General features: G+C 66.4%; 60 protein-coding genes (2 of these 60 running past the window's edge). 29 read left to right on the forward strand and 31 right to left on the reverse strand.

Features of this window, described 5'->3' with window-relative positions:
• Positions 1-635 carry the 5' portion of an MFS transporter gene (locus QTI04_RS27545; protein ID WP_286618350.1) on the reverse strand. It extends 601 nt beyond the left edge of the window, so 635 of the gene's 1236 nt are visible here — the first part of the coding sequence; its start codon is at positions 633-635; the stop codon falls past the left edge of the window.
• Positions 636-916: 281 nt separating this feature from the next.
• Here QTI04_RS27545 and QTI04_RS27550 point away from each other — a divergent pair, with 281 nt between their 5' ends.
• From QTI04_RS27550 to QTI04_RS27560, 3 genes are all read left to right on the forward strand, one after another.
• Entirely contained in the window at positions 917-1411 is a 495-nt protein-coding gene (locus QTI04_RS27550) for a hypothetical protein (protein ID WP_286600468.1), read from the forward strand.
• An 85-nt stretch (positions 1412-1496) separates the two neighbouring features.
• Entirely contained in the window at positions 1497-1958 is a 462-nt protein-coding gene (locus QTI04_RS27555; protein WP_286618351.1) for a hypothetical protein, read from the forward strand.
• A 100-nt stretch (positions 1959-2058) separates the two neighbouring features.
• Positions 2059-3240 carry a metallophosphoesterase gene (locus QTI04_RS27560; protein WP_286618352.1) on the forward strand — a complete coding sequence of 394 codons (1182 nt, stop codon included), beginning with the start codon at positions 2059-2061 and terminating at the stop codon, positions 3238-3240.
• 192 nt (positions 3241-3432) lie between these two features.
• Here the strand turns inward: QTI04_RS27560 and QTI04_RS27565 are convergent, their stop codons facing one another.
• Entirely contained in the window at positions 3433-3972 is a 540-nt protein-coding gene (locus tag QTI04_RS27565) for a polyhydroxyalkanoate granule-associated phasin (RefSeq protein ID WP_286618353.1), read from the reverse strand.
• A 167-nt stretch (positions 3973-4139) separates the two neighbouring features.
• Here QTI04_RS27565 and QTI04_RS27570 point away from each other — a divergent pair, with 167 nt between their 5' ends.
• The gene (locus QTI04_RS27570; RefSeq protein WP_286618355.1) at positions 4140-4664 is read left to right on the forward strand and encodes an acyloxyacyl hydrolase; all 525 of its coding nucleotides are present in this window, start codon (positions 4140-4142) and stop codon (positions 4662-4664) included.
• A 15-nt stretch (positions 4665-4679) separates the two neighbouring features.
• Here QTI04_RS27570 and QTI04_RS27575 read toward each other — a convergent pair whose 3' ends face one another.
• The 4 genes from QTI04_RS27575 to QTI04_RS27590 form a co-directional block, all read right to left on the reverse strand.
• On the reverse strand, positions 4680-5408 hold the full coding sequence (locus QTI04_RS27575; protein WP_286618356.1) for a TIGR03915 family putative DNA repair protein: 729 nt from the start codon (positions 5406-5408) through the stop codon (positions 4680-4682).
• A 100-nt stretch (positions 5409-5508) separates the two neighbouring features.
• Positions 5509-6510, reverse strand: a complete 1002-nt coding sequence (locus tag QTI04_RS27580; protein WP_286618358.1) for a lysylphosphatidylglycerol synthase domain-containing protein — start codon at positions 6508-6510, stop codon at positions 5509-5511.
• Complete coding sequence (gene clsB / locus QTI04_RS27585) at positions 6510-7757, reverse strand: cardiolipin synthase ClsB (RefSeq protein ID WP_286618359.1); 1248 nt, start codon at positions 7755-7757, stop codon at positions 6510-6512. Before clsB ends, QTI04_RS27580 begins: the two co-directional genes overlap by 1 nt.
• Positions 7754-8482, reverse strand: a complete 729-nt coding sequence (locus QTI04_RS27590; RefSeq protein ID WP_286600476.1) for an endonuclease/exonuclease/phosphatase family protein — start codon at positions 8480-8482, stop codon at positions 7754-7756. The genes clsB and QTI04_RS27590 overlap by 4 nt, the downstream gene beginning before the upstream one ends.
• A gap of 259 nt (positions 8483-8741) precedes the next feature.
• Here QTI04_RS27590 and QTI04_RS27595 point away from each other — a divergent pair, with 259 nt between their 5' ends.
• The gene (locus tag QTI04_RS27595) at positions 8742-9170 is read left to right on the forward strand and encodes a serine/threonine protein kinase (RefSeq protein ID WP_286618360.1); all 429 of its coding nucleotides are present in this window, start codon (positions 8742-8744) and stop codon (positions 9168-9170) included.
• A gap of 75 nt (positions 9171-9245) precedes the next feature.
• Here QTI04_RS27595 and QTI04_RS27600 read toward each other — a convergent pair whose 3' ends face one another.
• From QTI04_RS27600 to QTI04_RS27650, 11 genes are all read right to left on the reverse strand, one after another.
• Positions 9246-9806: a Spy/CpxP family protein refolding chaperone gene (locus tag QTI04_RS27600; RefSeq protein WP_286618361.1), complete on the reverse strand. Its 561-nt coding sequence runs from the start codon at positions 9804-9806 to the stop codon at positions 9246-9248.
• A 166-nt stretch (positions 9807-9972) separates the two neighbouring features.
• Positions 9973-10878: a pirin family protein gene (locus QTI04_RS27605; RefSeq protein WP_286600479.1), complete on the reverse strand. Its 906-nt coding sequence runs from the start codon at positions 10876-10878 to the stop codon at positions 9973-9975.
• A 79-nt stretch (positions 10879-10957) separates the two neighbouring features.
• Positions 10958-11689: an aspartate/glutamate racemase family protein gene (locus tag QTI04_RS27610; RefSeq protein ID WP_286618363.1), complete on the reverse strand. Its 732-nt coding sequence runs from the start codon at positions 11687-11689 to the stop codon at positions 10958-10960.
• Positions 11689-12579, reverse strand: coding sequence for an ABC transporter permease (locus tag QTI04_RS27615; RefSeq protein WP_286618365.1), 891 nt, complete (start codon positions 12577-12579; stop codon positions 11689-11691). Before QTI04_RS27615 ends, QTI04_RS27610 begins: the two co-directional genes overlap by 1 nt.
• Positions 12576-13496 (reverse strand): ABC transporter permease, encoded by a 921-nt coding sequence (locus tag QTI04_RS27620; protein WP_286618368.1) that lies wholly within the window; start codon positions 13494-13496, stop codon positions 12576-12578. Before QTI04_RS27620 ends, QTI04_RS27615 begins: the two co-directional genes overlap by 4 nt.
• Before the next feature lie 124 nt (positions 13497-13620).
• Positions 13621-14892 (reverse strand): PotD/PotF family extracellular solute-binding protein, encoded by a 1272-nt coding sequence (locus tag QTI04_RS27625; protein WP_286600483.1) that lies wholly within the window; start codon positions 14890-14892, stop codon positions 13621-13623.
• A gap of 76 nt (positions 14893-14968) precedes the next feature.
• The gene (locus tag QTI04_RS27630; RefSeq protein WP_286600484.1) at positions 14969-16081 is read right to left on the reverse strand and encodes an ABC transporter ATP-binding protein; all 1113 of its coding nucleotides are present in this window, start codon (positions 16079-16081) and stop codon (positions 14969-14971) included.
• An 84-nt stretch (positions 16082-16165) separates the two neighbouring features.
• The gene (locus QTI04_RS27635; protein WP_286618370.1) at positions 16166-17446 is read right to left on the reverse strand and encodes a biosynthetic peptidoglycan transglycosylase; all 1281 of its coding nucleotides are present in this window, start codon (positions 17444-17446) and stop codon (positions 16166-16168) included.
• A 7-nt stretch (positions 17447-17453) separates the two neighbouring features.
• Positions 17454-18029, reverse strand: a complete 576-nt coding sequence (locus tag QTI04_RS27640; RefSeq protein ID WP_286618372.1) for a hypothetical protein — start codon at positions 18027-18029, stop codon at positions 17454-17456.
• Positions 18010-18942: an exosortase Q gene (gene xrtQ, locus QTI04_RS27645; protein ID WP_286618375.1), complete on the reverse strand. Its 933-nt coding sequence runs from the start codon at positions 18940-18942 to the stop codon at positions 18010-18012. The genes QTI04_RS27640 and xrtQ overlap by 20 nt, the downstream gene beginning before the upstream one ends.
• Before the next feature lie 12 nt (positions 18943-18954).
• Positions 18955-21021, reverse strand: a complete 2067-nt coding sequence (locus tag QTI04_RS27650) for a VIT and VWA domain-containing protein (protein ID WP_286618377.1) — start codon at positions 21019-21021, stop codon at positions 18955-18957.
• A 324-nt stretch (positions 21022-21345) separates the two neighbouring features.
• Here QTI04_RS27650 and QTI04_RS27655 point away from each other — a divergent pair, with 324 nt between their 5' ends.
• Both QTI04_RS27655 and QTI04_RS27660 read left to right on the forward strand, forming a co-directional pair.
• The gene (locus QTI04_RS27655; RefSeq protein WP_286600489.1) at positions 21346-23727 is read left to right on the forward strand and encodes a penicillin-binding protein 1A; all 2382 of its coding nucleotides are present in this window, start codon (positions 21346-21348) and stop codon (positions 23725-23727) included.
• Between the two features lie 66 nt (positions 23728-23793).
• Positions 23794-24399 carry a hypothetical protein gene (locus tag QTI04_RS27660; RefSeq protein WP_286618380.1) on the forward strand — a complete coding sequence of 202 codons (606 nt, stop codon included), beginning with the start codon at positions 23794-23796 and terminating at the stop codon, positions 24397-24399.
• On the opposite strand, the gene creC is transcribed toward QTI04_RS27660, so the two are convergent.
• Positions 24393-25832, reverse strand: coding sequence for a two-component system sensor histidine kinase CreC (creC, locus tag QTI04_RS27665; protein WP_286618382.1), 1440 nt, complete (start codon positions 25830-25832; stop codon positions 24393-24395). The genes QTI04_RS27660 and creC overlap by 7 nt on opposite strands.
• A complete protein-coding gene (creB, locus tag QTI04_RS27670) occupies positions 25829-26572 on the reverse strand; it encodes a two-component system response regulator CreB (RefSeq protein WP_286600494.1) in 744 nt (247 codons plus the stop codon). The genes creC and creB overlap by 4 nt, the downstream gene beginning before the upstream one ends.
• Positions 26573-26646: 74 nt before the next feature.
• Between creB and QTI04_RS27675 the strand changes: the two genes are divergently transcribed.
• Complete coding sequence (locus QTI04_RS27675; protein ID WP_286600495.1) at positions 26647-27603, forward strand: YcjF family protein; 957 nt, start codon at positions 26647-26649, stop codon at positions 27601-27603.
• A gap of 18 nt (positions 27604-27621) precedes the next feature.
• On the opposite strand, the gene QTI04_RS27680 is transcribed toward QTI04_RS27675, so the two are convergent.
• Complete coding sequence (locus QTI04_RS27680; protein WP_286600497.1) at positions 27622-28392, reverse strand: TIGR04325 family methyltransferase; 771 nt, start codon at positions 28390-28392, stop codon at positions 27622-27624.
• A gap of 128 nt (positions 28393-28520) precedes the next feature.
• Positions 28521-28715, reverse strand: a complete 195-nt coding sequence (locus QTI04_RS27685) for a heavy-metal-associated domain-containing protein (protein WP_286600498.1) — start codon at positions 28713-28715, stop codon at positions 28521-28523.
• A gap of 121 nt (positions 28716-28836) precedes the next feature.
• Here QTI04_RS27685 and QTI04_RS27690 point away from each other — a divergent pair, with 121 nt between their 5' ends.
• Positions 28837-29526 (forward strand): response regulator transcription factor, encoded by a 690-nt coding sequence (locus QTI04_RS27690; RefSeq protein ID WP_286600499.1) that lies wholly within the window; start codon positions 28837-28839, stop codon positions 29524-29526.
• On the forward strand, positions 29523-30902 hold the full coding sequence (locus QTI04_RS27695) for a sensor histidine kinase (RefSeq protein ID WP_286618384.1): 1380 nt from the start codon (positions 29523-29525) through the stop codon (positions 30900-30902). The genes QTI04_RS27690 and QTI04_RS27695 overlap by 4 nt, the downstream gene beginning before the upstream one ends.
• A gap of 15 nt (positions 30903-30917) precedes the next feature.
• On the opposite strand, the gene QTI04_RS27700 is transcribed toward QTI04_RS27695, so the two are convergent.
• Positions 30918-32021 (reverse strand): alkene reductase, encoded by a 1104-nt coding sequence (locus QTI04_RS27700; RefSeq protein ID WP_286600502.1) that lies wholly within the window; start codon positions 32019-32021, stop codon positions 30918-30920.
• 115 nt (positions 32022-32136) lie between these two features.
• On the opposite strand from QTI04_RS27700, the gene QTI04_RS27705 reads away from it, so the two are divergent.
• The gene (locus QTI04_RS27705; protein ID WP_286618385.1) at positions 32137-33354 is read left to right on the forward strand and encodes a YbfB/YjiJ family MFS transporter; all 1218 of its coding nucleotides are present in this window, start codon (positions 32137-32139) and stop codon (positions 33352-33354) included.
• On the opposite strand, the gene gstA is transcribed toward QTI04_RS27705, so the two are convergent.
• On the reverse strand, positions 33347-33955 hold the full coding sequence (gene gstA / locus QTI04_RS27710; RefSeq protein WP_286618386.1) for a glutathione transferase GstA: 609 nt from the start codon (positions 33953-33955) through the stop codon (positions 33347-33349). The two genes, QTI04_RS27705 and gstA, sit on opposite strands and share 8 nt — an antisense overlap.
• A gap of 177 nt (positions 33956-34132) precedes the next feature.
• On the opposite strand from gstA, the gene QTI04_RS27715 reads away from it, so the two are divergent.
• The 10 genes from QTI04_RS27715 (at position 34133) to QTI04_RS27760 (ending at position 42469) form a co-directional block, all read left to right on the forward strand.
• Positions 34133-34321 carry a DUF1328 family protein gene (locus tag QTI04_RS27715; RefSeq protein WP_286600508.1) on the forward strand — a complete coding sequence of 63 codons (189 nt, stop codon included), beginning with the start codon at positions 34133-34135 and terminating at the stop codon, positions 34319-34321.
• Positions 34318-34494, forward strand: coding sequence for a hypothetical protein (locus QTI04_RS27720; protein WP_286618388.1), 177 nt, complete (start codon positions 34318-34320; stop codon positions 34492-34494). Before QTI04_RS27715 ends, QTI04_RS27720 begins: the two co-directional genes overlap by 4 nt.
• Before the next feature lie 51 nt (positions 34495-34545).
• Positions 34546-35469 (forward strand): transglutaminase family protein, encoded by a 924-nt coding sequence (locus QTI04_RS27725; protein ID WP_286618389.1) that lies wholly within the window; start codon positions 34546-34548, stop codon positions 35467-35469.
• 298 nt (positions 35470-35767) lie between these two features.
• Positions 35768-37714 carry a tRNA uridine-5-carboxymethylaminomethyl(34) synthesis enzyme MnmG gene (mnmG, locus tag QTI04_RS27730; RefSeq protein ID WP_286618391.1) on the forward strand — a complete coding sequence of 649 codons (1947 nt, stop codon included), beginning with the start codon at positions 35768-35770 and terminating at the stop codon, positions 37712-37714.
• Complete coding sequence (rsmG, locus tag QTI04_RS27735) at positions 37711-38349, forward strand: 16S rRNA (guanine(527)-N(7))-methyltransferase RsmG (protein WP_286618393.1); 639 nt, start codon at positions 37711-37713, stop codon at positions 38347-38349. The genes mnmG and rsmG overlap by 4 nt, the downstream gene beginning before the upstream one ends.
• Before the next feature lie 59 nt (positions 38350-38408).
• The gene (locus QTI04_RS27740) at positions 38409-39023 is read left to right on the forward strand and encodes a LysE family transporter (protein WP_286618395.1); all 615 of its coding nucleotides are present in this window, start codon (positions 38409-38411) and stop codon (positions 39021-39023) included.
• 59 nt (positions 39024-39082) lie between these two features.
• The gene (locus QTI04_RS27745) at positions 39083-39949 is read left to right on the forward strand and encodes a ParA family protein (protein ID WP_286618396.1); all 867 of its coding nucleotides are present in this window, start codon (positions 39083-39085) and stop codon (positions 39947-39949) included.
• Between the two features lie 38 nt (positions 39950-39987).
• Positions 39988-40530: an alpha/beta hydrolase gene (locus QTI04_RS27750; protein WP_286618397.1), complete on the forward strand. Its 543-nt coding sequence runs from the start codon at positions 39988-39990 to the stop codon at positions 40528-40530.
• Positions 40531-40535: 5 nt separating this feature from the next.
• The gene (locus QTI04_RS27755) at positions 40536-41477 is read left to right on the forward strand and encodes a ParB/RepB/Spo0J family partition protein (RefSeq protein WP_286618398.1); all 942 of its coding nucleotides are present in this window, start codon (positions 40536-40538) and stop codon (positions 41475-41477) included.
• Between the two features lie 107 nt (positions 41478-41584).
• Positions 41585-42469, forward strand: coding sequence for a CsgG/HfaB family protein (locus QTI04_RS27760; RefSeq protein WP_286600519.1), 885 nt, complete (start codon positions 41585-41587; stop codon positions 42467-42469).
• Between the two features lie 72 nt (positions 42470-42541).
• Here the strand turns inward: QTI04_RS27760 and QTI04_RS27765 are convergent, their stop codons facing one another.
• On the reverse strand, positions 42542-43966 hold the full coding sequence (locus tag QTI04_RS27765) for an FAD-binding oxidoreductase (RefSeq protein WP_286600521.1): 1425 nt from the start codon (positions 43964-43966) through the stop codon (positions 42542-42544).
• A 57-nt stretch (positions 43967-44023) separates the two neighbouring features.
• On the opposite strand from QTI04_RS27765, the gene QTI04_RS27770 reads away from it, so the two are divergent.
• From QTI04_RS27770 to QTI04_RS27780, 3 genes are all read left to right on the forward strand, one after another.
• The gene (locus tag QTI04_RS27770; RefSeq protein ID WP_286618400.1) at positions 44024-44608 is read left to right on the forward strand and encodes a cob(I)yrinic acid a,c-diamide adenosyltransferase; all 585 of its coding nucleotides are present in this window, start codon (positions 44024-44026) and stop codon (positions 44606-44608) included.
• Positions 44609-44628: 20 nt separating this feature from the next.
• A complete protein-coding gene (locus tag QTI04_RS27775; RefSeq protein WP_286600523.1) occupies positions 44629-44952 on the forward strand; it encodes a hypothetical protein in 324 nt (107 codons plus the stop codon).
• A 124-nt stretch (positions 44953-45076) separates the two neighbouring features.
• Entirely contained in the window at positions 45077-45514 is a 438-nt protein-coding gene (locus QTI04_RS27780; protein ID WP_286618402.1) for an RcnB family protein, read from the forward strand.
• A 14-nt stretch (positions 45515-45528) separates the two neighbouring features.
• Here QTI04_RS27780 and QTI04_RS27785 read toward each other — a convergent pair whose 3' ends face one another.
• Entirely contained in the window at positions 45529-45777 is a 249-nt protein-coding gene (locus QTI04_RS27785) for a hypothetical protein (RefSeq protein ID WP_286600526.1), read from the reverse strand.
• Positions 45778-45896: 119 nt separating this feature from the next.
• Complete coding sequence (phaP, locus tag QTI04_RS27790) at positions 45897-46379, reverse strand: TIGR01841 family phasin (protein ID WP_286600528.1); 483 nt, start codon at positions 46377-46379, stop codon at positions 45897-45899.
• Positions 46380-46494: 115 nt separating this feature from the next.
• Here phaP and QTI04_RS27795 point away from each other — a divergent pair, with 115 nt between their 5' ends.
• Together QTI04_RS27795 and QTI04_RS27800 are read left to right on the forward strand one after the other, a co-directional pair.
• Positions 46495-47097, forward strand: coding sequence for a TetR/AcrR family transcriptional regulator (locus QTI04_RS27795; protein ID WP_286600800.1), 603 nt, complete (start codon positions 46495-46497; stop codon positions 47095-47097).
• An 86-nt stretch (positions 47098-47183) separates the two neighbouring features.
• Positions 47184-48089, forward strand: coding sequence for an alpha/beta fold hydrolase (locus tag QTI04_RS27800; RefSeq protein WP_286618403.1), 906 nt, complete (start codon positions 47184-47186; stop codon positions 48087-48089).
• Between the two features lie 18 nt (positions 48090-48107).
• Here the strand turns inward: QTI04_RS27800 and minE are convergent, their stop codons facing one another.
• The 5 genes from minE to QTI04_RS27825 form a co-directional block, all read right to left on the reverse strand.
• The gene (gene minE, locus QTI04_RS27805) at positions 48108-48383 is read right to left on the reverse strand and encodes a cell division topological specificity factor MinE (RefSeq protein WP_286600530.1); all 276 of its coding nucleotides are present in this window, start codon (positions 48381-48383) and stop codon (positions 48108-48110) included.
• Positions 48384-48387: 4 nt separating this feature from the next.
• Positions 48388-49203, reverse strand: a complete 816-nt coding sequence (gene minD / locus QTI04_RS27810) for a septum site-determining protein MinD (protein ID WP_286600531.1) — start codon at positions 49201-49203, stop codon at positions 48388-48390.
• 52 nt (positions 49204-49255) lie between these two features.
• Positions 49256-50026, reverse strand: a complete 771-nt coding sequence (gene minC, locus QTI04_RS27815; protein WP_286600532.1) for a septum site-determining protein MinC — start codon at positions 50024-50026, stop codon at positions 49256-49258.
• A 128-nt stretch (positions 50027-50154) separates the two neighbouring features.
• Positions 50155-51519, reverse strand: a complete 1365-nt coding sequence (locus tag QTI04_RS27820; protein ID WP_286600533.1) for a solute carrier family 23 protein — start codon at positions 51517-51519, stop codon at positions 50155-50157.
• Between the two features lie 55 nt (positions 51520-51574).
• Entirely contained in the window at positions 51575-52003 is a 429-nt protein-coding gene (locus QTI04_RS27825; protein ID WP_286600534.1) for a PaaI family thioesterase, read from the reverse strand.
• Positions 52004-52107: 104 nt separating this feature from the next.
• Between QTI04_RS27825 and QTI04_RS27830 the strand changes: the two genes are divergently transcribed.
• The 3 genes from QTI04_RS27830 to QTI04_RS27840 all read left to right on the forward strand — a co-directional run.
• Positions 52108-53394, forward strand: a complete 1287-nt coding sequence (locus tag QTI04_RS27830; protein ID WP_286618405.1) for an AsmA-like C-terminal region-containing protein — start codon at positions 52108-52110, stop codon at positions 53392-53394.
• Positions 53395-53469: 75 nt separating this feature from the next.
• Positions 53470-53856, forward strand: coding sequence for a hypothetical protein (locus QTI04_RS27835; RefSeq protein WP_286600536.1), 387 nt, complete (start codon positions 53470-53472; stop codon positions 53854-53856).
• A 44-nt stretch (positions 53857-53900) separates the two neighbouring features.
• A protein-coding gene (locus QTI04_RS27840; RefSeq protein ID WP_286618406.1) for a cation-translocating P-type ATPase crosses the window boundary here: on the forward strand, positions 53901-53925 show its beginning. It continues 2276 nt past the right edge of the window; only the first 25 of its 2301 coding nucleotides appear in the window; its start codon is at positions 53901-53903; the stop codon falls past the right edge of the window.

Consider the following 53925-nt stretch of genomic DNA (forward strand, 5'->3'; position numbering starts at 1 on the left):
TGGATGGCACGGGCCGGCGGCATCGCGGGCAGCAACCACATCTGCACCAGCAGCACGCCGGCCGCCAGCAGGCCGGTCACGCCGAAGGCCGCGCGCCAGCCGGCAATGTTGCCGACCAGCGCGCCAGCTGGCACGCCGAACACGGTGGCGACCGAAATGCCTGCGAGCACGAGCGACATGGCCCGCGCCTGTGAGGCCGCCGGCACCAATTGAGTGGCGGCGCTCGGCGCGAAGGTCCAGAAGCCGCCGACGCACAGGCCCAGGAGAAGGCGGGCGACAAGCATGGTGGCGAAGTTGGGTGCAAAGGCGGCGAGCAGGTTCGACGCCACCAGCAGCGCGGTGAGCCACACCATCACGGTGCGCCGGTCGAGCCGGCCAGAGGCGACGATCAATGCCGGCCCCGCGAAGGCGGCGAGCACGCCCGGCATCGTGACCATGAGGCCGGCCGTCCCGTCGGACACCTGGAGGCCGCTCCCGATGTCGGTCAGCAGTCCGATCGGCAGGAATTCGGTCGTGACCATGGCGAAGGTGCCGACAGCGATGGAGCCGACCGCGAGCCAGGCGGATCGCGGCGTGTGGGTGATTTCGATTCGGGGTGGCAGCGCATCGGCGCAGGTCGTGCAGGGTGCGTTCATCGAAGGTCGTCCTGGAAAAGGCCGCTGGCGGCACATGCGCCGGCGGCTTCGTTGGGGAGGCACGGAGTTTGGAGGCGGATCGACGGTTGCGAAGGACGCTCCGGGAACATCTCAATTTCCGCTTTGCCAACAATTGGAAAACGCCGTTGCTTATGCGTTTTTCGATACCGCCGGCTGCGCGGCGCGTCGAGAATCCGCGTAAACGCTATTCCTAGCCCGACTCTTGCTAAGCAAAATCAGCGGCGGCCAGACGCCACTTTCGAGCAAGAGGACAGCACAGCATGAACCCGATCCGGTTTTGGGGGCCCGTGGCGGCCCTGGCGATCTTTGGCGCACTCGCCCCAGCCCATGCGCTGACCAACCCGCCCATCCAGACAGCCCAGGGCATCGAGTACATGTGCGGCGGAAAAAGCAGCGAAGAGGCCGCCTTCATGCAGACCGTCTCGCCACGCTGGGCCGCCACGCTCGAGTTCGGTGTCAGCCGGGCGAAGCCCGGCAACTTCCCCTCCGACGTGAAGGTTTCGGTGCGCGAGCGGTACACGGGCAGGCCGATCATGGAAGCCTCGACTGGCGCGCCCTTCATGCTCGCGCGGCTCGAACCCGGCGCCTACGAGGTCGAGGCCTCGATGGGCGGCGTCACGCTCAGGCAGCCGCTGGTGGTGTTCAACGGCATGGCCTCCAAAGCGGTCTTCGTGTGGCCGTCGAATGTCGATTTCGCCGCGACGATGGGCCTGCCTCGGCCCGAGCAACAGGCTTCGGTCCAAACCGGGGACTGAGCCTTCCAGATCAGGTTCTCCTAAGACTTGCTGCGGATAGTGGTCGCGTGAACTCTTCACGCCCCTTCGAGCAAAGGACACAGCGATGAGAACTCAGCGGATCTGGCAGCCCGCAGCTGCCTTCGCCATCGGCAGCGCGTCACTTTTCGGTGCATGGTCGGCGCATGCCGTCTACAACCCGCCCATTCACATGGCGAATGGCGTCGAATACATGAGCGGCGGCGCCAGCAGCGACGAGGCTGAGTTGATGGAGACGGTCGCCCCTCGATGGCCGGCCACTTTCGAGTTCTCGATCCGGGACAGCAAGCGCTCGGATTTCGCAGGCGTTGTGCTGGTGACGGTGCGAAATTCCGCTGGCGAGCCGGTGCTGAGCCGCGTTGTCGCCGATGGTCCGTTCATGGTGGCGCGTCTCGACCCGGGCCGCTATGAAGTCGAAGCCACGCTCGCGGGGCAGACCCTGAGGCAGCAGGTGGAGATCCTCGCGGGCAGCGGCACGCGCGCACTTTTTGTGTGGCCGGCGGGGACGAGCGTCAGCGCGCAGTCCTGAGGACCAAAATTAGGCGCCGTCAGGGTGGCATGCACCTTGAATGTCGAGCGTATCGCTCGCACATGGTGTGTCCGGGCGCGTGCCCGTCCTCAAGGCCCCGATGCCGCTTCGTCCCCTGATCGTTCTCACCGCCTTGCTGCACGTCTATATCGGACTGCGGCTGCTGCCTTCGCTGACGGCCTCGGCGGGCGGCTGGTGGCTGCTGCTGGCAGCGCTGGTTGTGTCGGCCGTGACCATGCCCCTGCCATTCGTCGGCGCGCGCTCCGGGCGCCGCCAGTTCGCTGACGGATGGAAATGGATCGGCTTGCTGAGCATGGGCTGGTTCTCGTCGATGTTCGGCCTCACGCTGGTGCGCGATGCGGGCCTGTTGCTGGCGTCGCTGGCATCGCTTGCGCTCGGCATGACGATCGACTGGCCGCGTTGGCGGGTCGCCAGCGCCGCCGCGGCGCCGCTGCTGGCCACGGCGATCACGCTGGTCGGCTTCCTCAACGCACGGCGCACGGCTGGCGTGGTGCGCGTCGACGTGCCGATCCGTAACCTGCCTTCGGCGCTGGATGGCTTCACGATCGCACAGCTCAGCGACATCCACGTCGGGCAGACGATCAAGCGCGGCTACATCCAGCGCATCGTCGATGCGGTCAATGAGCTCGGTGCCGACATGGTCGCGATCACGGGCGACCTGGTCGACGGCACGGTGCAGGAACTCCGCGAGCACATCGCACCCCTCGCGGGGCTTCGCGCGCGGCACGGTACCTTCGTGGTGACGGGCAACCACGAGTACTACGCTGGCGCGCATGCGTGGATCGCCGAATTGCGCCGGCTCGGCCTGCGCGTGCTGCTCAACGAGCACGTGGTGCTCCAGACGCGCAATGTGAAGGGCGCGCAGACCGACGAGGAGGTGTTGGAAAGCGCCCTCGTGGTGGCCGGCGTCACCGACTACACCGCAGTGCATTTCGATGCGGCGCACGCGAGCGATCCGCACGGTGCGCTGCACGACGCGCCCCCGCTGGTGCACACGCGAGTACTGCTGGCGCACCAGCCGCGCAGCGCGCCCGCCGCAGCCGATGCCGGCTACCACCTGCAGTTGTCGGGCCATACGCACGGCGGCCAGTTCTTTCCGTGGAATCTGTTCGTGCCGCTGCAGCAGCCCTTCACCGCGGGGCTGCACAAGCTGCGCGACATGTGGGTCTATACGAGCCGGGGCACCGGCTACTGGGGGCCACCGAAGCGCTTCGGCGCACCGTCGGAGATCACCTTGCTGCGCTTGGTGGCGGCGAGCTGAGCTCAGGCCGGCTTGATGTTGCGCGCTGCGCGCTCGTTGAGCGCATCGTAGTGGCGCAGCGCATGCACGGTCTCGCCGGCTCGATGGGCGCGTTCGGAAATCCGCATGCGCCAAGGCTGGCAAGCCTCGCGATACGCGAAGCTTGTGAGTCGACGATTTCTTCTGGCGCGGGCCCGGGCCCGCGCCGCGGCATCAGGTTTCTTGCGTCAGGGCCAACCGGCGCGCGTTCGAAGTCGCCTTGGCGTGGATGGGCTTGAGGCCCCGTTGCACGATGCGCGCACTGGCGCTGCTCAACTGGCTCACCGCGGCGGCGGAGCGCGTGGCGGCCGTGCCGAAGGCTTCGGCATGCGTCATGGCTTGCGCTGGCGTTGTGCTCGTGGCAAGCGAGAAGAGGGCCACGCCACCGCCGAGCCAGTGTTTGACCACGCGCTGGATGAGCGTGAACTGGGTGGTGTGAAGCTGATTCGCCATGGCGGCACCGGATTCGCCCACGGCCGCGAGTTTTTCGTGACCCATGAGCTGAAATTCGGCAATATCGCCATCACTGGGAGACAGGCCCGCTTTCGCGATGCGCTCGGTGCGCATCTGGATGACGGAGCCGGATGACAGGAGCATCTCGTTGGTCTTGACTACGACGTCCGCCCACAACATGAGCGGGTTGAAGAAGCGCGGGGAAGAGAAGCTGGGAGTCATGGAAGGGACTATAGGCGCCTGGCGTGCTCTTTGCTGCACTGCAACATCGATTGGTGATGCAGTCCTAGTTTTCGATGCGGCGACTGCCAACTTTGAGCGGGGACCAAAGCTAGAGAGCTTGTTACAAATAACTAACCTTGCGCAGGCAAAGTCGAATGTCCAACTCATCGTCCTGCTCGAAGGCGCTCCTTTGCACGGGCTGCCTGTTGTTCTCGGTCGCCGCCGTTGCTCACCCCGCGGATCAGGCGCTCGGCGTCTATCTCGAAGGAGGCGAGGCTCCGCATACCGAGGGCAACACGTCTTCGGTCACCGCCGGCATCGTCGTACCCTGGAGCCATCGAGAGCCTGGGGTCCCGCCGGGTGCGCTGACTTTCTACTGGGATTTCTTCCTGAGCACGTGGCGCGCGCCCGTGCCCAGCAGGCTCGAGAAGGACAGTTACACGCAAGCCGGCGTCATTGCCAATTGGCGCTGGCGCTTCGACCAGGGGGCATCCCCCTGGTTCGTCGAGGCCGGCGTCGGCGGCACGGTGATGGACAGCATCTATCGCACCGCCAGCCGCGAGTTCAGCACCACTTTCCAGTTCACTGAACAAGTGGGCGTGGGGCGCAACTTCGGACCGCAGGGAGAACACGAACTGTCCTTTCGTGTCCAGCACTTTTCGAACGCCGGTATCAAGGAGCCGAACCCCGGCGAGAACTTCTATCGAGTGCGCTACCTTTATCGCTTCTGAGTTCGCTGGATTCGATCACTGGCTGCGTGCATCGGAAGGCCGCTGGGCTTGCGGCCGCGCCATGCACTGAGGTCGCGCGGGGTTGAAGGCCTGGCGATAGCGCGCGAGCAGGGCATCCCCGTCGATCGCATCCCGCGCCATCTCCTGGTGCCGAATGCCCAGGCCGAACTCGAGGGCTTCGCCATTCCAGCGCACGCTGCGTTCCGGCGTGAGGATGGCCCATCGCAGATGCGCGAGGCGGCGCGCAAAGAAGGGCGCGACCGCCTCGGCAATGTGGTGATCCGGCTTGAACCAGGCGATGTGCAATGGCTCGGCGCCAGCGCCTTCATCCATGGCCTTGAAGCGGATCAGTGATTTCATCTTCTGGATGTCGCGGCGCACGGCCTGGGCCATGTGCAGGGCGCGCATGCGGTCGGAGTCGAGCGGGTTGCGACGCAGGTCCGGTTCATGCACGAGGCGCCACAACAGCCGGTAGAGCAGCACGAAGCGTGTCGGATCGTTATGAAGGATGACCGTGTCGCACAGCGACAGGAAGGAGCGGGGCAGGAAAAGATTCGTGGCGGCATGCGTGTCGCGCGCATCGGTCAAGGCCGTGATGGCGCTTTTCGTCATCCAGTCGGCACCGGCGGCCGCGTGCCACTGCGTGTCCTCGGGCGGCACCAGGCCTGCGAGCAATGCGCGGGCTTCACGGCGAAAGCCTGGCAAGTCGATCTCGCCCGAGAGGGTGACGGTGTGCTGCGACATGAGCACTAACTTAGGTCGCCGCCCTTGTGCGGCCTGTAGGCCTTCAGGCGATAAAGGAGGAGGCCGGCGCTGGCGCGACCTTATCCGACAGCACGCAGCGTCAGGCCTGGGGAGCTGGAGCCGTCTTGCGCAGCCGCTTGGCACGCAGCTCTGTCACCACGTAGAAGAGGCTCGCGACGATGAGCGGTAGCAGGTAGTAGATGGCGCGGTAGGCAAGCAGCGCACCGAGCAGCTTCTCCTGGGGCACGCGGTGCGACAGCAGCGCGATGAACACCGCTTCGAGCACGCCGAGCCCGCCCGGCACGTGCGTGATGACGCCGGCCACGGCGGCGACCAGGAAGACTGCGAGCACCGTGGGGTAGGCCAGTTGTTGCTGCAGGAGGAACCAGATCACCCCACCGATCAGGCACCAGTTGCCGCAGGACATCGCGAGCTGAAGCAACGCGATGCGCAGCGGCGGCGTGTCCAGTTCCTGGTTGCGGATGCGCCAGGTGTGCTCGCGCGCGATCGCGCAAAGGGCGAGGTACGCGACCCCCACCAGCAACAGGGCCGCGCCGAGGAGGCGCAGGCCGCCGCCATCGATCTTCCAGTCGGGCGGCAGGCCCATGGGCCAGAAGCAGAAAGCCGCGCCCGCGACGACGAAGTAGCCGAACCAGTTGGTCAGCATGCTGAAGCCGAGCACGCGCGTGATGGTGTTGTTGTCGAGTCCCAGCCGCGAATAGAGCCGGTAGCGGAAAGCGACGCCGCCGACCAGCGAGCCCAGGTTGAGATTGAAGGCGTAGCTGATGAAGGTGACGCCCATCACAGTTCCTGTCGCGAGCTTGTGCCCCGTCATGCGGCGGCCGAGCAGGTCGTAGGTGCTGTACAGCGCATGGCTGCCGATGGCAAGGAGGAGGGCGGCCAGCAGCATCGGCAGGGGAATCGCCCGCACCGAATCGAGCACGTCGCTCCAATCGATGGTTCGAGCCTGCCGCACGATCAGGAAGATGACGATCGCGAAGAAAAGCCATGCCGCGATGCGCTTCAGCCATGGCCACCAGGCGTTCGCCGGACGGGATGGCGGCTCGACGGCGCCCATGGCGGAACCCCTGCTGCCGGCCATCAGGCCGCGTCCGTCTGGGTCGCGCCGCCGCGCGCCTCGGGCGCATCCAGTGGCTTCAGGCGCGGCGCGTGGCGCGGCAGCCAGCCCGCCCACGCCGGATACCAGCGCATCAGGTGGAAGATGAAAAAGCTGCGCACCAGCCGCCAGCCGCTCCATTCGGTCAGATCGGAGGTCTCCACCTGCTTGCAGCTGTGTTGCATCAGGTGATCGAGCCGCTCCCACAGCACCTGCGTGAAGGCCTTGTCGCGCACGATCACGTTCGCCTCGAGGTTCAAGGACAGGCTCAGCGGGTCCAGGTTGCTCGATCCGACGGTGCTCCACTGTTCGTCAACCAGCGCGACCTTGCCGTGCAGCGGCCGTTCGCAGTACTCGTAGATGCGCACGCCGGCATGCAGCAGGTGGTGGTACAGCATGCTGGCCGCCACCTTCACGATCGGCATGTCGGGCTCGCCTTGCAGGATCAGCCGCACGTCGACCCCGCGTCGCGCCGCGCGCCGCATCTCCTTGATCAGCCGGTAGCCGGGGAAGAAGTACGCATTGGCGATGACGATGCGCCGCCGCGCGCTGCGGATGGCGGCGCGGTAGTGGCGCTCGATGTCGTTGGTGTGCCGGCGGTTGTCGCGCGTCACGAACTGAGCCTCGGCCTCACCCGCGGGTCCGTTGTGTTCGTGCGTGGCCTTCAGGCGGCGCCGGAACCAGCCAGGCCCCTTGCCGCCGACCGCGATGGCATGCAGCACGAAGCGATGGATTTCCGAGACGATGGGTCCGGCAAGCTCCACGGCGTAGTCCTGCTTGGCCTTGGGGCCGAAGTCCATCAGATGGTCGGCCGAGTAGTTGATGCCGCCGACGAAGGCGAGCGAGCCGTCGATCACCACGATCTTGCGGTGCATGCGGCGGAAGGCATTGAGCCTCTGGCCGAAGAGGCGCTCGCCCGGATCGAAGACGCGTACCTTGACCCCGGCCGAGGTCAGCCCGCTGATGAACGCCGGCGACAGGTCGGGCGACCCGAAGCCGTCGATCATCAGGTCGACTTTCACGCCCCGCTGTGCTGCTGCGCGCATGGCCTCGTGGAGCTGGGTGCCGACCTTGTCCTCGAAGAGGATGAAGGTCTCGATGACCACCTCGCGCCGTGCCTCGCGAATGGCCTCGAACACGCGCGGGAAGAACTCCTCGCCGTTCTCCAGCAGATCGATTCGGTTGCCGCCGATCCATCGCTGGTGGCCGTTGGGTATTTCAGAGATGCTCATAGCTCGATCTCCGCCACCAGCGGCGCGTGGTCCGACAGGTGCGACCAGGGGCGGCGTGGCAACACCACCGGCGCATGGACGCTCGCGTTGCGCACATAGATGCGGTCCAACGGCAAGAGTGGGAAGCGCGCCGGAAAGGTCCGGGCCGCGCGGCCGTTGGCATGCACGAAGACTTCTCGCAGCGCGGCGCCTTGTTCCAGGATGTCATGCGCGCGGCCGCGCCAGTCGTTGAAGTCACCCGCCACGACCAGCGGGGCGTCGCCAGGCACTTCGTCGCGCACGATGTGACAGAGCAGTTCGAGTTGCTGCAGCCGGTGCACTTCCGACAGGCCCAGGTGCGCGCAGATCACGTGGACGTCGACTGGCCTCGCAGGCAGGCGCAGCACGCAATGCAGCATCCCCCGCTTTTCCGGACCGGTGATGGACACGTCATGGTTCTTGTAATGAACGATCGGAAACTTCGACAGCACCGCATTCCCGTGATGCCCCTTCGGATACACCGCATTGCGGCCGTAGGCGAACTGGGGCCACATCGTGTCGGCCAGGAATTCGTAGTGCGGAGCCTCGGGCCAGTTGTCGACCTTGCGCGAATGGCGCGAATGGGTTCCCAGCACTTCCTGCAGGAAAACGACATCCGCACCCACCGTGCGCACCGCTTCCCGCAACTCGGGGAGGATGAACTTGCGGTTCAGCGCCGTGAAGCCCTTGTGGGTGTTCACGGTCATCACCTTGAGCGACGTCGGCGGGGCTATCACGGCGGCTGAATGGGTGGAAGGCTTCACAGATGAGGTTGTAAGCCGAGGGATGCGCCGCAGGTGTAGGACGCACCACCTTCTTCGCTCGCCTGCGCGGCACGGCGGCCGGTTCCTACAGGGATGGCTCCCCCATCCCCACATGGCGCGACAGCAGAGGCTCCTACGGTGAACTCAGAGCTTGAAGGAAATGGGCTCGCATTCCGTTTGAAACCAACAAGGAGCCATCATCATGAAGCAAAGACTTCTAGCAACCACCGTGCTCGCCGGCCTGATGGGCGTGGCGGGCATGGCCTCGGCCCAGACCACCTCGATGCCCGCGCAGCCGGATCCGGCCGTGGCCGGACAGGCGAGCACCAAGACGCCGGCCGGCGTGGGCAACCCGACCCAGCGGCCTGACGGCACCAATCCCGCCTCGCGCGACGCGGTGAAGTCCGAGGCCCGCGTGCACAACCGCAACAATGCCAACAACCCTGTGCCCAAGGGCGAGGCGACCACGACGGTGAATCACCAGCCGAACGCCATGCCGCAGCCCACCGGCGAAATGTCGCGCAGCGAAGTGAGCCAGACGGGCCGCAAGGTCAAGCCCCGTTTCGGCGAGAAGGGTGAGCGGCCGGAAGTGCCGACCAACCCGAAGGACAAGACCGGGACGCCGCAATAAGCCCCCATTTCCGATCGTCATGAAAAAAGGCCCGCAGCGCCTGGGCGCTGCGGGCCTTTTTCGATGGCCGGCGAATCAGCTCTTGGCTGGCGGGGCCGGGTGGCGGTGCTGGCCGCCGTGCTCCCCGCGACCAAAGCGTGCCATCGACTCGGCGTCGAAGGTCTTCTGCTGCTCCGGCGTGAGCGCGGCATAGAAGCTGCGCGTGGCGTCGGCGCGCTGGGTGAACATCGCGCTGCGTTCGGCCTGGCGGGCCTGCATGCGGTCCAGGCGTTGCGGCGTGGTGAGCTTGGCGAACTCTGCGCGGTCCGTTCGGGCCTGCTCAGGGGAGCGAGCGGGCGGTTGCTGGGCCGTCGCGAAGGTGCTCCATGCGCCTTCCTGCGCCGGTGTCAACTTGAGCTTTTCCTTCAGCGCCGAGAGGCGTTCCGCACGATGCTGCTTCATGCGTTCGAAGCGTTGCGCGCGGTCCTCGCGGGCATGCTGGTGCTTCGCTGGGGGCTGGGCGCCAGGCTGGGCCTGGGTCGTCGCGGGCGATGCGGGTGCAAACTGCGGAGCCTGCTGCGCGAAGGCGCCAGCCGAGGCGAAGGCGGCGGAGGCCAGGAGACCTGCCCAGAGAAGGCTTTTGCGAGACGTGATCATGAGAGTGCTTCCTTTCGAAGAAGCCCGCCGCCGATGGGCAGCAGGTGAAGGGAAGTGTGGTCGCGCGATGTATCTCGACCGTGAGGCGGGAGTTAGCGCGCGTAAAGAAAAATGTACGCAGCCGTGCGAGCGACGGATTCTTGCGTGTCGAACACCTCGCGCGGGCTCAACCGAGCTTGCCGCTCTGGAAGTCCTGCATGGCTTGCATCACCTGCTCGCGCGTGTTCATGACGAAGGGGCCGTACTGTGCGATGGGCTCGCGGAGCGGCTTCCCCGCAATCAGCAGTGCCCGCGCCGGGCTGTGATTCGAAGCGGGCGCATGCAGCACGACCCCGTCCCTGCCGGCTTCGTTGCCGAGGATCGCCATGCGCTTGGTCGGGATCTCGCTGCTTCCGACGTAGAGCGATTCGCGGAACACGTAGAGCAGTGCGTTGTGCGTGTCCGGCAGCGGCTGCGAGAACTCGGCGCCGGGCGGCATCGTGATGTCGAGGTAGAGCGGCTCGGTGTGCTCGCGCTGCATGGCGCCCTTGATGCCGTGGCTCTCGCCGGCGATCAGGCGCACCTGCACGCCCGCCGGCGTGGTGAATTCGGGGATCTCCTCGCTCTGGATGTCGCGATACCAGGGGTCGCGCAGCTTGTCCCTGGCCGGCAGGTTGAGCCAGAGCTGGAAGCCTTCCATCAAGCCTTCTTCCTGCTCGGGCAGTTCGCTGTGGATCAACCCCCGGCCGGCCGTCATCCATTGCACACCGCCGTTGGAGAGCAGTCCTTCGTGTCCCTCGCTGTCGCGATGGCGCATGCGCCCCGAAATCATGTAGGTGACCGTTTCGAAGCCGCGGTGTGGATGGCTCGGAAAGCCGCCGATGTAGTCACCAGGGTTGTCGCTGCCGAAGGCGTCGAGCATCAGGTACGGGTCGAGCCGCTGCTGGAGCGTCTGGTGCAGCACGCGCGTGAGCTTGACGCCGTCGCCGTCGCTGGTGGAGACGCCGGCGACGATCTGGTCGATGCCGCGGGGCTGGGCGAGCGTCACCGGCTGGACGGCGTGCGCATGGTGAGCATGGCGTGGGGTGGTCATGCGCGGCATGGTGGCACGATGGTGACGACCGCGCTGTCGGTGGGGACGCCGGATCTGTGGCTGGGCGACGGGCGCGTGTTCAGCCCAGCGATTCGAGTTCCCAGGAGACGTTCTGCCAAGCCACGCCGAAGGCGCGGCTCGATGGCTGCGGCGTCGCGGACCGGATCGCATCGACGGCCCACTGGGCGCCTGCGCTCACGCTGTCGATGAGCGGTACCGGCACCTTGTCGGCGATGTCGGCCGCCATGCCGGCGAGCCCCGCCCCACCAAGGATGACGGCCTGCGCATCGAAGCGCAGGGCGGCCTCGCGGCAGGCTTCGGCCAGCAGCGCGCGGGCGCCCTGCGGGTCGGCGGCGAGCTGCGCGCCGGTCGGGGCCACGGTATGAATGCCGGCGAGCGATGCCGAGTAACCCAGCGACCATGCCAGCCTTTCGAGCATCGGCCGCCAGGGTTCGCCGCCCGTCACGATGGCGAAGCGGCCCCGCTTCGCCGCGGACAGGAATGCCGCCTCCGCCAATCCGGTGACCGGCACGCCCGCGCCGGCGCGCAGCGCGAAGAGGCCCGGATCTCCGAAGCAGCCGATCAGCACGGCATCGGGCCGCTCGCCGTGCGCGCGCGCCGCGGCCCAGGCATCGAGCGTCGCGTGCTGCGCCACCGCGTAGCTGGCTTCGCAGGCGATGTACGGTGCCCCGAAACGCGCAGTGACGGCTTTCACCTGCAGCGCATCACCGGCTCGCGCCTGCAAATGGCGTTGCAGCAACTCGCTGACCGAAGCCGAGGTGTTGGGGTTGATGACGAGCAGGCAAGCCATCAGCGTCCGCGCGTGGACCGCCTGCGCAACAGGGCCGCGGAACCGAGCGCGAGGGCCATCACGGCGAAGGACACGACGGTGGTCACCGTGCCGAGGGCGTAGATGGATGGCGTGGTCACGGTCGATGTCAGGCCCTGGAGTTCGAGCGGCAGGGTGTTGACGTCGCCGATGGCTTGCGAAGTGCGTGCGATTTCGTCCCAGCTCAGCGTGAAGCCGAACATGCCGATACCGACGATGGAGGGTCCGATCAACGGCAGCACCACGTGGCAGAAGCTCTGCCACGGCGTCGCGCCGAGATCGCGTGCGGCCTCTTCGTAGGCCGGGTTGAAGCGGTTGAACACCGCGAACATGATGAGCAGCCCGAAGGGCAGCGTCCACGTCAGATGGGCGCCCAGCGCGGAGGTGAGGAGGCCGAGCGCGGTGCCGTAGTTCTCTAGCGTGCTGGTGGCGTCCATCGCTACCAGGGCGCTCTTGATGCCGCCGTCGAGCAGGCGGAACTGCAGTCCGATGCCGAGCGACACGATGATCGACGGCATGATCAGGCTCGCCACCGTGATGAAGAACAAGGCGTTGCCACCCTTGAGCCGCTTGCGGAAGGCGAGGCCCGCGAGCACCGACAGCACCACGGTGAAGAGCATCACCACCGCACCCAGCATCAGCGAGCGGCGGAAAGCCGCGCCGATGTCGACCGTGCCCAGCCCTTCGGCGAGCTTGTGGAACCAGTGCAGCGAGACGCCGCGCAGCGGAAAGGTCAGCCCGCCCTCCGGCCCCTGGAAGCTGAGCACGAAGATCGTGATCATGGGCCCGTAGAGGAAGAGCACGAAGAGCGAGAAGACGATGGCCAGCGGCCAGAAGCCTGCGGAGCGCTGTTCACCGATCCGGTTGCTCATAGTTCCTTCCGGATATCCACCAGCCGGGTCAGTCCCCAGATGATCATCAGCACCACGGCCAGCAGGATCATCGCGTTCGCCGCGGCGAGCGGGAACTGCAGGTACGAGGTCTGCACCTGGATGATCTTGCCGATGGAGGCGATCTGCTGGCCGCCCATCACGCCGATGGTGACGAAGTCGCCCATGACGATGGTGATGACGAAGATCGAGCCGATCAGGATGCCGGTGCGCGACAGCGGCACGATCACGTTCCACAGCGTCTGCCAGCCCGATGCGCCGGAGTCGCTCGCGGCTTCGAGCAGGGAGCGGTCGATGCGCATCATCGAGTTGAAGATCGGCACGATCATGAACATCGTGTACAGGTGCACGAAGGCGAGCACCACCGAGAAGTCGGAGAACAGCAGCCACTCGATCGGCGTGTCGATCAGGCCCATGCCCATCAGGCCCTGGTTCACGAGGCCGTTGCGTCCGAGCAGCGGCACCCACGAGATCATGCGGATCACGTTCGAGGTCCAGAAGGGCACGGTGCACAGCACAAAGAGCAGCGTCTGGATGCCCGGCGAGCGCACGTGGAACGCCAGGAAGTAGGCCACCGCGAAGCCGACCACGAGCGTGATGGCCCAGACCAGCAGGCAGAACTTGAGCGTGCTGAGATAGGTCGACAGCGTGACGCAGAAGTCGCCGTTGTCGGTGAGGTGAGAGCAGCCTTCGAAGATGCTCAGATAGTTGCGCGGCGAGAGCGCGGGGATGAGTTCGTACTCGTTGAAGTTCCACAAGCTGACCATCGCGATCAGCGCCAGCGGGATCAGGAAGAACAGCAGGAACACCAGCGCGAACGGCGTCGCCTGCCACCACGCGCCGAGTGTGCGGGTGGGCTGCGGCGTGGCAACGGGCAAGCCGGCGACCTGTGAACTCATGGAAAGCGAAGCAATGGTCGATCCAGGAACACCGCAGAGCCGGCTTTGCCGGGCTGCCGGTGTTGCCCCCGGCAGGGGGTTGGCGAAGCGACACGAAGTGCGCGCAGCTTGGGGGGGAGCTTCATCAAGCGGCGACGAACTCGTTCCACTTCCGCACCATGTATTCGTTCTCGTCCATGACGGCGTTCCAGCAGGCGATCCCGCCCATGCGCTCTTCATAGCTGCCGCCGTCGCGCACCGCACCGGCCTTGGCGATCACGTCGCCTTGCGGGCTCTTGATGTCCTGCGTGGCGGGCTTGCCTTCCATCCAATAGGCCCACTCGTAGGGCTCCATCTTGGCCTTGGCGGTTTCCAGCACGGCGCTGTAGTAGCCCTGGCGATTGAGGTACGCGCCGGCCCAGCCGTCGAGGAACCAGTTGATGAACTCATAGGCGCCATCGAGCTTCTTGCCCGACAGGGTGGCCGGCAGGCCGAAGCCGGAGGCCCATGCGCGGTAGCCTTCCTTCAGCGGCTGGAAGGTGCACGCGATGCCCTTGCTGCGAACGGCCGTCACGGCCGGCGACCACATCGACTGGATCACCACTTCGCCCGAGGACATCAGGTTGACGGACTCGTTGAAGTCCTTCCACAGCGCGCGGAACTGGCCGGCCTTCTTGGCTTCGATCAGCGTCTTGATCGTGAGGTCGATCTCCGCCTTGGTCATGTTGCCCTTGTCGGCGTACTTGTGGATGCCCTTGGACTCCACCACCATGGCCGCGTCCATGATGCCGATCGACGGAATGTTCAGGATCGCGGCCTTGCCCTTGAACTCCGGGTTCAGCAGCTCGGCCCACGAGCCGATGGGGCGCTTGATGAGGTCGGGCCGGATGCCCAGCGTGTCGGCGTTGTAGGTGGTCGGGATCAGCGACATGAACTGCGTCGGCGACTTCGCGAAGGCCTTGCTCTTCTCGCCTTCCAGAAAGATCACCTTGATCGGCGCGGTGCCCTGGTCGCCCACCTTCTTGCCGGCGACTTCGCCCTTGGTGAAGAGCGTGGTGATCTTGTCGGCGTTCTTCACGCGCTTGGTGTCGATGCCCTTCAGGTTGCCAGTCGGCACGATCTTCTTGAGCGAGAAGTACTCGGTGTCGATGAGGTCGAAGCTGTTGGGCGCGGTGACCGCCCGCTTGGTCACGTCGTCGGTGGTCACCGCAACGTACTGGATCTCGATGCCGGTGTCGGCCTTGAACTTCTCGGCGATTGCCTTGTCCTGGTTGACCGCGGTGCCGAGGTAACGCAGGACGATCTTTTCCTGCGCATGGATGGCGGGGAACATGCCAGTCGCCAGGATGCCCGCCGTGCCCTGCAGCAGCGTTCGGCGCTGCACGCCGGTGGGGGACGGTTCGGTTTTTTTGGACATGGCAGGTCTCCTGGAAGGCAGTGATGAAGAAAGGGATGGAGGGAAAAAGCCGAAAGGACAGGGCACGCAGCGCAGGTCAGGACGCCATCGCGGCCAGTGCCGCCAGCGGCTCGTGGCGCGGGGGCGGCGTTCCGTTGGCAGTGCCATGCGGCCGCCGGGCGCCGGGTCCGAGCCTGCGGGCGTCGGCTTCGGTCCAGGTCAGGCGCACGCTTTCGCCGACTTCGTAGCTGCGCGAGACGAAGGACTTTTCGGACAGCAGCACGGAGACGCCGCTGCGTTCCGGCCGCTCGCCAGTGAGCCGCAGGCCCAGCAGCACGTAGGTGCCCTGGTACTCGACGTCGGTCACGTGGGCGGGGAGGCCGACCTCGCCGAGCGCGCCGATGGCCGGGACGATCTGTACGTGGTCGTTGCGCACGGCGACCAGGCCGTCGTGCAGGGCGAACACGTTGTGCCCGCCCATGAAGCGTGCGACAAACTCGCTGGAGGGGTGGTTGTAGACCTCGTGGGGCGAGCCGATCTGCTCGATCAGCCCGTGGTTCATCACCACCATCGTGTCGGCCAGCGCCATCGCCTCCTCCTGCGAGTGCGTGACGTGGATGAAGGTCAGGCCCAGTTCCTTCTGCCAGCGGCGCAGTTCGGCACGCATCTGGATGCGCAGGAAGGGGTCGAGCGCGGAAAGCGGCTCGTCGAGCAGCAGCACGCGCGGTTCGGTGATGAGTGCGCGGGCGAGCGCCACGCGCTGTTGCTGGCCGCCGGAGAGTTCGCCGGGCTTGCGTTCGGCCAGGTGCCCCATGGCCACGCGGTCGAGCAGGTTCTTCGCGCGCCGGTGGCGCTCGCTCTTCGAGACGCCCTTCATCTTGAGGCTGAATGCGACGTTGTCGAGCGCAGACAGGTGCGGAAAGAGCGCGAAGCTCTGGAACATCATCGCCGTGCCGCGGGATGCGGCCGGCAGGTTGGTGATGTTGCGGTTGTCGAGCAGGATGTCCCCGCCCGACACCGATTCGTGCCCCGCGACCATGCGCAGCGTCGTGCTCTTGCCGCAGCCCGAGGGGCCGAGCAGGCAGCAATAGCTCCCGCTTGCGATGCGCAGGTCGATCTGATCGACGGCTGGCGGCGCACCGGCGGCGTAGCACTTGCTCAGTGCGACGATTTCAACGGCTGCGGGCGGAGGGGCGGTGACAGCATCCATTGATGCTGCTGGTGCAAGACATGTGCCAGCGATCCCGGGGGCTGCCCGGCGGCATGTGCGCCGATTTGGTGCAGCCGGGCGGCTTCAGGGTGGGGTGAAGTGCGCGGTCGCGACGTTGCGGAGCAGCGCGTCGCGCTGCGGCTTGGTGATGCCGCGCACGCCTTCCGCGACCGTCTTGGCGCGGGCTGCATCGATGTTGCCGTCGCGCTGCCATTTTTCGACCGAGACGGCGGGGTTGTGCAGCATGGCGGCGAGCCAGACGGCCTGAGCCGGTTCGAGATTGCGGGCGCTGCGCTTGAAGTAGCGGCGGGCGGCGGCTTCGGCGCCGCACAGGTCGCGGCCCCAGGGCGCGTTGTCCAGATAGAGCTGGAGGATGCGGGCCTTGCCCAGCGTCTGTTCCATCTCGACCGCGTAGAGCAGTTCGCGCAGCTTGCGGTCGGTGCTGCGTTCGCCGCCGGTCACGAGCAGCTTGGCGAGCTGCTGGGTGAGCGTGCTGGCGCCGCGCTCTACCTGCGCGGCCTTCTGGTTGCTCTCGAGCGAGGGCATCAGTTCGGCAATGTCGTAGCCCGGGTGCGTGAAGAAGCGCTGGTCTTCCGCTGCGATGACCGAGCGGGCGAGCCAGCTTTCGTTCGTGAGCCGGCTTGGTGCGCCGCAACTGGTGCGCGCATTGATCATGGTCTCGGTGCCCAGCCCTTCGACGGTGAACTGCGAGATTCGGGGTTGCAGCGAGAAGGTGCGCGCGGGCAGCAAGACATGAGCACGCAGCCCGAAAGTGCCGCCGATGCGGCCGCGCTGCAGTTCGGGGAGGCCGGGAGCCAGCACGGCGTACCAGCGGGCGATGGGCACGTCCGGCACGTTGATGTTGAGCTGCAGGGCCTTCTGCGTGAGGCGGCCGTCCCAGTAGGCGCGCAGCATGCCGTCGCTGGCGCCGTCCGTGGCCGCCGGCGCGGTCCCGGGCGGGGAGGCCTCGAGGGTGCCGCCCAGCGCGCCGCCATCGCGGCGCACCGTGGCACGCAGGCGTTCGAGCCGGATGGGCGCCTCGCCGAGTGCCGGCACCGTGGCGCTGCACGGCGCGCATTGGAGCTCGAGGGTGCTGGTCGGATCGTTCCAGCCCAAGAGAACCGGACCGAAGTCGGTGTTGACGGTGCGGCCCGCCACCCAGGGGGCGAACCACGAGGAGGTGATCAGCCGGATCGCGGTCGGCACGCCGACGTCGATGGAGACGGGGCCGACCTTGACCCGGGCGGACCACTCGTCAGGACCGGGGGCCAGAGCCACCTTGACGATCAGGTACGCGGCGACGCCCGCCGTCAGCACCAGGGCCAGGATTGCGAAAAGCAGGTAAAGCAGCGCTTTTTTTAACAAATCTCTCTCACTCGATCCGTCTCGCCAGGGTCACAGCTTGCCACGGTCCGTGCGACCGCCCACTGGCCGCCGCCCAGTACCAGGCTGAAGTGTCGGTGAAAGCGTCCCCCTGGGCATCGACGATGCGCTCGCAGATGCGCATTTTTTGTGCGCCGTGGCGTTCGGCTGTGAAACAGCGCCACAGGCGGGCATGCACATCGCGCTCCAGCCGCGCCTGGGCGATGCCGTAGCCGAGCGCGCGGTAGCAATCGGCGGCCGGATGAAGCATGCGGGTCGACGTGTGGACCTGGCGCAGCACCAGCATCTGCTCGCCGTCGGTCAGGCGCGCGATGGCGCCGGGAAATTGCTGCGCGAAACGCTGCTCGACTTCGCTGAGAGCCAGGGGGCGCAGCGGCACGCCGTCCCACTCGCTCGGCCATTCCTCGAAGACGGCGGCGACGGCGGCGGGGGGCGGCGGCCGATGCAACGCGAAGGCCGCCGACCAGAGCACGCACAGCAGCATGACCAAGGCGAAGGCCGTCTTGTGCGCAATGCGATTGATGAAGCGGTTGGCGAGCCAGCAGTCAAAGAGCGGTATCGACACGGCGGCCTCCTGCGGAAGTGATCAGGCCCGGGGTGGCGGCGCGTTCCGCGCCTTGCCGGGAACGGGGGTCATGGGCCATGACCCGCGCGATGCCGCCGCACACCAAGGCGAGCAGCACGAGGCCGAACGCCTCGTGCAGCCATGGCGCCGGCGCATGGCCTGCGGCTTCGAGCGCGACCAGCACGGCGTTGCGAACGATGTTTCCGGTCAGCACGAGCAGGCCGACCGCCGGCAAGCGCGCGAAAAAGCCGCGATCGTTGCGTCCGGTCCAGTGCGCCACGACGCAGGCCGTGAAATAGCCGAGCCAGACCATTTGCACGCCGGAGCAGGGCGCGTCGACGATCACCAGTTGCCCGTCGACCAACAAGCTGCTGCCTTCGCGCGCCACGCCGAAGCCCGGTGCCAGCAGCCACCGGCTGGCTTCCGCCGTGACCACGCGCAGCGGATAGCCCGCATAGAACTGCAGCGAGGACAGCAGCGGCAGCGCGAGCACGGCCAGGCCGACGACAGGGAACGCCGCCACGCGCCGGGGCAGAAAGGCGAGCAGCCCGCAGGCGAAGGCCAGCACCGCCAGCAAACTCGCTGCCAGGGGCGGCAGGGAAGGCAGCGGGCCGATGCCTGTGCGCAGCATCGTGGCGACGAGCGTGCCGACGCTCGCCAGCGCCAGCCAGCCCAGGCGCGGCGCAGGGCGCAGTTCGCGCCGAAGCGTCCAGGTGAGCAGGGCCAGCGCCGCGAGCGAAAGCAGGCCCAGCGGATCGTCGGAACCATCGCGCATGCGCTGGGCCATCCAGATCCATACGGGCGTCAGCGCGACGGCCTGCAGCGCGAGCCATCCGGCAGCCGGCGCGCGGTCGAGATGGATGCCCCAGTCGATGACCCGAGGATGCGTGCGTGCGAGGAGAGCAAGAGACATGGCGATGCTTCCTCAGGAAGTGAAGCGGCGCGGATCGCTGCGGCGCGCGCGACGGCGCAGCATGGCCAACATCGAGAGCACCACTGCGATCGCGCCCAGCGTCTCGGGCTCCGGCGTGCTCGGCACCTCGGCGCCCAGGCTTTGACCGATGGCCAACTCGCTCACGCCCTTGGGCAACGGCACCGGCTGGTCGACGCCGACGCTGTTCTGCGGCGCCGCGTTGCGCACCACCTGGTCCACGGCGATGAAGCTCGTGTACTGCGTGAGGAGGCTGTAGCGCAGGCCCAGGTCGGTGATGCGCTGCCTGAGCGTGTCGCCGCCCTCCAGCGCTTCCTGGTCGCTCAGGCTCGCGATGCGATGGCGTGCCCACAGGGTGCGCAGCGCGGCCGCGTCCTGGCGCGTGTGCGGGTCGATCTTCAGGTCCTGCCGGTACGGGCCTTCGGCGCTGCGGCCCTCGATGAGCACGCGGCCCTTGGCTTCGCCGCGCCATTTGCCGAACACGATCACCGGGCGCTCGCCGAGTACATCGGGCAGGGCGGCGGGTTCCACGTCGTACACGTCGAGGCCTTCGAAGCGCGCCTTGACGCTGGTGAGCACGGGCGACTCGATCATCCGGCGGAAGCGCGCGGCCTGTTCGGGTGCCTGCACGGGGTCGGTGATGATGAAGGGCTCGCCCATGCCGGCCCGGGCGATGCCTTCCATCAGGTGCCGGTTGACCGATGAGCCGATGCCGAAGGCGAACACGTTGGCCTTCGAGAGGTTCTTGCGCACCAGTTCGAAGGCTTCGCGCTCGACCGTGACGTAGCCGTCGCTCACCACCACGATCGTGCGCGAGACCTCGTCGGACTTGGGTTCGGCATAGGCGCGCTTCAGTGCCGGAATCAGCTCCGTGCTGCCGCCGCCGCTGTAGTTGCGGATCGTGGCGAGCGCCTGCCCGATGTTGGCGCGAGTGGCCGGCACCGAGTGCGGCGAGAGCATGCGGTTGCTGCCCGAGAACAGCAGCACGTTGAAGGTGTCGCTGGGCCGCAGGCCGCCGATGAGCCGCTCCAGCACGACCTTGGCCGTGTCCAGCGGAAAGCCGTGCATCGAGCCCGAGATGTCGACCACGAAGATGTAGTCGCGCGGCGAGATGGCGCTGGCCGCCACCGACTTGGGCGGCTCCACCATCGCGAGGAAGAAGTTCTCGGCGTTGTCGCCCTGGCCCTTGTAGAGCATCAGGCCCGACTCGATGTGCTCGCCGGCAAGCCGGTAGTCGAGCACGAAGTCGCGGTCGTCGGCGGGCTCGCTGCTGCGGGCGAGCGCGATGTCGGCATGCTCGTTGCCGTCGCGCTGGCGCACGTCGATGGCGTGCGTGAGCGAGCGGACTTCCTGGATGCCCAGCGGCGTGTCGAGCGCGACCTTGAGCTGGAAGCTGGTGCTGGGTGCGACATCGGCGCGAAGCACCGGTTGCGCCACCCATGCGGCCTGCGCGTTCTGCGACTGCGGACTGTTGTAGCGCGGCCCCACCACCGTGGGAAAGACGAACTGGTAGTTGCCGCCCTGCGGCACCAGCAGCTCGGTGTAGCGCAACTGCACCTTCACGTCGTCGCCCGGCAGGATGTTGGCGACGTTCATCTGGAACACGTTGGGCAGGTGCTGTTCGAGCAGCGCGGCGGTCTTGCCTTCCTTCTTCGCGCTGTCGTATTCGATGCGCGCCTGCTCCTTCTCGCGGATCTGCGCGGTGATGAGGCGGTCGGCGAGCCGCACGTTGAGGCCGCTGACCGCTGCCCGGGTCGAACCGGGGAACACATACCGCGCCTCGATCGCGCGCCGGCCTTCGTTGCGGTAGGTCTGCGTCACGGTGACGTCGGCGATCACGCCGGAGATCTTCACGTCCACTTCCGTGCCCTTGAGCGGCAGGCGGTCCGTTTCCGGGTCATTGCTCTTCACGAAGAAGTAGGGGCTCTCGGTCTTCAGTCGCGGTCCCGGCGCTTCCTGCGCATGCACCGGCCGCGCGATCAGCATGACGAAGCCGGTGGCCGCGAGGCCCAGCGTGGTGAGCCAGAGCCAGCGGCCGGGGCGGGGTATGGAGCTTTCCATGACTTGGGTCCTCTTCCCTCGAAGGGTGCCGTGCAACGGTGCACGGAGGCCAATGTCAAGGTCTGCCGAGAAGGCAGTAGGAAGCCTGTTCGAAGTGGGCGGCGTTGTGTGAAGTCTGTGTGAAGTGAGGCCGGGAAGGACTTCACACTGGCTTCGGCTCGCTCCCGGAGTATTAGGGCTTCATCCCTTATGCAATTCCGGCGGGGAACTCGAGGGGGCGGCAACGCTCCTACCTGGGTCGACAGCGCTATTCAATTGATAGCAAAGTGTGCCCATCCGCCATGGGATTTCCTTCTTTTCCTCGGCGTCGACCCCTCACTAGCCATGTCCAAGAAACCTTCCTCCAGCGGGCCTGCGCGCCCGGACCGGTCGATCCGGCTGCGACGCGTTGCCATTTGGGGCGGCGCCGTCGCCGCGTCGGGCGCGCTCATCCTGCTGATTGCCGGCGGCATCGCGGCGGTCACGATCTATCCCAAGCTTCCGAGCGTTTCCGATCTTGCCGACTACCGGCCCAAGTTGCCGCTGCGGGTCTATTCGGCCGAAGGCGAGCTGATCGGCGAGTTCGGCGAGGAGCGCCGCAATCTCACGCCCTTCGCAGAGATTCCGCAGGTGATGAAGGATGCCGTGCTCGCCGTCGAGGATGCGCGCTTCTATGACCATGGCGGCGTCGACTACAAGGGCTTCGTGCGCGCGGCGCTGGCGAGCTTCAAGGGCGGAAGGCAGCAGGGCGCATCCACCATCACGATGCAGGTGGCGCGCAACGTCTACCTGAGCTCGGAGCGCACGCTGAGCCGCAAGACCTACGAGATCCTGTTGGCGTTGCGGCTCGAGCAGCAACTCACGAAGGACCAGATCCTCGAGATTTACCTCAACCAGATCTACCTGGGGAATCGCGCCTACGGTTTCGCCGCCGCTGCCGAAGCCTACTTCGGCAAGCCACTGCAGCACCTCACGATCGCCGAAGCCGCCATGCTCGCCGGCCTGCCGAAGGCACCGGGCACCAACAACCCCGTGAGCAATCCGCGCCGGGCACGTGCGCGCCAGCTCTACGTCATCGACCGCATGGCGGAGACCGGCTTCATCACCGCCGCGCAGGCGGCCGACGCCCGGAAGGAAGAACTGCATCTGCGCGATGCCGCCGACCCGAACCGCCTCCATGCGGAGTACGTGGCCGAGACCGTGCGCCAGATGATGCATGCACAGTACGGCGACAGCATCTATACGAGCGGCCTCCAGGTCCATACCTCGCTGGTCGCGGCCGATCAAGCGGCGGCCTACAAGTCGCTGCGCAAAGGCATCATGGATTACGAACGCCGGCAGGCCTATCGCGGCCCCGAGCAGGTCGTGGCCTTGCCCGCCGACCCGAAGGAACTCGACGAAGCGGTGGACGACGCACTGGCCGGCCACCCCGACAACGGCGACGTGATCTCGGCCGTGGTGCTCCAGGCCAGCAGCAAGGAAGTGACCGCGGTCCGCGCGAACGGGGAGACTCTGCAGATCACGGGAGAAGGCCTGAAGCCTGCACAGTCCGGCCTGTCCGAGAAGGCGGCGGCCGCCATCAAGATCCGCCGCGGCGCGGTGATCCGTGTCGCGAAGACGCCGAAGGACACCTGGGAGATCACCCAGCTGCCGGAAGTCGAAGGTGCCTTCATCGGCATGGACCCGCGCACCGGCGCCATCAAGGCATTGGTGGGCGGCTTCGACTACGGCAAGAACAAGTTCAACCACGTCACGCAGGCCTGGCGGCAGCCGGGTTCGAGCTTCAAGCCCTTCATCTACTCGGCGGCGCTGGAGAAGGGCTTCACGCCGGCCACGGTCGTCAATGACGCGCCGTTGTCCTTCGAGGGCGGCGCCGGCGGCCAGCCGTGGGAGCCGAAGAACTACGACAGCACCTACGAGGGACCGATCTCGCTGCGGCGCGCGCTCCAGCAATCCAAGAACACTGTCACCATCCGCGTGCTCCAGTCCATCGGCACCTCGTATGCGCAGGACTGGATCACTCAGTTCGGCTTCGACCACGACAAGCATCCTGCGAACTTGCCGATGGCGCTGGGCGCCGGCTCGGTCACGCCGATGCAGATGGCGGCGGGCTATTCGGTGTTCGCCAATGGCGGCTATCGCGTCAATCCCTATCTGGTCACGCGCGTCACGGACATGAAGGGCAAGGTCCTGCTGGAGACCGAGCCGCCGGTGCTCGACGAATCGAGGCGCGCGATTCCGCAGCGCAACGCCTTCATCATGAGCTCGCTGCTCCAGAGCGTGGTCAAGAGCGGGACGGCCGTGAAGGCGCGCCAGGCGCTCAAGCGCGACGACCTCTACGGCAAGACCGGCACGACCAACGATTCGATCGACACCTGGTTCGCCGGCTTCCAACCGACGATGGTCGGCGTCGCGTGGGTCGGCTACGACACGCCGCGCCAGCTGGGCGTGCGCGGCGAGACGGGCGGCAGCCTGAGCCTGCCGATCTGGACCGGCTTCATGCAGACCGCGCTGAAGGGCGTGCCGGTGAGCGAGCCGGCGGTGCCGGGCGGTGTGCTCAACGTCGAAGGTGAGTGGTACTTCGACGACTTCGCGCCGGGCCGGGGTGTCGCCACCTTGGGCATCGACACGCCTGCACCGTTGCCGGTGGAGGAACTGGCGGGCGCAGCCGTGGGCGCGCCTGCGGAGCCCGAGGAACGCAACCGCATCCTCGATTTCTTCAGGTAGCGGCCTTCGCGGAGGAGGGATGTCGGCAGGTATCTACACTCCACATCCCTCTCCCCGAACGCAGTCATGGAATCTCTTACCCTGGTGGCGCTGATCGTCATCGGCGCCTACATCCTCAAGTCCCGCGACCAGCGGCAGCGCATTGCGCTGCTGGGAAGCCATCTGGGCAACTACCAAATCGAGAAGCTGATGGAGAACCTCACCGAGGGCTACCTGCGCTGCCTCGGCGAGGATGACCCGGCACGCCGCGAGCAGATCTGGGCGCTGCTGGACTCCACCGAGGAAAAGCTCTCGGCGCAGTTCGACAGCTTCGCCGCGGAGTTCTCCCGGCTCGACGAATCGGAAGCGCGCGTGAGCAAGTTTCCTGTGGCTATCCCCTACGTGCACCGGCTCTTTCCGGGTGCCTCCTTCGACCTGCGCAAGGCCTTCGCCATTCATGCGCGCGGCATCTCCGACGTCATGAAGAACGGCGCAGGACGCTCGCCCAAGGCCAAGGCCTTCACCCTGTCGGCCGAGCTCTTCCTGATGCAGCACACCTGCCACTGGTTCTGCAAGTCGAAGACGGTGGCCTCGGCGCGGATGCTGGCGCGGCACAAGACCTCGTACCAGCAGGTGCTCGATGCGGTGAGCCCGCAGACGCGCAACGCGTACCGCGAGCTGACCGGTCAGTGATGTGACAGCAGCGGCAGCGTGAGGGTGGCGAGCGCGCCGCCGCGCGGTGCGTTTACCAGTTCGACGCGGCCGCGATGCAGCGTCGCGATCTCCTTCACGAAGGCGAGGCCGAGACCCGTACTCTTCTTGTGGTTGTGCGGTCGCGCGAGCGAATAGAACTTCTCGAACACCTTGTCCTTGGCGTAGTCCGGGATGCCTTTGCCGCGATCGCGCACGCTGATTCGGGCCTGACGAGAATTGGTTTCGAGCGCGAGCAGCACCTCGGCGCCGGCGGGCGAGAAGTCGATGGCGTTGTCGAGCAGGTTGCTCACCGCGCGGCGCAACAGGAAGGGGTCGCCCTCGACGCGCCCTTCGTTGTGGATGGCCACGTTGACGCGGATGTCCCGTTGGGCCGCTGCGGCCTGCGCTCCGGCGGCGACGTCCTGCAGCAGAGGCGCCAGCGCGACGTTCTCGCTGCGCTCCAGTGCGCGCCGCGTTTCGAGCGCTGTGAGCTCCATCATGCGGTCGACGATCTCCTGGATGCGCTGCGTTTCGTGCGCGATGTTGCCGAGGAAGCGCTCGCGCTCCGCCTGCGGCATCGACGGCTCCTGGATCAACTCGGCCGCGCCGCGGATCGCCGACAGCGGGCTCTTGATTTCGTGCGTGAAGGTCTGCACGTAGTCGGCGACGTAGTTGCGGCCGGTGAGCGCATCGCGCATCTCGTGGACGCCGCTGCGCAGCGTATCGACCGCCCGGCGCACCATGCGCGAGAGGCTCAGGTCGCGCTGGCTGCGCAGCCAGCCGAAATAGTCGGAGATCAGGCCGAAGGGCCGCACCAGCCAGATGGACATGATGATCGCCAGCACCAGCAGCGCGAAGGCCGAGCCCACACCGACCCACAGCGTGCGCGCACGCGCATCCGTAACGAACTGGCCGAAACTCTGCACAGGCTTGCCCACGCTGACCATGCCGACGATCTCGTTGTCCCAGCGCACCGGTGCGCCGACGTACATCACGGAGGTCATCGGATCGCCCGAGATGTCGCGCGAGGTCCGTGCGCCGTACACGCCGGCGAGCGAGCGGCTCACGTCGCTGCGCTGCGAGTAGTCGGCGCCAGTGCTGCGGCCCATGGAGTCGAAGAGAACGCGGCCATTGCGGTCGGTGACGTACACGCGCAACTCGACGTGGCTCTTGTGCAGGTTGTAGATCTGCGCCGAGAACTGGCGCGCGTAGACCGAGCGGAAGAGCGGCTCCAGCCGCGCGGTGTTGATCGCGCCGGCGATCACGTCCTGCTCGATCAGGCTGGCGAGGAGTTGCGAGGTCTCGACCAGCGATTCCTCCGCCGACTCCCGGTAGCGCGGGTCGATGTCGGCGACGACGCGGTAGAGCAGGAAGGCGATGCCCGCCGTATAGATCAGCAGGATGCCGATGAAGATGCGGGTTCTTCGGGTCACACGCTCGGCGGCAGCTCTTCGTTGAGCGCGTAGCCAGTGCCGCGCAGCGTGCGGATCGGCTCGACCTCGGGCGCGACGGCCTTGAGTTTGGCGCGCAGCGTCTTGACGTGGGCATCCACGGTGCGGTCGAAGCTGTCGCTGGCCTCGTCCCAGACCAGGCTCAGCAGTTCGTCGCGCGTGAACACGCGGCCGGGGCGCTGGACCATGAGGCGCAGCAGCCCGTATTCGTAGCGCGAGAGTTCGAGCAGGCGGCCGTAGTAGCGGATTTGCATGCGATCGACGTCGAGCGCGAAGGGCATGAGGTGTGGCGTGCTGGCGGCAGGCGTGGCCGCCGTGGCGGTCACCGTGCCTTGTCCGGTGCGTCCGCTGCGGCGCAGGATGCTCCTCACGCGGGCCACGAGTTCGCGCGGCGAGAAAGGCTTGGCGATGTAGTCGTCCGCGCCGAGTTCGAGTCCGACCACGCGATCGATCTCGTCGCTGCGCGCGGTGAGGAACAGCATCGGCACCTCGGCGCCGGCCGGCAGCTTCTGTAGACGCTTGAACAGCTCGAAGCCGTTCATGTCGGGCAACCCCACGTCGAGGATGGCGAGCGCCGGCGGCTCAGCGGTGAACTGCGCGATCGCCTCTTCGGCGGTGGGGCACCACACGGGCACGAATCCGTCGGTCCGCAGCACGTATTGCAGGGTGTCGGCGATGCCGGATTCGTCTTCGGCAATGAGGATCCGCGGGTGGGCGAGCATGCCCCGGATGGTAGCGGGCCGGAACCTTTGCGCCGAGAGCGAAACGAACGGGGTCGAACACTCAGGAGGTATGTGTGAGCCCATCCGAAACCCGATCCATCGTGACGCTGAGCCTGCTGGCGGCCTTTGTCGATGGCGAGAAGCACGAGCGCGAGCGCGCCGAGATCAAGCGCATCGCCGAAGGTCTCTCGCAGGCCGACGGCGTGCAACTGCCGATGCTGTATCAGGACGTGTTGATGAAACGCGTGACGCTGGCCGACGTGGCAGCGCAGTTCCAGAGCGAAGAGGCCCGGCAGCTCGCCTACGAGATGGCCGTGTGTGTGTGCGATGCCGACGGCGTGCAGTCCGAGCCCGAGCGCCAGTTCCTGGCCCAGGTGCGCAGCGCGCTTCAGCTCGACACGCCGGCGGCCAGGCAGTTCGAGCAGGAAGCCGAAGCGATCGCCGCCGTGCCGCTGACGCCGGCTGCCGTCCCTGCGCCTGCGCCCACCGGCATGCCGGCGCCCGCCTCGACGGTGCCTGACGCGGAACTCGACCAGGCGATCCTCAACGCGGCCATCCTCAACGGCGCCCTCGAACTGCTGCCCGAGACACTCTCGACGATGGCGATCATTCCGCTGCAAATGAAGCTGGTCTACCGCATCGGCCAGGCCCACGGCTACCAGCTCGACAGTGGGCATGTGAAGGACTTCCTCGCGACCGTCGGCGTGGGCCTGACCTCGCAGTACCTCGAACAAGCCGGGCGCAAGCTGCTCGGCGGGCTGCTGGGCAAGGTCGGCGGTGGTTTGCTGCGCGGGGCCGGCAAGCAGGCCGTGAGTTCGGGCATGAGCTTCGCGACCACCTATGCGCTCGGCCACGTCGCCAAGCGCTACTACGCGGGCGGCCGCACGCTGTCCACGCAGATGCTGAAGGACATCTTTGCCAACGTGACGCAGGAGGCGCAGGGGCTTCAGTCGCGCTACCTGCCCGCCATGCAGGACAAGGCGCGCACGCTGGATGCGGGGAAGGTCCTGTCGATGGTGCGCGGCGCCTGAGGTGCCGCTGAGGGCGGCTCAGTGCAGATCGAAGCAGCAGCCCGCGTAGAAGGCTTTGTCACCGCCCTCGACGAACGGCACCTCGATCGGCTTGCCCTCGTTGCGCCACGCGTCGCGCCGCTTGTAGCCGGCCTCGGAGAGTTCGGCGAGCAGCGCGTCGTAGTGCTGGATGCGGTAGGGACAGACGGCAAAGCCGATGCTGTTGAGGGTGTAGAGCGTCTTGTCCGAATGCACCGCCGCCGTGTTGATGATGATGCGCCGGGGCTTGATCGGCAGCGCCGCGATGATTTCGGAGATCCGCAAGGGCAGGTACTGCAGGCTGCCCGAGGCATAGAGCACGTCATAGCCCGTGGCGTCGTGGAAGTCGGTGGTGAAGCCCAGCTGGTGCGTCGCCTCACGCTGGACGGCCAGATCCTGGCCCGTCTGCACGACACCGGGCACGTCGCAGACGGTCCAGCGCAGGTCGTTGGGAAAGGGCAGCACGCGGCGGAACGCGTAGTACTTGATGCCGACGTGGCCGCCGAGGTCGAACACTCTGCGCATGCCTTCCTCGAGCGCGCGGCTCACCCAGAACAGGCCTGGGTAATCGTAGAAGTAGAGCTGATGGCTGTAGAGCGTCTTGGCCGCCTCGGCGTTGTCGTAGCCGACGGCCTTGGTCGGCGGCGCATTGGCTTCGGCGTCGGCAAAACTCTCGAAGGAGCCCATGAAGAGGTTCTCTTCACGGTTCTCCAGAAACTTGCGGCGGTACGCGGCTTCCCGGACGGAAGAGGGCAGCAGACTCGACAGCATGGGACCCCTTTGGCGTCAAAGTGAATTGCCTACGCATTTTGCACTTTGAAACACAAAGTATTCAACTATTTGGATCGTTTTCCACGTTTCCTCGCGTTTTGAAGCCGCGACGCCTTGCCGGGGCGCCCCTATTGCGCCTTGTATCCAGCGTTTTCGATCGCCAGGATGATGTCCTGTCGCGGGTGTCCGCTCAGCACGTCGACGTGGCCGGTTTCGAGGTCGACCGTGACCTGCGCCTCCGGATCGATGGTGTGTACTGCCTGCTCCACCATGCTGACGCAGTGGCCGCAGCTCATGCCCGTGACCTGTAACTTCTGGCTCATCGTGGTTGCTCCTTCGTATGAATGAAGCGCCAGTTTGAACCTTCTCACGATGTCAATGTCCAGTGAGGGGGCGCTGGACCCGGCTTGGGGTACAAACGCCTACCTTTTTGCCGGCGAATCCATGCGAATCCTCCTTGTTGAAGACGATGCCGTCCTGCGCGGCGTGATGTTGCGCAGCCTTGGCGACGCGGGCCACCGCGTCGATGTGGCAGCCAGCGTCGAGGAGGCCGACCACCTGTGGCGCGTGCAGCGCTTCGACGCCGTGCTGCTCGACCTGAACCTGCCCGCGACGTCCAGCCCGACCAGCGGACTCGCGAGCGGGCTCACCGCGCTGCGCCATGCACGCGCACGCGGCGACCGCACGCCGGTGCTGGTGCTGACGGCCCGCGACCGCACGGAGGAGCGCATCGCCGGACTGGATGCCGGCGCCGACGACTATCTGGGCAAGCCCTTCGACCTGGCCGAGGTCGAGGCAAGGCTGCGCGCGCTGGTGCGGCGCGCGCAAGGCACGGAGGACATCGCGACGCTGGGACAACTGCGGCTCGATCGTCGGGCTCGCCGCTTCGCGATCAGCGGCATCCCGCTGGACCTGCCCGCTCGCGAGTTCGAGGTGCTGTGGGAGCTGATGAGCCCGCCCGGCCGCACGATCAGCAAGCGCGAGCTGTCGGACAAACTGTCGACCTTCGACGAGTCGCTGGGCGACAACGCACTGGAGGCCTTCATCTCCCGCCTGCGCAAGAAGCTGGTCGGCAGCGGCGCGGCGATCCGCACCCTGCGCGGCATCGGTTATCTGCTGGAAGCGGACGGGTGAGCGTGCGCGCGACGGCTGGCGCGGGTGCTGCCGCCGCGCCCTCGCTGACCGCGCGCGTGCTGCGGCGCGTGCTGCTGCCGCTGGCCCTGACCTGGCTGGTGGGCACCGCGGTCGCGCTGGTGGTGGCGAGCTATTTCACCGAGCAGGCTTTCGATCGCGGGATGCTCGACGATGCCTATGCGGTGTCGGCCAACGTACAGGCGGGCGAGCGCGACATCGAATTGCTGCTGTCGCCGCGCGAGGTCAACAACGTGCTGTTCGACCAGTCCGAGACCGTGTTCTTCGCGGTGCTGCGGCCCGACGGATCGCTGCTCGCCGGCCATGAGGGCCTGCAGGTGCCCGCGCCGGAGGAGGGCGCGCGCTATCGGTTCTCGCGCATCACCCACCAGGGCCAGGCCTTGCGCGCGGTGGCGTTGAACCACGATGCGCCCAATGCCTATCGCGTGGTGATTGCGCAAACCACGCGTGCTCGCACGGTGCTGGTCGAGCGGTTGCTGGCCTATTCGCTGGCGCCGCAATTCGTACTGCTCGCGTTGCTGGCAGCCTGGCTGTGGCGTGGCATCGACCGCGAGCTTCGGCCGCTCGGTGAATTGCGTCAGACGCTGGAACAACGCGATGCCCACGACCTCGCGCCGGTGCCCGTGGCGCGAAGCTCGCGCGAACTCGAACAGTTGGGCGACACGCTCAACGCACTGCTGGACCGGCTCGCGCTGAGCGCTTCCGCGCAGCGGGAGTTCGCGGGCAACGTCGCGCACGAACTGCGCACGCCGCTCGCGGGGATTCGCGCGCTGGCCGACTATGGATTGGCGCAGCAGTCACCTTCGGTGTGGCGCGAACAGCTGGAAAGCATCGCGCTGAGCCAGGCGCGTGCGAGCCATCTGGTGGACCAATTGCTGGCGCTCGCGCTGGCCGACGAGGGACGCACGGGCCTGCAGCGCGAGACGCTGCGACTGGATGAACTGGCGCAGCAGGCGGTGCTGCGGCATCTGGCGCGCGCCGATGCGCAAGGCGTGGATCTGGGCGCGCTCGGCCTCGACGAGGCCGTGACGGTAGAGGCGAATGCCGCGCTGGTCGAAGGCATCCTCGACAATCTGATCGACAACGCGCTGCGTTACGGCGGGCGCACGATCACCATCGAGCTGGCGGGCCACACGCTGGCAGTGATCGATGACGGCCCCGGCATTCCGCCCGAGGCGCAGCGCGACCTGATGAAGCGCTGGGCCCAAGGCCCTGCCGGCCAGAAGCTCGGACAGGGCGCGGGACTGGGGCTCGCGATCGTCGCCCGCTACGCGAAGCTGCTGGGCGCGGAACTCGGCTTCGCGAAGGCATCGGATGAAGGCGGGTTGCGGGTCAGCGTCGCCTTCCCGACGACCTGACGCAGCCCGCGGCTTTCAGGCCAGTGCCGGGTAGTCGATGTAGCCGGCTTCGCCGCCGCCATAGAACGTGTTCTTGTCCCATTGGTTCAGCGGCGCACCTTCGCGCAGACGACGCACCAGGTCCGGGTTGGAGATGAAGGGCTTGCCGAAGGCAACGAGGTCATCGCCTTCCTTCAGCGCCTCTTCGGCCAGCGGCTTGTCGTAGCCGTTGTTCACCATCCACGCGGCCTTGCCCCCCGCCTGGCGGTAGGCGGCCTTGAGGGCTTCGTAATCGAAGGGGCGATCGTCGATCTCGCGGGGGCCGCCGGTGGCGCCTTCGATGATGTGGATATAGGCGAGGCCGAGCGGTGCGAGCTGCTTGACCACGTAGTCGAACAGCGGCTGCGGGTTGTCGTCGTGTGCGTCGTTGGCGGGCGTCACCGGCGAGAGGCGGATGCCGACCTTGCCGCCGCCGACCGCATCGACCACGGCGCGCGTCACTTCGAGCAGCAGGCGGGCGCGGTTCTCGATGCCGCCGCCGTAGTCGTCGGTGCGCTTGTTGCTGCCGGTCTTGAGGAACTGGTCGAGCAGGTAGCCGTTGGCACCGTGGATCTCGACGCCGTCGAAGCCCGAGGTCTCGACCGCGTTGCGCGCGGCCACGGCATAGGCGTGCACGATGCCGGGCAGTTCGCTCGCATCGAGCGCGCGGGGCTCGGAGGTTTCCGTGAAGGTGGGAACGCCGTTCTTGATCAGCACCGTCTTGGTCTTCGCCGTGATGGCGGAGGGTGCGACGGGCTTGCCGCCTTCGGGTTGCAGTTCGGTGTGCGAGACGCGGCCCACGTGCCAGAGCTGCACGACGATCTTGCCGCCCTCGGCGTGCACGGCGTCGGTGACGCGCTTCCACGCGTCGAGCTGCTGCGAACCATAGAGACCCGGCACGTCCGCATAGCCCTGGCCCTGATGGCTGATGGCCGTGGCTTCGGTGATGAGCAGGCCCGCGGTGGCGCGCTGCGCGTAGTAGGTGGCCGTGATGTCGCGCGGCACCGCGTTGGGCGAGCGGTTGCGCGTGAGGGGCGCCATGACGATACGGTTGCTCAGCTTCAGGTCGCCGGCCTGGACGGGCTCAAAGAGAGAGGACATTGTTCGAATTGCTGTTGTGGAGAATGAAGTCGAGGGTAATCCCCGTCCTTCAACCGCGCTGTCGCGAGGTTGTCGGTTTGCTGGTAGGCGTTGCCGCAGAATGGCCGCGCAACGCATGACCACCACGACTGCCGCCACCCTCACGCCTGCGCAAGCATTGCGCCTTGCGTTCGCTCTGTCCCTGGGGGCCGCGGTGTCGCTGGGCATCACGCGCTTTTCCTACGGCCTGCTGTTGCCGCCGATGCGCGCGGACCTTGGCTGGAGCTACACGCTCGCAGGCGGCATGAACACTGCGAATGCGGCCGGCTACCTGCTCGGCGCACTGATGACGCCGGCCCTGATGCGGCGCTTCGGTCCTGTTCCGTTGCTGATCGGTGGCGCGGTGTGGGCCAGCCTCTTCATGGTGGCGAGCGGGTTCTTCACCTCGGCGCCGGCGCTGCTGCTGCAGCGGCTCTTCGCCGGCATGGCAAGTGCCTGGGTGTTCGTCGCGGGTGGCTTGCTGGCTGCGCGGCTGGGCGCCTTGCAGCCGTCGCGCTCGGGCTTTCTGCTCGGTCTCTACTACGGCGGCACGGGCCTGGGCATCACGCTGTCGGCGCTGTTGGTGCCGGCGGTGCTGCAGGCCGCGTCGGGCGAGCCGCATGGCTGGGCCTGGGCGTGGTGGGCGCTGGCGCTGGCCAGCTTCACCGCGACGGCGGTGTTGGCCTTGGCGATGCGGGCCTTGCCGATGGAGGCGCGCGCGCATGTGCCCGCCTCTTCGTCCGACGCATCGCCGCGATCGACGCCCGTGCGTCGCTTCGGTTGGGCGCTGGCCGGCTACACGCTCTTCGGTGCCGGCTACATCGGCTACATGACTTTCGTGATCGCGCTGTTGCGCGAGCAAGGGGCGAAGCCGGGCGACATCACGGCCTTCTATGCCTTGCTGGGCGTGGCGTGCGTGGCCTCGTCGCGGCTGTGGGCGGGTCTTCTCGACCGGTTTCGCGGCGGCGGGCCGCAGGCCTTGCTCAACGCCTTGCTGGGCGTGGCGACGATGCTGCCGGTGCTGAGCCCGGCGTGGCCCGTGGCGATGGCTTCGGGCTTGCTGTTCGGCGCGGTGTTCCTGTCGGTGGTGGCGTCGACCACCGCACTCGTGCGCCACAACCTGCCGGCCGCGCAATGGGCGACCGGCATCAGCGCTTTCACGATTGCCTTCGCGCTGGGGCAGATCGTCGGGCCCACGGTGACCGGCTGGATCTCCGACGGAGAAGGCGGTCTGGCCCGTGGCCTGGTCGCCTCCGCGATCACGCTGTGGGCCGGTGCGCTGCTGGCATCGCGCCAGCGGGCGCTGCTTACTTGAGCAGTCCCTCTGCCTTCATGGCCTCCTGCACCGCGGGGCGTGCCGCAACGCGGGCATGCCAGGCATTCAGGTTGGCGAAAGACGCGATGTCGACCCCCGTCGGCTTCGCCCAGTTGGTGACGGTGAACAGGTAGCCGTCAGCGACCGTGAAGTGCTCGCCCATCAGGTAGTCCTTGCCTTCGAGCTGGCCGTCGAGCCATTCGTAGCGGGACTTGAGCTTGGTCTTGAAGGTGGTCTTGGCTTCTTCCGGCATGTTCGGGTTGAACAGCGGCGAGTAGCTCTTGTGGATCTCGGTGCCGATGAAGGTCAGCCACTCCTGCAGGCGGTAGCGCGACATCGTGCCGTTGGCCGGCGCGAGATTCTTGGTAGGGGCCAGGTCGGCGATGTACTGGACGATCGCGGGGCCCTCGCGCAGTCGGGTTCCGTCGTCGAGTTCGAGCAGGGGCACATAGCCGAGCGGGTTGATGCCGTAGTAGTCGGTGCCATCCTGGAGCTTGTGGCTCTTGGTGCTGGCCAGCACGGGTTCGAAGGCGAGGCCGGCTTCACGCATTGCGATGTGAGGGGACAGCGAGCAGGCGCCCGGCGAGTAGTACAGCTTCATGCGAAAAAACTCCAATGAAATGGCGGAAAGCGATTTTGCAAGGGGAGGTCGATGCTAGCGGGTTCGATGCCATCGCGTTTGTCCTACGGCGGCTCGCGCACCGCGACTATGAGCGGCGGCGCAGCGACTTTCTAAGCTAGCGGCGCTGCGGTGGATAGGCCATTGCCAGGAGTTTTTATGTTGAAGTACGCCATTGTTTTCGCGGTGATCTCATTGATTGCCGGCGCCCTTGGCTTTGGCGGCGTTGCCGCGGGCGCGGCCGGCATTGCCAAGGTGCTGTTCGGTCTGTTCTTGATCCTTGCCGTCGTGTTTCTCGTGCTGGCTGCGCTGGGCGTCGGTGCGGCGAAGAAAGCGCTGGACCGATGATGGAACTGTCCCCGATGCGATGGCCGCGCGTGCGGCCCCTGGTCGTTTTGCTCCAGAGCCCTGCGCATCGTGTGATGCGCGTGCTCCACGTGACGCAATCTCAATGGCAACTGCCTGCGCGGCGCGATCGCATGGGCGGTTCGCCGGGCGGGCAGCTCGGCGTGCAGTCCTGACACGCTCAACCCTTATCAACTAGAAGGCTGTGCCGCAGGCGCAGGAGGCTGATGCACTTCTCACACGTCGAAGCGGTGCTCGAATACGAGGTAGCCGCGCCTTCGCACCTGCTGCTCAACATCGAGGCGGCGCGCAGCGGTGCGCAGGCGCTGATCAGCGAGAACCTGGTGATCGAACCGGCCGTGGAGATGCAGGCCTTTTGCGACGAGAGCAGCGGCAATCGCTTCGTCCGCTTCGACGCGCAGCCGGGGCCGCTGAAGATCCGTTACCGAGCCAGCGTGCAGCGTTCGCATGTCGAGGTGCCGACCGATCTGCAAGAGGTGCCGGTGAACGAGGTGCCCAACGAAATCCTTCACTACATGATGCCGACACGTTATTGCGAGTCGGATCTGATGTCGCGCTGCGCGCAGCAGTTGTTTGGCGATCTGCCGCCCGGCATCGGGCGCGTGCAGGCCATCGTCGACTGGATTCACGAGAGCATCACGTACGAACCTGGAAGCAGTGTCTCGACCACGACGGCAAGCGAGGTGTTCGTCGAACGCGCCGGGGTGTGCCGCGATTTCGCGCACCTGGGCATCACCTTCTGTCGCGCGCTGAACATCCCGGCGCGGCTGGTGGTGGGTTATGTCTGGTTCGACGAGCCGCCGCAGGATTTCCATGCGGTGTTCGAGGCCTGGCTCGGCGGGCAGTGGGTCTTGTTCGACGCGACGCGCATGGCGCCCGTCGACCGGCTCGTTCGCGTGGGCACGGGCCGGGATGCCAAGGACGTAGCGTTCTGCACGATCTTCGGCCCGGTCAGCATGACGGGGAAGACCTTGACGGTGCGCGAGCTGCAGGATGAAGGCGTGGCGCCGTCGGCTGAGCCCGAGCCGAGCGGCCTGCTCGTCGGCATCGAAAAGCCAGTGCCCGTGTTGCCACACGACGCGGCGGACAAAGGGCAAGCCTCGGCCCATGTCGTGGCCGTCGCGGAATAGCCGGCACGCCCCAGGCTTGCCCACTTCGTAGTGGCCGCTCACCGCCTGCCGTTTACCTGCGGACCGGCAAAGCCGTTTCCTCGCTCTGAACTGTGGCGGTTTCATGCGTCGCGCGTCTCACGCTAACGCGGCGAGGAGAAAATGCTATCAAATTGATAGCAACAAATCCAAGTGGGATGCCTGACTCAAGACGCCCCACGCGCCCGGGCCGCATGTCCCCAGAAGTCGCACGAAGCCGCTGCGGCGATTAAAATTGGCGCCCCTTTCCGCAGCGCACGCGACAGTGCGCCCACCTCCCATGCTGTACCCCGAAGAATTCGATGTGATCGTCGTCGGCGGCGGTCATGCCGGCACCGAAGCCGCGCTGGCCTCCGCGCGAATGGGCGCTCGCACCTTGCTGCTCACCCACAACATCGAAACCCTGGGGCAGATGAGTTGCAATCCGTCGATCGGTGGCATTGGCAAGGGGCATCTGGTGAAAGAGGTCGACGCGCTGGGTGGCGCGATGGCCATTGCGACGGATGAGGGCGGCATTCAGTTCCGCATCCTCAATTCGAGCAAGGGGCCCGCCGTGCGTGCGACGCGTGCGCAAGCCGACCGTGTGCTCTACAAGGCGGCGATCCGCCGGCGGCTGGAGAACCAGCCGAACCTGTCCTTGTTCCAGCAAGCCGTGGACGATCTGATGATCGAGGGCGACAAGGTGGTCGGCGCCGTCACGCAAGTCGGCATTGCATTCCGCGCGCGCGCGGTGGTGCTGACGGCCGGGACTTTCCTGGACGGTCGCATCCACGTCGGCCTCGACAACTACCAGGCGGGGCGCGCGGGCGATCCGCCGGCGGTCAGCCTCTCGGCGCGGCTGAAGGAGTTGAAGCTGCCGCAAGGACGGCTGAAGACCGGAACGCCGCCGCGCCTCGACGGTCGGACCATCGACTTCTCCAAATGCGTCGAACAGCCTGGCGACGGCATGCCGGGCGGTGCCGGACCGATGCCCGTGTTCAGCTACATGGGCCATGCGGACATGCATCCGCAGCAGATGCCCTGCTGGATCACCAACACCAACGCGCGCACGCACGAGATCATCCGCTCGGGCTTCGACCGCAGCCCCATGTTCACCGGCAAGATCGACGGCATTGGGCCGCGCTACTGCCCGAGCGTGGAAGACAAGATCAATCGCTTTGCCGACAAGGAAAGCCATCAGATCTTTCTGGAGCCCGAAGGGCTGACCACCAACGAGTACTACCCGAACGGCATCTCAACCAGCCTGCCTTTCGACATTCAGTACCAGTTGGTGCGTTCGATGGTCGGCTTGGAGAACGCGCACATCCTGCGTCCGGGTTACGCGATCGAGTACGACTACTTCGATCCTCGTGAACTGAAGAGCAATTTCGAGACGCGCGCCATCCAGGGCTTGTTCTTCGCTGGGCAGATCAACGGCACGACGGGCTATGAGGAAGCCGCCGCCCAAGGGCTCTTTGCAGGGATCAATGCTGCGCTGCAGTGCAGGGGAGAGGCCGCCTGGCTGCCCCGGCGCGACGAAGCCTACTTGGGTGTTCTGGTCGATGACCTGATCACCAAGGGCGTGACCGAGCCCTACCGCATGTTCACCAGTCGGGCCGAGTTCCGCCTGCAACTTCGCGAGGACAACGCGGACATGCGCCTGACCGAAGCCGGCCGCAAGCTGGGGCTGGTGGATGACGCTCGTTGGGACGCCTTCTCGCGGAAGCGCGATGCTGTTTCACGTGAAACACAGCGCCTGGCGTCGATCTGGGTCAACCCGCGGAATTTACCGGCCGCCGAGTCGGAGCGGGTCCTAGGCAAGGCGATCGACCACGAATACAACCTGGGCGATTTGCTGCGTCGGCCCAACGTAAGCTACGAATCGCTGATGTCATTGGATGGCGGCAAATACAGTTCGGGCGAACCCCTGAGCGAAATGGAGATCGAGCAGATCGAGATTGCAGCCAAGTATTCCGGCTACATCAACCGCCAGCACGACGAGGTCGAGAGGGCGGCGCATTTCGAGAATCTCCAGTTGCCGGCCGACCTTGACTACGGTCAGGTCAAGGCACTGAGCTTCGAGGTTCGGCAAAAGCTGACCAAGCACCGTCCGGAAACGCTGGGCATTGCCTCACGGATTTCGGGCGTCACGCCGGCCGCGATCTCGCTGTTGATGATCCACCTGCGCAAGGGCGGTCATCGTGCTTTCGTTCAAGACGCGGCGGTCGAGCCCCAAGCCGCCGAATGAGCCAGGAACAACTGCTGCGCGATGGCGCACAACAACTCGGCATCGAATTGACGGATCGGCAGGGCGAACGGCTCCTGGCCTACGGCGCGCTCATATTGAAATGGAACAAGGTCTACAACCTGACCGCGTTGCGAGACCCGGCGACCGTGTTGACCCACCATTTGCTCGACAGCCTTTCGGTCATCAAGCCACTTCAGCGTGAACGATCGACGGAAGCCAAGCTGCTGGACGTCGGGGCAGGCGCCGGGTTGCCGGGCGTTGTCATCGCGATCCTTCGTGACGACATCGACGTAACGTGCCTGGATGCTGTGGCCAAGAAGACGGCGTTCGTCCAGCAGGTCGCATCTGAACTGGGCCTCCGCAATCTCCGCGGCTTGCATGCCCGGGTCGAATCCTTGACCGGCAGCTATGACGTCATCAGCTCCCGCGCTTTCGCATCGTTGCCGGATTTCATCACTGGCTCGGCCCACCTGCTAGCGTCCGGCGGCATCTGGCTGGCGATGAAGGGCAGGGCGCCCGACGACGAAATTGCCCAGCTTCCAGCCCAAGCGGCAGTGTTTCACGTGGAACAACTGTCGGTTCCAGGCCTCGATGCCGAGCGCTGCATCGTCTGGATGCGAAAACCCACCGCCTGAGCCGCGTCCGCCGCGTCGACCTCGCTTAGACTCGACGCTTCCCATCTGAGGCAATTTTCATGTTCGGCATCGCTGATTACGGCGCGTTCGTCGCGGCCATCGTCCTTTTTCTCGCGATTCCCGGACCGGGCAATCTGGCCCTCATCACCTCCACCAGCAAGGGTGGCATCCGCGGCGGACTGGCCGCCACCATCGGAGTGATTGCCGGCGATCAGGTGTTGATGTGGGCCGCCGTGGCCGGCGTCGCCACGCTGCTGACCGCCTACCCTGCCGCATTCAGCGCCGTGCAGTGGGTCGGTGCCGCCTATCTGGCGTGGCTCGGCTTCAAGATGCTGCGCACCAAGCCGGGCGCTGCGCCAATCCTCGATATCCACGCCGGGCAGTATTTCCGTCAGGCCATGGCGATTACGCTGCTGAACCCGAAGGCCATCGTTTTCTATATGGCCTTCTTCCCGCTGTTCGTCGATCCGGCTCGCCACCAAGGCCTCACGACCTTCGCTTTCATGGCCTTGACGATTGCCGTTCTGACCTTTCTGTACGGCTTGACCGCGACACTGCTGACGCATTTTCTGGCCGAACGCATGCGCGCCAACCCCCGCATCGCGGGCGTTCTCAACAAGCTGGCCGGTGTTTTCCTGATCGCCTTCGGCGTCAGGCTGGCGATCTCCAGGTAAGCATGACAGCTCTCCAAGCCCGTATTCCGCTGTTTGTCCACCGGCAAGGCGCCTGACCCATGGCAAAGATCTTCTGCATTGCGAACCAGAAGGGCGGCGTCGGCAAGACCACGACGACCGTCAATCTCGCGGCTGGACTGGCCAAGGTGGGACAGCGAGTGCTGATGATCGACCTCGATCCGCAGGGCAACGCCACCATGGGTTCGGGCATAGACAAGCGCCAGCTCGAAATGACCGTGTATGACGTGCTCCTCGAATCGGCCTCCGTGGCCGAAACGCGGGTGGCTTCCGAAAAGTGCGGCTACGACGTGCTGGGTGCCAATCGCGAACTGGCCGGCGCCGAGGTCGAAATGGTCGCCCTCGACCGGCGGGAGAAACGCTTGCGGACGGCGCTGGCCGCCGTCGGTGCCGAGTACGACTTCATTCTGATCGACTGCCCGCCGAGCCTGAGCCTGCTCACGCTGAACGGGCTGTGCGCCGCGCACGGCGTGATCGTGCCGATGCAATGCGAGTACTTCGCGCTGGAAGGGTTGACCGACTTGGTCAACACCATCAAGCAGGTGCATGCCAACCTCAACAAGAACCTGCAGATCATCGGCCTGCTGCGCGTGATGTTCGATCCGCGCATCACGCTGCAGCAGCAGGTCAGCGAGCAACTGAAGGCGCACTTCGGCGACAAGGTCTTCGATACCGTGATCCCTCGTAATGTGCGGCTGGCCGAGGCGCCGAGCTACGGGCTTCCGGGCGTGGTCTTCGATCCGGCCGCCAAGGGCAGCCAGGCCTTCGTGGCCTTCGCGCAGGAATTGGTTGAGAAGATGCCTCCCGCGAGCGCGCTGGCGGCGGAGGCGCCGGTGCCAGTTGCACCGGTCGCACCGGTGCCGATGGACCCGGCCACGGTGACTGACCAAGTGCCCGAAAACCCCTGAGGCCGGGATCGACCGCATCCCCTCCCACTTCCGCCAAGATGACCGTCACGAACATCCTGCTGCTGCCCGGTTGGCAGAACAGCGACCCTGCCCATTGGCAAAGCCGCTGGGAGGCGATCTACGGCGACCACCGCGTCGAGCAGCACGACTGGATGCGTCCGCTTCGCGGCGACTGGTCCGCCCGACTCGAAGAAGAAGTGATCGCGGCGCCGGGCCCGATTGCGTTGGTGGCGCACAGCCTCGGCTGCATCCTCGTTGCCGCCTGGGCAGCGCACTCGCGCCATGCCGGCAAGGTGCGCGCCGCACTGTTGGTGGCGCCCGGCGACGTGGAGCGCGACGACCTCTGCCAGATGATCCCCGGCTGGGCGCCCATCGTCCGCCAGCCGCTGCCGTTTCCCTCCTTGATGATCGCTGCCTATGACGACCCCTATTGCGACGCAGCACGCTCCCGGGACATGGCGCGCGACTGGGGCTCTCTCTATAGAGACGCCGGCGCCCGCGGCCACATCAACAGCGAATCCGGCCTGGGCGACTGGCCCGAAGGCCGAGCGCTGCTGAACGACCTACTGAAAGAAGACTGATCTCCATGGCCACCAAAAAACCCAAGGGCCTCGGCCGCGGACTCGAAGCCCTGCTCGGGCCCACCTTCAACGGGCCGGACATCGCGACCGCCGATGACGTCGCACCGCCCAACCCGACGACCCTGAACCTTGACCAGATGGTCCCCGGCGTCTACCAGCCCCGGACCCGCATGGACGAGGGCGCCCTGTACGAACTGGCCGAGAGCATCAAGGCGCAGGGCATCATGCAGCCCATCCTGGTCCGCCGCCTGGACCCGGATACGGCGCGCGCCAAGAACGTCGAGTTCGAAATCATCGCGGGTGAGCGCCGCTTCCGCGCCGCCAGCCTGGCGGGCCTCGAGAGCGTGCCCGTACTGGTGCGCGACGTGCCGAACGAGGCCGCGGCGGCCATGTCGCTGATCGAGAATATCCAGCGCGAAGACCTCAACCCGCTGGAAGAAGCCCAGGGCTTGCAGCGTTTAGTGGCAGAGTTTGGGCTCACTCACGAATCGGCGGCTCAGGCCGTGGGCCGCTCCCGCAGTGCTGCGAGCAACCTGCTGCGGTTGCTGAATCTGGCTGAGCCGGCGCAGGCCATGCTCATGGCCGGCGACATCGACATGGGCCACGCCCGTGCCTTGCTGTCGCTCGACAAGGGCACCCAGATCACCGCCGCGAACCAGATCGCCGCCAAGAAGATGTCAGTGCGGGAAGCGGAGGCGCTGGTCAAGAAGCTGGCGGCCGAATTCAGCCTCACGCCTTCACCCCGCCGCAGCGCCGGTGAGAAATCCCGTGACCTCCTTCGGGTCGAGGAAGAACTGGCCGACCTTCTGGCGGCCGAGGTCGAGGTTCGCATCAAGAAGCGCAGCAAGCGCGGGGGTCGTATCGAGGAGAGCGGCGAGTTGGCCATTCACTTCGGATCGCTCGATGCCCTCAACGGGCTGATCGACCGCATCCGCCAAACGGCATAGCTCGGCGGCAACGGATTCCTGGCTGTCCGGGTGATTGATTCATCCGGTTACTTCGGCCTATTCTCTGGTTTCGTTTTTAACCAGAAAGTATTAAGAGGAATCCGGCCATGGACAACACGAGACTTCCGCTCGCGGCCCTTGCCTTGGGCGCGCTGTGTCTGACCGGTTGCGAAACCACTGACATGCAGATGGGCAGCCAGAGCGCGAAGACCGTTGCGACCGGGAGCGCGGCGGGCAGCGCGTCGGCCAACACCAACGCGGCGCTGGAGAAATGCGCATCGCCGCTCGGCACGGTGTCGCTGGTGGAGAACCAGTCGGCGGGCTGGTACACGATCATCCGCAACGAATACAAGCTGCCGCCGACGGCCAACCTCCTGCGCCTGCTGGTGCAGCAATCGAACTGCTTCGTGGTGGTCGAGCGCAGCGCCGCCGGCATGAATGCCATGTCCCGCGAACGCCAGCTCATGCAGTCCGGAGAGATGCGTCAGGGCAGCAACTTCGGCGCCGGCCAGATGGTGGCCTCCGACTACGCGCTGTCGCCGGAAATCGTCTTCAGCAACCAAAACGCCGGCGGGGTGGGCGGTGCGCTCGGCGGACTGGTGGGCGGCCGATACAGCGGCGTGCTTTCGGCCGTCGGCGGCAGCATGCAAACCAAGGAGGCCAGCGCGATGCTCACGCTGGTCGACAACCGCTCGGGTGTCCAGGTCTCCGCCTCGGAAGGAAGCGCCGCCAAGACCGATTTCGGCGCCTTCGGCTCGGTGTTCGGCGGCAGCGCTGCGGCGGGGCTCGGCGGCTACACCAACACGGCGCAAGGCAAGGTCATCAGCGCCGCCTTCATGGACGCGTTCAACCAGATGGTCGTCTCGCTGCGCAACTACAAGGCGCAGACGGTACAGGGCCAGGGTCTCGGCGGCGGCGGCCGCCTGGGCGTCGACGGCGGGGCGGCCCCCTCGCAAACTTCGGCGCCGGCGACGAATCGCACGAAAAAATAAGGCAGCGCTCAGGGTGCAAAAGCCCGGCGGCTCTTTCGAGCCCCGGGCTTTTTCATGGCCGTAGCCGGGAACTCAGAGACTGAAGATCTTTCCGGGATTCATGATGTTCTTCGGATCGAGCGCGCGCTTGATCGTCCGCATCATGTCGACCGCACCCGTGCCGGCCTCGTTTACCAGGAAGCCCATCTTGTGCAGCCCGACGCCGTGCTCGCCGGTGCAGGTGCCTTCCAGGGCCAGTGCACGCGACACCAGGGCGTGATTGAGTTTCTCGGCTGTTACGCGCTCTTCGGGTGCGTTGGGGTCGAGTAGATAGCCGAAGTGGAAATTGCCGTCGCCCACGTGGCCGACCAGGAAATAGGGGATGCCGCTGGCGTCGGCTTCGGCCACGGATTCGAGCAGGCAGTCTGCCAGGCGCGAGATCGGCACGCAGGTGTCGGTGGAAATCACACGGCAACCGGGGCGCGATTGCACGGCCGCGAAGTAGCTGTTGTGCCGTGCGGTCCAGAGGCGGGTGCGTTCCTCCGGCGTGCTGGCCCATTCGAAGGCCTTGCCACCATGGCCGCTTGCCAGTTCCTGCACCGTCTCGGCCTGTTCCTTCACGCCGGCCGGCGAGCCGTGGAATTCCATCAGCAGCATCGGCTCTTCGCGAAGGCCGAGCTTGGAATAGGCATTGACCATGCGCACGGTGTTCACGTCGATCAGTTCCACGCGCGCGATCGGCACGCCGAGCTGGATGACCTCGATGGTTGTGCGCACGGCGGCCTCGATGCTCGGGAAGGAGCAGATCGCTGCCGAGACGGCCTCGGGCAGCGGGTAGATGCGCAGGGTGACTTCGGTGATCACGCCCAGCGTGCCTTCGCTGCCGACCAGCAGCCGCGTGAGGTCGTAGCCCGCCGATGACTTCTTGGCGCGCGTGCCGGTGCGGATCACTTCGCCGCTGGCGGTGACCACTTCGAGGGCCAACACGTTCTCGCGCATCGTGCCGTAGCGCACGGCGTTCGTGCCGCTCGCGCGCGTGGCCGCCATGCCGCCGATCGAGGCGTCGGCACCGGGGTCGATCGGGAAGAAGAGGCCGGTGCTCTTGATCTCGTCATTGAGCTGCTTGCGCGTGACGCCGGGCTGCACGGTCACCGTGAGGTCGTCGGCATTGACGGACAGCACGCGGTTCATGCGGCTCACGTCGATGCTGATGCCGCCTTGCACGGCGAGCAGGTGACCTTCGAGCGACGAGCCGACGCCGAAGGGGATGACCGGCACGCTGTAGTCGCTCGCCAGCTTGACCGCATCGGCGACCTCCTGCGTGCTCTCGGCGAAGACCACGGCGGAAGGTGGTGGTGCGTCGAAGGACGATTCGTCGCGGCCGTGCTGCGTGCGCACTGCCAGTGCGGTCGAACAGCGATCGCCGAAGCGGGCCTTCAGGGCGTCGATCAGGGCGTCGGGCACCTCGCGCAGCGCGATCTCGGGCGTGAGATGGGAAAGGGCGGTGGGGGCGTTCATCGAGGCGATCTCCTGAAGGGTCTAACATTCTACGAACCGCACTCTCAAAAGCCACACATGGGCAACCGACTCACACAGATCGCGACGCGCACCGGCGACGACGGCACCACCGGCCTCGGCGACAACACGCGCGTGCCCAAGGACCACCTGCGCGTGCACGCGATGGGCGACGTCGACGAACTCAACTCGAACATCGGCGTCCTGCTGTGCGAGCCGATGCCGGACAGGCTGCGCGAACTGCTGGTCGATGTGCAGCACCAGCTGTTCAACCTGGGCGGTGAGCTGTCGATGCCTGGCTTCACCCTGTTCAAGCCCGACGCGCTGCTGCAACTTGACAATGCGCTCGCCGAACACAACGCGGCATTGCCGCGGCTGGCCGAATTCATTCTTCCCGCGGGCACGCGCGCGGCGTCGCTCGCGCACGTATGCCGCACCGTGGCCCGGCGGGCGGAGCGCGCCGTCGTGGCGCTGGGTGCCGACACAGAAATCAACGACACGCCGCGTCGCTACCTCAATCGCCTGAGCGATCTGCTCTTCGTGCTGGCGCGCGTGCTCAACCGCGTCGACGGCGGCGATGACGTCTACTGGAAGAGCGAACGCATGGCGCGAGCCGCTGCGGACGAGCAGGCTTCCGAAACCTGAGACAAAGGAGAATCCGGCAGATGACCCGAACTGAAAGAACCCGCGCCTTCCTGGCCCCCGCAGCCGCATGGATCATGCTGGGCGCACTGGCGCTTCCCGCCCACGCAGCCACCCACAACACGCACGACAGCAAGGTGCTGGGCGGCATCGAGCGAGGCGCGGATGCCACCGGCCGCGGCATCGAACGCGCCGGCAGTGCGACGAGACGGGGGGTGGATACGACGGCCGAGCGCGCGAGCGCCCCCGTCCGGCGCTGGGGTGAATCGCTGGGCCGCAAGCTCTCGCCTCATGCGGGCGCCAGGCCGTCTGCGCCAGCCGTCGGCCCGCAAGGCAACGCTCCTTGACGTGACACAGGCCGGGCCTCGCCCCGGCTTTACCTTGCTTCACCTCGCGCGTACATGCACCGGGTGAGCGCGATACATGCGCCTTCCACACTGGACTCCTCATCAATGCAGAAGGAGTTCCAGAATGAACAAGTCAAAGAGCATGGCAGTTGCTGCCGCGGCGCTCGCAATGTGCATGGCGGGAAGTGCCTTCGCGCAAGACTCGCGTTTCGATCGCGGACCCGATCGCAACAACGACCGCCATGACCGCCATGACCGCCACGAGCAGCAGTATCCCCGCCAGGGTGGTCCGAACAACGGCCACTACCAGCAGCGCCACCAGGATTTCCGTTCCGGGCCGCAGTACAGCCGCCCGGCCTACCCCAACCCGCACGTCGAATGGCGCAGGGGCGGGCGCGTGCCCAGCGAATACCGCGGTCGCGGCTACGTCGTCAACGATTGGCGCGGCCAGCACCGCCTCTACCAGCCGCCGCGCGGCTACCAGTGGGTCGGAGTGGGCGGCGACTTCGTGCTGGCGGCGGTCGCCACGGGCCTGATCGCACAGATCATCGTCGGCCAGTAGGCCCGAGGAGGGCGTCAGGTGGCGGTGGAGGGCGCCATCTGGGCGCACACGTTGCGCCCGGTGATCGTCAGGCGCAGCCCGCCGCCGTGCCATTCGAGCCAGTTCAGTCTTACGTAGGCATCGATGTCGTCGCCGTCGATCCGGTCGGCCTGGTGTTGCTGCAGGTGTCCGACCGTGGCCGGCAGGGCCTGCCGCAGTCGTTCACGGGCCGCGGCTTCGGCGTCCGCCTTGGAAGAAACGCGCGTCTGAGAATTCGATGCCATGACTGATTCGATCTGATCGCTTAGGAAATCGCACCAATGTACGCTTCCTGCAAAATCCGTCACGGACCTTTTTCTCGTTATCGCGCAGGGCAAACACTGAGGCTTGCCCGAATGGACGGCTACTTGCGCGGCTTCAACAGCTTGCTGACCTCGTCCACGTTGTCCTGAATGCGGCGGCGCACCACGTCGAAGGCCTCGGACTGCGACTTCGCCGCCATTTCCGACAACTCGCGAATGTCGTCGAGCGCCTGCTTGAACGCCGCCTTGCCCATGGCGTCGAGCTTGGCGAGGTTCTCGCGCGGGTCCGTGCCCGCCATGCCCTTGACCGTGCCTTGCCACTCCTCGATCGAGGTCTTGAGCATCTCGGTCTGGCGCTGCACCACGGCCTGCAGTCCCTGATAGGACTTCTCGTTCGCCTGCACCAGTGCCTGCAGGTCCTTGCGTCCGCTCTCGACGATGGAGCCCGCCAGCGGGAGGCTCTGCAGCCGCTCGGCCATGCCCTTCAACGGCTTCACGAAGGCTTCCTGGACTTCTTCCACCGTCGGGATGCCCGCGGGGCCGGTCTTCTTTGCGCCGGTGGTGCTCGATTTGCTGGTTGCCATGGTGCGGGTCTCCGGGTTGATGTTGGGGCTGCCACGATACGCCCACACGGTGCCTGGATGGAAGTCCTTCGCGCTAGAACTTGATATTTCGCACGCATGTGCTAAATTCCGCCACATGGACGCCAAGACCCAGAAGAGCGAACTGACCCGTGCCGCGATCGTCGGCGCGGCGATGGACGTTGCCTCGGCCGAAGGGCTGGAGGCGATCACGCTCCAGGCGGTTGCCAGTCGCCTGGGCCTGTCCAAGAGCGGCGTCTTCTCCCGGGTCGGCTCGCGCGAAGCCCTGCAGAAGGCGGTCATCGAGGAATACGGCCGCCGCTTTCTGGCGGATGTATTCGTCCCTGCCATGCAGAAGCCCAAAGGCGTGGCGCGCCTGAACGACATCGTCGAGCGCTGGCTCGCCCGCATGCGCGACATCGAGATCGAATCCGGCTGCATCTACACCGCCGGCGCCTTCGAACTCGACGACCGCGAGGGTGAGCTGCGCGACCATCTCCTGGCCGAGGTGACGCGCTGGCGCGCGGCGCTGCGGCGTACCGTGACGCAGGCCACCGAGACCGGCGAGCTGAAGGCCGACACCGACCCGGCGCAACTGGTCAGCGAAATCAATGGGTTGGTGATCGGGTTGCTGCACGACGCGCGATTCCTGCGCGATCCGCGGGCTGCCGACCGGGCCATGCTGACCTGGCAGCGGCTCCTCGCCAGCTACCGGGCCTGAGGCTGCCATGCCTGCTTCAACTTCAGCCTTCTTTTCGTCCGACTTTCGCACGAGCGTGCGATAAATTCATTTCCGAAGGAACCCCCATGACCACCGCCACGTCCTCCGCGCCGTCCGCCGCCGCATCCAACTACTACGGTGCGAGCCCCTTGATCCGCACTCTGCGGTTGGGGCTCGCCGCTTCGGAACGCATCTGGCCCACCCTCGGGGTGCGTGCGGCCTACCGGGTGTTCGGCACGCCCCTGCCGCCGAAATGGCTGAACCGCAGCCAGGGTCCCGACAACCATTGGCGCCGTGAAGACTGGTCGTACGAGCACGCCAGCATCGGCGTCTACACGCCCGTCGTCGTTCCCATGGATGCGCCGCAGGTGCTCCTCGTGCACGGCTGGGGCGGTCACGCCGGGCAGTTGTTGCCGCTCGCGAAGGCGGTTGCGGCCTCGGGTTTCACGCCAGTACTGGTCGAGATGCCCGCGCACGGCCGCAGTGCCGGGTCGGTGAGCAACCTGCCGCAGTTTGCGCGTGCGATCGACTACGTCGCCGCGCGGCTGATCCAGAAGGGCGAAACGATCAAGGCCGTGGTGGCGCACTCATTGGGCGCGAATGCGCTGGCCTACGCGGCCAGCCGGGGCTTGCCCGTCGAGCGCCTGGTGCTGATGGCGCCCCCAGCCTCGCCACATGAATTCACGCGCTACTTCGCGCAGGTGTTCGGCCTCAGCGAGCGCACGCGGGCGGCGATGCAGCGGCTGATCGAGGCGCGCGAGGCGATCCTGATGCCGCTGCTGGAGCCGGCCGCCGTGGGTCCGCGAATCGCGCAGCGGACCCTGGTGGTGCACGACCGGGAGGACCGGGTCAACCGGTTCGAGGACGGCGTGGCATACCGCGACGCCATTCCCGGTGCGCGGCTCGTCGCCACGCAGGGCCTGGGACACCGGCGCATCCTGAAGGAAGCGGCGGTGCTCCAGGCGGTGGCCGCGTTCATCACGCAGCCCTGAACCCCCGCAAAGCGACGCTCAGCGCGCCGCGAACGCCGCGTTTTCGGGCAACTCGATCTTGACTTCCAGCACCTCGAGATCGTCCTGCTTCTCGAGGTGGACCTTGATGTCCTCGGCCTTGATCGACACGTACTTCGAAATGACCGCGATCAGCTCACGCTGCAGCTCCGGCAGGTAGTCCGGCCGCTTGCCGCCGAGGCTGCTGCGTTCGTGGGCGAGGATGATCTGCAGCCGCTCCTTGGCGACACTGGCCGTTTTCTTCTTTTCACCCAGCAGAAAGGAAAAGAGGGACATGGGGCTACCTCGTTCCGAAAAGTCGTTTGAAGAAGCCCTGCTTCTCGGCGTCGACGAAGCGCATTGGCTTCTCTTCGCCGAGGAAGCGCGCCACCACGTCGCTGTAGGCCTGCGCCACGTCGGTGTCCTTGTCGTGGATGGCCGGCACGCCCTGGTTGGAGGCCTGCAGCACGCTCTCGGACTCGGGGATGACGCCGATCAGCTTGATGCGCAGGATGTCCTGGATGTCTTCCAGCGACAGCATCTGCCCGCCCGCGACGCGGTTGGGGTTGTAGCGCGTGATCAGCAGGTGTTCCTTGATCGGATCGCCGCCTTCCTTGGCGCGCTTGGTCTTGGAGCTGAGCATGCCCAGGATGCGGTCCGAGTCGCGCACCGACGACACCTCGGGATTGGTCACGATCAGCGCCTCGTCGGCGAAGTGCATCGCCATCAGCGCGCCGGTCTCGATGCCGGCCGGGGAGTCGCACACGATGAAGTCGAAGCCCTGGTCGGCGAGTTCCTTGAGGATCTTCTCGACGCCTTCCTGCGTCAGCGCGTCCTTGTCGCGCGTCTGCGAGGCGGCCAGCACGAACAGGTTGTCGCACTGCTTGTCCTTGATGAGCGCCTGGCTCAGGTTGGCCTCGCCCTGGATCACGTTGATGAGGTCGTACACCACGCGCCGCTCGCAGCCCATGATCAGGTCCAGGTTGCGCAGGCCGACGTCGAAATCGATCACGGCCGTCTTCTTGCCCGCGAGGGCGAGCCCCGATGCAAAGCTCGCGCTCGTGGTCGTCTTGCCGACGCCGCCTTTGCCCGAGGTCACCACCACAATTTTGGCCATTGCCATTCCTTCTTACGTTCGTTTCAGTTGTTCAGTTGTTCGTGGCGCCGGATCAGGAGATCGGTTCCATCACGATCTTCTTGTCGTCCAGCCAGATCTGTGCCGGCTTGCCCGCGATGTCGGCGGGCAGCGCGACTTCGACCGTGCGGTAGATGCCTGCGATGGCAACGAGTTGCGCTTCCATGCAGGTCGTGAAGATGCGCGCCTCGGTATTGCCGCGCGCGCCGGCGATCGCCTTGCCACGCAGCGGCGCGTAGACGTGGACGTTGCCGTCGGCGATGACTTCCGCGCCGAAGCTCACGACGGCGGTCACGATCACGTCGCCGCCGCGTGCATAGACCTGCTGGCCGGAGCGCAGCGGGCGGTCGATGACCAGCGTGCCGTTGGCCGGCACCTGCACTTCGCGCACGATCTGCGGTGCTTCGCTCACGGGCTCGGACGGCGGCGCGGGCGCCCGGGTCGTGGGCGTCGGGGCCACCGGCATGGCGGTGACCGAGAGGCCGGCAGCTCGGGCCGCGATGTTCTGGGCATCGCTGCCGCCGCGCACGGCCACAGGCTGCGTCTGGTGACGCGCGAGCAGTCCGCGCAGGGCGGTGAAGTCCAGTTCGACGTCGGCGTCCGAGGACTCTTCGTCCTGCAGTTGCGAGAGATCGATCACCACCGGCTCCTGTTCGAAGAAGTCGGGCGAGTCTGCCAACTGGGCGTCGAGCGCCTCCGCCAGCACATCGAGATCAGCCGTCTTGAGGATGACCGCGATCAGCGGCAGCGTTGCGCTCTTGAATTCGAATACCGCCTTGGTGCGCGCGGCGGAAGCATCGGCCATGGAAAACGTAGGTTCGAAAAGCGTTGGAGTCTAACTGGCACTGGGCTCCGATGGACTCAAACGCCCGAATATGGATGACGGTGCACAACAGCTCTTGCACGAGGTTGCATTTTCCGTCGGACGCAACCTCAGTTGCGGGTGCGTCCGAGCAGCGCGTAGAGCAGGATCGCGCCGAAGGTCGCGGTGCCGATGCCGCCAAGGGCGAACTGGCCGAACTTCAGCGTGAAATCGCCCGTGCCGAGGATCAGCGTGATCGCCGCGACGATCAGGTTCTTGTTCTGGGAGAAGTCCACGCGGTTGTCGACCCAGATCTTGGCGCCCGCCACGGCGATCAAGCCGAACACCACGATGCTCACGCCGCCCATCACCGGCAGTGGAATCGCCTGCACCAGCGCGCCGAACTTGGGGCTGAACCCCAGCACCAGCGCGATCAGCGCCGCGACGACGAACATCGCCGTGGAATAGATCTTGGTGGCCGCCATGACGCCGATGTTCTCGGCGTAGGTCGTCACGCCGGTGCCGCCGAACCCGCCGCTCACCATGGTCGCGATGCCGTCGCCGATGAAGGCGCGGCCCAGGTAGGGGTTGAGATCGCGCCCGGTCATGGCGCCGACCGCCTTCAGGTGGCCGAGGTTCTCCGCCACCAGGATGACCGCCACGGGCGCGATCAGCAGGATGGCATTGACGTCGAACACCGGCGAGGCGAACGTCGGCAGCCCGAACCACGGCGCCGCAGCCAGCGGGCCGAGGTCGATCGGCTTGCCTAGCCCGAGGCCGTTGGTCAGCACCGCATAGATGATGCTCGCGACGATCAGGCCCATGAGGATCAGCAGGCGCTGGATCATCCCGCGCGAGTAGACGGCGATCAGCCCCACGCACAGGAAGGTCAGTGCCTGGATCCAGGTGTCGAAGCCGGTGGGCGCCATGTTCTTGATCGGCACGCTCGCCAGGTTGAGTCCGATCACCGCGACCACCGCGCCGGTGACCACCGGCGGCATCAGTCGCTCGATCCAGTGCACCGCGACGTCCTGCTCCACTTCCTCCACCTCGATGCCTTCGAGCCCGCGCACCGGCGCGCGCTTGATGTGGCGTTCGTTCGTGAAGTGCACCAGCACGCCGATCAGCGTGTAGAGAAGGCCGCAAGCGATGATGCCGCCCAGCGCCACGCCGAGGTTGCCGTTCGGCCCTGAGCCTGCGTAGCCGCTGGCTGCAATCACCACGCCGATGAAGGCGAAGCTCGATCCCAGGTAGCTCGGCACCCGCCCGCCGGTGATGAAGAAGAAGAGCAGCGTGCCGATGCCGCTCATCAGGATCGCGATGTTGGGGTTGAACCCCATCAGGATCGGCGCCAGCACCGTGGCGCCGAACATCGCGATCACGTGCTGAACGCCCATCGCCGTGGTCTGCCCCCAGGAGAGGCGTTCATCGGGCGCGACGATGGTGCCCGCGGTGGCGGCAACCTTGCGCCAGCGGGGAAGGTAGGAATCGCTCATGGTCTTCTTCTCCTCGGTTGTTTGTCTTGTTGGAGGGGTTGGTGGCGGGGGCCGCTCAGCCGCCGCGCGGCGCCAGCACGGCCATGGTGATGCGCGAGACGCAGGTCAGTTCACCCTCTTCGTTGGTCAGGTCGATCTGCCACACCTGCGTGGTGCGGCCCCGGTGCACGGGCCGCGCGGTGCCGGTCACCCAGCCCTTGGTCGCGGACTTGAGATGGTTCGCGTTGATGTCGAGCCCGACCGCGCGATGGCCCTCGGGCGCCGAGTAGTGGGCGCCGCAAGATCCCAGCGTTTCCGCCAGCACCACCGAGACGCCGCCATGGAGGATGCCGTAGGGCTGCCTGGTGCGCTTGTCCACCGGCACTCGTGCGCGGATGAAGTCATCGCCAACTTCGAGAAATTCGATGCCGAGGTTGGACACGGTGGTGTCCACGTGGGTGCGGGTGAGTTCGTCGATCGAAATCTCTTTTTGCCAGATGCGCATGAGGAGGTCTCCAGGTCTGATGGTCCAAAACTATAGCGATTGCCAGCGAAAACGACGCGCTCATTGCTGACAGAACGAGGGCGCGACGCGCCTAAGCTTGCGGAATGACCCGCGCTCGACGATGGTTTGCCGGCTCGCTCGCCGCGGCAGCGTTGCTGCTTGCCGGACTGGTGTTGCTGATCCACTCGAACCTGCCGAGCGACGAAGAATTGGCGGCGGACCTCGGCGCGCGCTTCGAGAGCGCTTCCGGCATCGCGCTGCGCGTGGGCGCGGCGCACTGGGCACTGATGCCTTCGCCTGTCGTGGTGCTGGAGGATCTTTCCACCGCGCAGCCGCGGCCGATCACCGTGCGTCGCATCGTGGTGAGGCCGCATCTCTCCGCGCTGTGGACCCGCAAGATCGCCATCGACGCTATCGAGATCGACGGCGCCGTGCTCCCGCGCACCTCCGTGCGTGCGTTCCGCGGGCGCTGGCAGGCGGACGATGCCGCCATCGTCGTCGCGGGTGCATGGACGCTCGCCGCGATTCCAGTCGAACGCGTGCGCTTGCGCGATGTGGTGTGGATCGACCGCCGCGACATCGCCTTGGCCTACGACGCGGACATCCTCTTCGATCCGCACTGGCGGCCACGCGAGGCGCAACTCAGCCGGTCGGGCGTGACGCCGCCCGCGAACCTGCGCGTCGAGCGCGAGGGCGAACAGGACCGTTGGCGCACGCTCATCGACGTCGGCGGCGGCACGTGGAACGGCAATGCCGCACTGCAGGAACTGGACAAGGGCCGCCTGCGACTGACGGCGCAGTTGGAGCCGAAGGACGTCGACGTCGGCGCGCTGGTGCGCAGCTTCGGCCGGCACAGCGCGGTCGAGGGCAAGCTGCAGGGGCAAACCGCGGTCGATACGGAGGGTGAGAACGTGACGGAAATGATCCGCACATTGCACACGCGCACCCGCTTCAACATCGCGCCGGCGAACCTGACGGGCTTCGATCTCGCCAAGATGGTCAGCACCGGCAGCGGCCGTGGTGGACAGACAAGGCTCGATACCCTCGCCGGCACGCTCGACACGCAAGCCACCGAGGAGGGCGTGATCCTGCGCTACAGCGGCATGAAGGCGCGTTCCGGCGCGCTGATCGCGAGCGGCAGCGCCACCGTCATCAACCGGCGCCTCGACGGCGAAGCGGCGGTCGACATCGTCGACGGCGTGGTCGGCGTGCCGCTCAAGCTCGGTGGCACGCTCGATGCGCCCCAGGTGTCGCTGACCGGGGCCGCTCTCACGGGCGCGGCCGTCGGCACGGCCGTGCTGCCAGGCGTCGGCACCGCGATCGGCGCGCGCATCGGGCAGGAGCTGGACAAGCTGCTCGGCAACGAGGAAGCGAAGAAGAAGCCTCGCTGAGTGCAGCATCCGCCCCTGCTGGCCTCGAAGACAATCCCGGGTTTCGACGATCCAGCCATCCAGAGGTGACCCGCCATGCACGTCAGCTATTCGGTCTTTACGGAAACGAGCTTCTGGTTGATGGTGGTGATTTCCGTCGTGCTGCCCTTCGGCATCTATGGCGTGCTGATCGCCAAGCGGGCCATCTCGCGGAAGACCGTGCTGGTCCTTGGCTTCACGCTGGTGGCGATAGCGGGTGTTGACGTGTTCTTCCTTCAGCGGCTGGCCAACGTCGCGGCCGCCACGCCGTCACTGGCGGATGACGCGCTCTTCGTGTCGGAGGTGCGGGTCGCGCTCTACCTGCTGCCTGCGTTGTTTGCGGGGCTGGGCATCAATGTGATCTCCCACGTTCTGACGACGCATCTGGTCGCTGCGGAGAAGCGGTTCGCGGCGCAGCAGAAGGATGGATCGCGGGCCCCTTGATCTGCATCAAGCCCTGATCTCCTGCAGTTGCTAGCCTCGGAGGCATGGAAGCTGCGCCCACTCTGGCCC

The sequence above is a fragment of the Variovorax sp. J22R115 genome (genome assembly GCF_030317005.1).
Lineage (GTDB): Bacteria > Pseudomonadota > Gammaproteobacteria > Burkholderiales > Burkholderiaceae_C > Variovorax.

Excerpts from the sequence above, each read along its gene's own strand:
- QTI04_RS27550 (WP_286600468.1), top strand. The coding sequence starts at position 917 with ATGAACCCGATCCGGTTTTGGGGGCCCGTGGCGGCCCTGGCGATCTTT.
- QTI04_RS27555 (WP_286618351.1), top strand. The coding sequence starts at position 1,497 with ATGAGAACTCAGCGGATCTGGCAGCCCGCAGCTGCCTTCGCCATCGGC.
- QTI04_RS27560 (WP_286618352.1), top strand. The coding sequence starts at position 2,059 with ATGCCGCTTCGTCCCCTGATCGTTCTCACCGCCTTGCTGCACGTCTAT.
- QTI04_RS27575 (WP_286618356.1), bottom strand. The coding sequence starts at position 5,408 with ATGTCGCAGCACACCGTCACCCTCTCGGGCGAGATCGACTTGCCAGGC.
- QTI04_RS27580 (WP_286618358.1), bottom strand. The coding sequence starts at position 6,510 with ATGGCCGGCAGCAGGGGTTCCGCCATGGGCGCCGTCGAGCCGCCATCC.
- clsB (WP_286618359.1), bottom strand. The coding sequence starts at position 7,757 with ATGAGCATCTCTGAAATACCCAACGGCCACCAGCGATGGATCGGCGGC.
- QTI04_RS27590 (WP_286600476.1), bottom strand. The coding sequence starts at position 8,482 with ATGACCGTGAACACCCACAAGGGCTTCACGGCGCTGAACCGCAAGTTC.
- QTI04_RS27595 (WP_286618360.1), top strand. The coding sequence starts at position 8,742 with ATGAAGCAAAGACTTCTAGCAACCACCGTGCTCGCCGGCCTGATGGGC.
- QTI04_RS27600 (WP_286618361.1), bottom strand. The coding sequence starts at position 9,806 with ATGATCACGTCTCGCAAAAGCCTTCTCTGGGCAGGTCTCCTGGCCTCC.
- QTI04_RS27605 (WP_286600479.1), bottom strand. The coding sequence starts at position 10,878 with ATGACCACCCCACGCCATGCTCACCATGCGCACGCCGTCCAGCCGGTG.
- QTI04_RS27610 (WP_286618363.1), bottom strand. The coding sequence starts at position 11,689 with ATGGCTTGCCTGCTCGTCATCAACCCCAACACCTCGGCTTCGGTCAGC.
- QTI04_RS27615 (WP_286618365.1), bottom strand. The coding sequence starts at position 12,579 with ATGAGCAACCGGATCGGTGAACAGCGCTCCGCAGGCTTCTGGCCGCTG.
- QTI04_RS27620 (WP_286618368.1), bottom strand. The coding sequence starts at position 13,496 with ATGAGTTCACAGGTCGCCGGCTTGCCCGTTGCCACGCCGCAGCCCACC.
- QTI04_RS27625 (WP_286600483.1), bottom strand. The coding sequence starts at position 14,892 with ATGTCCAAAAAAACCGAACCGTCCCCCACCGGCGTGCAGCGCCGAACG.
- QTI04_RS27630 (WP_286600484.1), bottom strand. The coding sequence starts at position 16,081 with ATGGATGCTGTCACCGCCCCTCCGCCCGCAGCCGTTGAAATCGTCGCA.
- xrtQ (WP_286618375.1), bottom strand. The coding sequence starts at position 18,942 with ATGTCTCTTGCTCTCCTCGCACGCACGCATCCTCGGGTCATCGACTGG.
- QTI04_RS27650 (WP_286618377.1), bottom strand. The coding sequence starts at position 21,021 with ATGGAAAGCTCCATACCCCGCCCCGGCCGCTGGCTCTGGCTCACCACG.
- QTI04_RS27655 (WP_286600489.1), top strand. The coding sequence starts at position 21,346 with ATGTCCAAGAAACCTTCCTCCAGCGGGCCTGCGCGCCCGGACCGGTCG.
- QTI04_RS27660 (WP_286618380.1), top strand. The coding sequence starts at position 23,794 with ATGGAATCTCTTACCCTGGTGGCGCTGATCGTCATCGGCGCCTACATC.
- creB (WP_286600494.1), bottom strand. The coding sequence starts at position 26,572 with ATGCTCGCCCACCCGCGGATCCTCATTGCCGAAGACGAATCCGGCATC.
- QTI04_RS27680 (WP_286600497.1), bottom strand. The coding sequence starts at position 28,392 with ATGCTGTCGAGTCTGCTGCCCTCTTCCGTCCGGGAAGCCGCGTACCGC.
- QTI04_RS27685 (WP_286600498.1), bottom strand. The coding sequence starts at position 28,715 with ATGAGCCAGAAGTTACAGGTCACGGGCATGAGCTGCGGCCACTGCGTC.
- QTI04_RS27690 (WP_286600499.1), top strand. The coding sequence starts at position 28,837 with ATGCGAATCCTCCTTGTTGAAGACGATGCCGTCCTGCGCGGCGTGATG.
- QTI04_RS27700 (WP_286600502.1), bottom strand. The coding sequence starts at position 32,021 with ATGTCCTCTCTCTTTGAGCCCGTCCAGGCCGGCGACCTGAAGCTGAGC.
- QTI04_RS27705 (WP_286618385.1), top strand. The coding sequence starts at position 32,137 with ATGACCACCACGACTGCCGCCACCCTCACGCCTGCGCAAGCATTGCGC.
- gstA (WP_286618386.1), bottom strand. The coding sequence starts at position 33,955 with ATGAAGCTGTACTACTCGCCGGGCGCCTGCTCGCTGTCCCCTCACATC.
- QTI04_RS27715 (WP_286600508.1), top strand. The coding sequence starts at position 34,133 with ATGTTGAAGTACGCCATTGTTTTCGCGGTGATCTCATTGATTGCCGGC.
- QTI04_RS27720 (WP_286618388.1), top strand. The coding sequence starts at position 34,318 with ATGATGGAACTGTCCCCGATGCGATGGCCGCGCGTGCGGCCCCTGGTC.
- QTI04_RS27725 (WP_286618389.1), top strand. The coding sequence starts at position 34,546 with ATGCACTTCTCACACGTCGAAGCGGTGCTCGAATACGAGGTAGCCGCG.
- mnmG (WP_286618391.1), top strand. The coding sequence starts at position 35,768 with ATGCTGTACCCCGAAGAATTCGATGTGATCGTCGTCGGCGGCGGTCAT.
- rsmG (WP_286618393.1), top strand. The coding sequence starts at position 37,711 with ATGAGCCAGGAACAACTGCTGCGCGATGGCGCACAACAACTCGGCATC.
- QTI04_RS27740 (WP_286618395.1), top strand. The coding sequence starts at position 38,409 with ATGTTCGGCATCGCTGATTACGGCGCGTTCGTCGCGGCCATCGTCCTT.
- QTI04_RS27745 (WP_286618396.1), top strand. The coding sequence starts at position 39,083 with ATGGCAAAGATCTTCTGCATTGCGAACCAGAAGGGCGGCGTCGGCAAG.
- QTI04_RS27750 (WP_286618397.1), top strand. The coding sequence starts at position 39,988 with ATGACCGTCACGAACATCCTGCTGCTGCCCGGTTGGCAGAACAGCGAC.
- QTI04_RS27755 (WP_286618398.1), top strand. The coding sequence starts at position 40,536 with ATGGCCACCAAAAAACCCAAGGGCCTCGGCCGCGGACTCGAAGCCCTG.
- QTI04_RS27760 (WP_286600519.1), top strand. The coding sequence starts at position 41,585 with ATGGACAACACGAGACTTCCGCTCGCGGCCCTTGCCTTGGGCGCGCTG.
- QTI04_RS27765 (WP_286600521.1), bottom strand. The coding sequence starts at position 43,966 with ATGAACGCCCCCACCGCCCTTTCCCATCTCACGCCCGAGATCGCGCTG.
- QTI04_RS27770 (WP_286618400.1), top strand. The coding sequence starts at position 44,024 with ATGGGCAACCGACTCACACAGATCGCGACGCGCACCGGCGACGACGGC.
- QTI04_RS27775 (WP_286600523.1), top strand. The coding sequence starts at position 44,629 with ATGACCCGAACTGAAAGAACCCGCGCCTTCCTGGCCCCCGCAGCCGCA.
- QTI04_RS27780 (WP_286618402.1), top strand. The coding sequence starts at position 45,077 with ATGAACAAGTCAAAGAGCATGGCAGTTGCTGCCGCGGCGCTCGCAATG.
- QTI04_RS27785 (WP_286600526.1), bottom strand. The coding sequence starts at position 45,777 with ATGGCATCGAATTCTCAGACGCGCGTTTCTTCCAAGGCGGACGCCGAA.
- phaP (WP_286600528.1), bottom strand. The coding sequence starts at position 46,379 with ATGGCAACCAGCAAATCGAGCACCACCGGCGCAAAGAAGACCGGCCCC.
- QTI04_RS27795 (WP_286600800.1), top strand. The coding sequence starts at position 46,495 with ATGGACGCCAAGACCCAGAAGAGCGAACTGACCCGTGCCGCGATCGTC.
- QTI04_RS27800 (WP_286618403.1), top strand. The coding sequence starts at position 47,184 with ATGACCACCGCCACGTCCTCCGCGCCGTCCGCCGCCGCATCCAACTAC.
- minE (WP_286600530.1), bottom strand. The coding sequence starts at position 48,383 with ATGTCCCTCTTTTCCTTTCTGCTGGGTGAAAAGAAGAAAACGGCCAGT.
- minD (WP_286600531.1), bottom strand. The coding sequence starts at position 49,203 with ATGGCCAAAATTGTGGTGGTGACCTCGGGCAAAGGCGGCGTCGGCAAG.
- minC (WP_286600532.1), bottom strand. The coding sequence starts at position 50,026 with ATGGCCGATGCTTCCGCCGCGCGCACCAAGGCGGTATTCGAATTCAAG.
- QTI04_RS27820 (WP_286600533.1), bottom strand. The coding sequence starts at position 51,519 with ATGAGCGATTCCTACCTTCCCCGCTGGCGCAAGGTTGCCGCCACCGCG.
- QTI04_RS27825 (WP_286600534.1), bottom strand. The coding sequence starts at position 52,003 with ATGCGCATCTGGCAAAAAGAGATTTCGATCGACGAACTCACCCGCACC.
- QTI04_RS27830 (WP_286618405.1), top strand. The coding sequence starts at position 52,108 with ATGACCCGCGCTCGACGATGGTTTGCCGGCTCGCTCGCCGCGGCAGCG.
- QTI04_RS27835 (WP_286600536.1), top strand. The coding sequence starts at position 53,470 with ATGCACGTCAGCTATTCGGTCTTTACGGAAACGAGCTTCTGGTTGATG.